This window comes from Pseudomonadota bacterium (assembly GCA_039193195.1).
In the GTDB taxonomy this organism is placed as follows: Bacteria; Pseudomonadota; Gammaproteobacteria; order Steroidobacterales; family JBCBZW01; genus JBCBZW01.
Genome location: JBCCWS010000044.1, coordinates 1 through 48,422 on the forward strand (window position 1 = coordinate 1; position 48,422 = coordinate 48,422).

Consider the following 48,422-nt stretch of genomic DNA (forward strand, 5'->3'; position numbering starts at 1 on the left):
GATGTGTTGCGGACGGACGCCCATGCAGACGCTGGTGGATGGTCGCGGCTTGTGGGAGAGCAAAGTCAGTTCGCTGAACTGATCTGACAACTGCACGGCCATCGAGGTCGATAACTGTCAGATCAGGTCGCGACTAGCACAATCCAGGAGCCGCCGCGCAACACCCGTGGAGCATCACCGCGAAGCTGCGTCTTCTCCCGGTGCTTACGCTCGTTTAGGCACCATTCCAAAACATTGCCTGACAGATCATCGATCACGTACGGCGAACGCCCCTGCGGATACAGTCCCACCACAGTCGTTTGCCCCATGAACTCCCCACCCGCATCAGCATCCCGATCCTGCAGATTGGCGCGACCGGGCTCGTACTCAGGCCCCCACGGGTACTCCCTGCCATCAGGGCCCCGCGCAGCCTTCTCCCACTCCCATTCCGTCGGCAAACGCACCTCAATGTCGAGTGCATCGCTCAGCCAACGGCAGTACGCCACCGCCTCGTACCAGGAGACCGTCTCTCGCGGTCGGTTCGCCTCGTGCCATCTGGCCGCTGCGGGCGAGTGCTCGCGCTTGGCGAGCCCATCCCACCACCGTTCGTCACCATAACCGTGCGCGTCGATAAACGCCTGAAACTGCGCGTTCGTCACCGGGTAGCGCGCCATCCAGAACGTCTCCAGCTCTCGCGGCTTTCGATCCTTGCCATACAGGAAGCAACCGCCAGGCACCTCCACCCACTCGATGTCAGGCCGCCCGCGCGCATCCACCCCAGTGCCCGCCCGCGGGTCCCCCTGCCGCCCCAAGTACAGGGCCAGCACCTGGCGATCCCTTACCTCTGCAGCGTCTTCAATCGCGTTCAGCGCGACGCGCTCCAAGCGCTCTCGCAACCCACCCAGCGACAACTTCTTGTTGAGCAACAGCTCGGCACACTGCGCCGCAAATGCAGCGAGCGACGGGTTGGCAGCCACCTCCTCACGCCGCAGCCCCTGCACCAGTTGATCGAGTAGCCGATACCCCCGCTGGGGATCTCCCCGCGTCACCCCAGTGAACAGAAACATCAACGTGGGACGCCACGCCTTCTCGCCACCGCGCTCGCGCATCACGTGCAGCAGCTGCTGATCTGAGTGCTGGGTGCGCAGCAGGTGATCCGCGCACAGAAACTCCTGGAAGCTCAAGTGGAAAAACTGCAGGCGGTCGTTACCCGCCGGCAGCAACAGACCCGATCGCGACAGCAACTCCTCGCGCCGCTGCGCGCGCTCAGCGAATGCCCCCTCCATGCCGCCTTCAACGTTCTCATTCAGCTTGGCGAAGGCGGCAAGATGCTCGTCGGCCTCGTCATTCCCTACGCGTGCGGAGGGGGTTACGCGTTGGTTCGATGCACCCACATGCATCCCGTGCGCGATGGCGGACAAGCGCAGTCGTGCTAGGTTGCGGGCAGCACCGTCCTCCTGGTAGCGGCCGTAGAGCACACTCGTGACCAGTCCTTCGTAAAGCTCGAACAGGTCATCCGGCAGGCGTTGCCCCTGGGCAAACAAAATGCAAAGCGCGGTGAGCAGCAGGGGGCTCTCGGTGAGCTCCTTCAGATCACCTTTGCTCGCGAGATGGCGGATCAGCCCCCGCGTGTTCTCCTGCGCCTTGCCCGCATCCGTGGCCGCATACCACCGCTGGATGAACAAATCCTGTAGGGGCGTGGGCAATCCCGCCAGGGTGACGGAGGGGATACCTAGCTTCGAAGTGTCTGCAACGCTGAGGCCGTAAGGGCGGCTCGTCACCAGCACGCGATTGCCAGCGACCTGCCACGCTGGCAGCGCGTCGGCCAGGCCGCTCAGCAGACAGGCCCGTGGATGGGCCGTGCCTCCTCCAACGTCCTGCACCGTGGGCACTTCGTCCACGCCGTCCAGCACCAGCAGAAGCTTCCCGGCCCCTAGCGCTTTGCTGAAGGTGCTGCCGCACAGATCGCCGGGGTGAGAGCGGTCAAGGATTGCGGCTAGGGCCTGCTCTAACTCGGCCCGTCGCCACTTGAGCTTGCTGGGCTGACAGTCGGGGCGGAAGTCGCGCAGTTCGACCAACACGGGTAGCCGACCCGCGAGCGTGGCGGGCAGCTGCTCAGCGTAGTCCTCAGGCGCGGGGATGCTGTGAGACGGTACGGTGCCGTTAGCCACCATCCAAGCAACCCAGCGGCCGAAGGTCGACTTGCCCGCGCCCGGCGCTCCCGAGAGGAACAGGGAGTGCTCGCCCAAGCATTCCATCAGCAGTACAGGCCCTTCCGGTTCGCCTCCGTCCGCCCCGTCAGGCGACCCGCGGCGCGCAAGCTCGGCGTTGGACGCTTCCATCGATGCGGGACCGGCTTCGCGCGGATGCCGATCCGTGACGGCGGGTACGTAGACCTGGCGCAAGCGGCCAGCGTGCGCGCCCTGGGCGTCTAGGCCGAGTAGCTCTGCCGTGCCGTACTCGCGCTTGACCCAATCGAGATAAGCCTTGGGGACCACGTTGTGGGAAGCGTCCGCCGGGAGATCTAGGCCTTCGCGCTCGCGCCACGCGCGGACGGCCGCTTCCACCGTGGACTCCAGCTCCTCCACGTGAGTGAAGTACTTGACGATGCCACTGCCCTCGCCTCGTAGCCACTCCTTGAAGGCCTTCAAGCGCTGCGTCGCCCGATTGACCCGCGTAAACAACTCCGGGGTGGCGGTGCCCTGATTCATCGCCTCGTTGAGTTCGTGACGGTCATGCTTCTCGGGTGGCCAGTCCGCCTCCTCGTCCAACACCATCGCCAGGATCTCGATGTTCTGGGCCTTCGCCGCCTCACATTCCAGCCACACCATGCTCTTGCGTGCCTCGGCGGCGCCGGCCTGCTGCTCCGGCTCCCAGCCGTAGCGGTGCGCCACGATCACCACCAGCACGTCACACTTGCGCACCTCGTCTAGGCAGATCTCGTAGGAGGTTTTCTTGCCCTGGGCCGGCCACAAGCTCGTCTTGGAGGGGTGGGCCTGGGCGGCGAGCACGCCGTTGGACGCGGCCCGGCGGAAGTCCTCCAGGTCTTCATGGGTGGCGGAGACGAATACGCTTGGGCGTTGGGTGTCTGGCTTATCGCTCATGGGTGGCTCGGGAATCAAGACGGCTGATGGCCATGCTACCGATTGCGCCTACCCACGTCATTCGCTCTCCCTTAGACGATTGATGGCCTGTGCGCGCCGGGAGCTGCCACCGTCACTCCCAGGCGTGGCGACCTGCGCTATCGGCGGCACCCTACAGACGATAGACTCAGGCCTGGACGCGGGAGATACCTCTCCAAGAAAACCATCAGGTAACAATAATGAAAAGACTCATTGCAGCCGCTGTACTCTTGCCCTTGTCGGGCTCGCTCCACGCAGCCTCGGTGCAGATCACCTTCGACCCACCCACCCTGCCCGGCGGATCACGAGTGGAATCCACGTTCACCCAAAGCGGCATGACGTTTACCGGCAGGTTCGCCAGCACCGACAGCGGGGTCGGCTCGTTCCCTGACAACGGCAGCGGCTATCTGCAGGTCGCCGTCTTCGGCAGCCTGTCGTTCGCCATGAGCGACTCCAGCCTATTCAATGTATTGAGTGTGGACCTGGCGGAGTACAGCACGGTCTTCGAGTCACCGACGACCATCTCCTTCACCGGTTTCAAACCCGATGGATCGACGGTCACGACGAGTTTCCTCACCGACGGCATCATCGACGGCAGCGGTCCGCTCGTCGACTTTGAGACCTTCGCGTTCGGCAGTGACTTTCGCGGCCTCACCTCCGTACAGGCCAACAACGTGACGTTCTCGATGGATAACCTGCTGGTGGCGCCGATACCCCTACCCGCCGCTTTCTGGTTGTTCGCGACGGCACTGGTCAGCGTCGGGGCTGGACGGGTGGGTACTGTTCAGCGCAGATGAGGTGACTCGCTCCTGGGTCGTGTGCGCGACGGGCCGTCGCAGGCGACGCGCACGGTGCTTGCACACGCTCCCCCGATGCACCAGTGCGCTGCGCCAACTCACGCGAGTGGGTCCAGTCCTCCTCGACTATCCACTCGCAGAACTGCTCATGGCGTGGCTGACGCAGTGTTCGCGCCCAGTAGCGTCGACCACCATCAGCGCCCAAACCTGAAGGGCGAGCGATGAACTGGTGCCCACCGTGGCGCGGGCCGCGTCGCGATCGCCGTCGGCGAGACGCGCGTCCAACAGGGCCGCGCGTACCTGGGCGCACTCGGCGAGTTCGAGGGGTTCCCGGTAACGACCGGCGGCGGCCCGTGGATCGGACAACGCCATGGCTAGGTCGCCCGCAATGGACTGCAGCCAGGCGGTGGTAGCAACGGAGATACCCAGCGGTCCGCCCTCAAGTAGGCGGGACACCTTCGGGTAGGCCCGGTCTGCTTGATCACGTAAGCAGTCGCGGTGGATCTCCAGGGCGATGGAGGTGACGTTGTTGCGATCGAGAGTATTGCGTGCCGGGTCCTGCGTGACGCCGCCGGGAAGCAGTGGACCGTCGCGCTAGCACCCTTCAGCGACGAGCTCCGCTCGCAGACTCTCCCTGCTCGGCTCCGCTAGAGCCGGTGCGAATTACGCGTTGCTCTTGGCACAACAGTAGTAGATCCAGGCAATTTGCAAGCTACCCAGCGCCTAGCCGTAGCGCGCACCCATGTTTCGCATGAGTTCCCCTCCGCCATTACGCGATCGGCGGAGGCCTAACCCAAGGAGGACGGGCCATGTTCAAGCATCTAGTCGGCGTACTCGCCATTGCAGGGACTATTCTCACCCCCGTAAGCGCCCAGCTAATTCCGACACTCATCGAGAACGATGTCGCGCTTCGCGGCCGAGACAGCGGCCAAAGTAACCTGACGATTCTGGACGTGTGGAACGATACGCAGACGGGCCAGATAGTGATCCGCGGAGAACGCTTTGACAACGGCGCCTTCCCAGCGGTGACCCTCGGGGGCGAGGCTCTCGCTATCGAATCCGTCAGCAGCACCGAGATCATCGCCTCTGCGCCAGGCATTGCCGCCGGTACTTACCTGCTGACCGTCAACACAGTGGATCAGCCTGACGCGCCTACCCAGATCGTGGGCACGAACGACATTCTCCAGTTTGACAGCTTTGAACTCACGGTCGGAGCGGTGGGTCCGATGGGTCCGCCCGGTCCCCAAGGGGAAGATGGACCTCGAGGCGAGATGGGCGCTCAAGGCGATCCCGGACCGCAAGGCGAACCCGGACCGCAAGGCGAACCCGGACCTCAGGGTGAACCCGGACCTCAAGGTGATCCTGGCCCTCAGGGTGATCCTGGCCCTCAGGGCGATACTGGCCCTCAGGGCGAACCAGGGCCGCAAGGCGAGACCGGCGCCCAAGGCGTCGCAGGACCTCCGGGCCAACCGGGTCCGCAGGGCGAGACGGGGCCGGAAGGACCTCAGGGCATCCAGGGAATACAAGGCGTCCCAGGCCTACCTGGCCCTACGGGACCTGAGGGGCCACCGGGACAACCTGGCGACGTTGAGTCTGCGGCCAACGCCAGAGGGGTTGCCTGCGCAGCCGGGGGCTGCATCGCGTGGAACGATTACTGCTACCTCGGCGTCTGCCAAGACCTCAACGTGAGCGGCGGCTCACCATCGTCCAATGCAGCCTGTGGAACAGCGGGTTGCATCGTGGTGGGCAACGGCGACGCCGATTACTGTTTCGAGGGGTCATGCATCGACGCCAGCCCCAACGGCTCCTCGGTATCCTCCAGCATCGCCTGCAGCGCCGCCGGCTGCCTGGTGGTGGGGACGGGTGACGCCGACTACTGCTACAACGGCGTCTGCCAAGACCTCCAGGCAAACGGCACTACGCCTGACTCGAACGTGGCGTGCGGTGACGCGGGTTGCATGGTGGTGGGCAACGGGGACGCTGACTACTGCTACAACGGGTCTTGCCAAGACGTAAATCCCAACGGCTCAACGCCTAGCTCCCCCTTACGTTGCGGTTCAGGCGGGTGCTTTCTCCTAACGGATTCTGATGCAGAATACTGTTTCCGTGGGACGTGCCAAGACCTGTAGGCCTTGGCATGCCACCTCGGGCGACGCTGTGCAGCAAATCAGCACCTGAAGATCCTCACCCCACATGCCCTCTACGAGACCGCGTGGACCAGGATCGGCTTCCCGATCGGCGTCGTTTGGGCGACTTCGTTCCGGTTCCGAACGCTGAGCTCAGTAAACTGCTGGTGTGGAGCTTCCTGGCAGGATTTTCGGAGAAGCGCTCGCTGCTCGCCGAGCTTGAGGAGTCTGGCCGGACAGTGAACTGTCACTGCCGGCCGTATCTGCGATACTCGACGACTCAGACCGCGATGCTGCGGCGACGCTCCGGATCGGCCGCAAGCACTTTCTCGATGAGCTCTCGCTTTACCGTCTCGGCGTCTTCGTTCGCCACCTGGCAGGTGCCCGCGTTCGCATGCCCTCCGCCACCGTAGGAGAGCATTAGCTCGCCCACATGCACCTTGGAGCTTCGATCCAGGATCGACTTACCCATGGCGAACACCGTGTTCTGCTGGCGGAAGCCCCACATGTGATGAATCGAGAGATTGCACTGGGGGAACATGGCATAGATCATGAAGCGGTTGCCCGCATGAATGATCTCTTGGTCCTTTAGATTAAGGATGATCAGCTCATCGTGCACTTCGCTGCAGGCCCTGACTTGGGCCTCGAAGAGCTCCTTCTGCTCGTGATAAAGCTCCACCCGCTCTACCACATCGGGCAGCTGCATGATCTCCTCGATGGTGTGGCTCTTGCAGTAGTCGATGAGCTCCATCATTAGGTTGTAGTTGGAGATTCTGAAGTCCCGGAAGCGGCCGAGGCCGGTTCTGGGATCCATCAGAAAGTTCAGCATGACCCAGTCGGTGGGGTTCAGGATCTCCTCTCGGCTGAACTGCGCCGCATCGGCCTTGTCCACCGCGCTCATCATGTCGTCCCAGGCCCTGGGGAAGCGATCAGCGCCGCCGAAGTAGTTGTACACAACCCGCGCCGCGGAGGGCGTGTCGACTTCGATGATGTGGTTCTCACGCGCCTCGTTTCGAAGGCCTTCGCTAGCGTGGTGGTCGAAGGCTAGGCCAACCCCCTCGACATAAGGCAGGTTAGTGGTGATGTCGCGGTCGGTGATCTCAATCGCACCGTCCTGCATGTCTTTTGGATGTACAAACGTAATGTCGTCAATCAGATCTAGCTCTTTGAGCAACACCGCACAGACTAGGCCGTCAAAATCGCTACGCGTTACCAGTCTGTACTGGCCTTTCAGTTCAATCACGCTAAGTGCCTCACTTTTCCCGGTCTATTTGTCGTTATCGGCACGAACAGGAAAAGGTTTACGGCCGCCACCACATCATGACTTCCGGCACATGTTCACCGCGCAGCACTTGGATACCTTGGCATCACACCCACTCACACCCAAGGAGCCGACCGATGCGTCACGCCACCACCTGCCCGCCCTTGCTTGCCCTCAGCGCGCTCGTGAGCGCCAGCGTCCACGCTGCCTCGTTGGACGTGCAGGTAACGTCTATCGACGAACCTAAGGGCTACATCATGCTGGCCATATTCGATTCGGCCGAGGCATTCGACAACGGCGGGCAGCCCATGCGGGCGGTGCGCGTGGCCGTGGAGGGCAGCGAACTGCGTACGGCGTTCGATGACGTGCCCGCCGGCACCTACGCAGTCAGGCTCTACCATGACGCCAACGGCAACGGTGAGCTGGACACCAACATGATGGGTCTACCCAAGGAGGGGTACGGCTTTAGCAACAACGGCGGCCGCTTCGGCCCACCGGCCTTCAACGCCGCCGCCTTCGAGGTAACCGAAGACGGGACCAACAGCATCACCATCAAGCTGCGTTAGCGCGCGGGTTAGGGAGTCGATCCACATGCACCGACGTACCTTCATTCAGGGCGGGCTCGCCTTGGCGAGCACCCCCCTGCTCGCCCGCGGCGGCGAGATCTCGAGCGCAGGGCCCGCACACTGGTCCCTCGGCTGGCGAGGCGTGACGCAAGATGCGTTCGAGCCCAGGGCGCTGTCGGTCACGGGGCGTCTGCCGCCTGCCCTGCAGGGGGGTGCGCTATACCGCAACGGACCGGCGCGGCTCGAGCGTGCCGGCGTGCGCTACCGTCACTGGTTCGACGGCGACGGCATGCTCCAGCGCTTTCGCTTCGGCGCCGAGTCGATCGTGCACGACGGTCGCTTCGTTCAGACGGCGAAGTACCGCGAAGAACAGGCCGCCGATCGCTTCCTCTACAACGCCGCCGGCACGGCGCTGGCGCAGGCCACCGGCGGGCGCAACAACGACTCCGGCAACGTCGCCAACACGGCCCTGCTGCCGTGGAACGATGAGCTGCTCGCCCTTTGGGAGGGCGGCTCCGCCTACCGACTGGACCCGAACACGCTCGACACGCTCGGCCGCAAGGACTGGCGCGACGATCTCCAGCACATGCCCTTCTCCGCGCACCCCCTGCGCGAGCACGACGGCACCCTGTGGAACTTCGGCAGCGCGCCCTATGCAGGCCGTTCGGGCACGATATTCGTATACCGAATCGACACCGACGGCACCGTGCTCGAGGCACAGGGCATCCCCACGCAGGTGCCGGGCTACCTCCACAGCTTCGCCATGAGCGAGCGGCACCTAATCTTCTATATCGGTGCGCATCTGTTCGAGCACGGCGCCGACACCTTCGTCGACAGTTTCCATTGGACCGCGGACGTAGGCAGCCGAGTGCTGATCGTCGACAAGAACGATCTATCGAGGCAGCGGTGGTTCGAGGCGCCGCCAGGGTTCACCTTCCACTGCGCCGACGCCTGGGACGAGGGGGAAGATGTGCTGATGCGCCTGTGCCTCTACGAGGACGCCAGCGTCATGCACAGCGGCATGTTCGCCCTGCTCGATCGCTCGCAGCACGCGACCCCCGCTTACCCCGAGTTTGCCCGCGCAACGTTGGCGACCATGCGCGCCTCGCAGCGCGACGGCCAGCTACGGGTCGAGTCCACCGGCGAGCTCATGGAGTTCCCGGTGACCGACGCACGGGCCGCAGGGGGCACCTCACCGGTGTTCGGCGTGGGGCACGGCGATGCGTCCAATGCCACGTTCTCCAACGCGGTGGTTCGGGTGATGCCGCAGTCCGGTGAGGTCGAACGGTTCGTATTCGGCGATCAGTACATCGTGGAGGAGCCCCTGTTTGTGCCGTCGGGCGGCGTTGGGGAGGGGTGGTTGGTAGGCACCTTCCTCGATCTCGCAAAGCGTCGGTCGGGCGCGTACGTGCTGGATGCGGGGCGGCTGACTGAAGGCCCCGTGGCGCTTGCCCATATGGACCGGGTGTTGCCGCTGGGCTTCCACGGGTGCTTCGTGTCGCGCGCCGTGTGAGGGCCATGTAACACCAACGGCCACGAGCACTACGTGACTACACAGCGGACGCTTGTCTTTGCCGAAGGCGCCCTTGCGATCTCTGATGCCACAGCCTCGCTCTTCTTCAAGCTAGATCTCGGGTGACATCCGAATCAGTTCACTACAGTACCCCAGCAACGTAGCCGTAGTAGGCTCGGGAAAGATCTTCGTTGGAGAAGACTCGCTCCTCTATCGCGCCCCAAGTGCCATAGCGCAGCCGCGTTGACGATTCGTTCTCCTTTTTCACCTCAAGAAGGTTGATCCAGTGGTTAGGCAATAGGTCGCCAAACTTGCCCACATCGGCGCCCATGATGCTTCCCTCGATCAGGCAGCACACATCCCTCTCGCTACCTGCTTCGCAGGCCAGAAGGTGCTCGACCCCCTTGGTTTGAATGGCGTTCGTATCGTTGATCACTGTGGTGTAGAGCCCCCACTCCTTCATCCAGTGCTCAATCTCCGATGGGGTGGTGATGCCCGATGCTTCCACCACAGGTCTCCAGAGCACGATCGCATCACGCGTCTCCACGCCTCGGTATCCGAACAGGTTGAAATGGTCCCTAATGGCGGACAAGCACATCCAGTCCACTTGATTGTTGCGCCTCTTGCCGCGGTGAGTCTCTATCCCCCAGTTCGCATCGTATTTTCGCTCAACAAGACTCCGACTGGCCTTGACGCGATTTCGGCCGATCATGGCGGCGTGTGTTTCGAACAAACTGATCGCATAACGCGAGAACTGATCCACCTCCCGCCTAATAAAGAAGAACAAGAAGGCAGCGGGCCCACATAAGTTGTGTGCTCCCTGTTGGATCAGGTCCTTTTCCTGATCGCTACTCGTGATGAGCTCCAGGATGCTCGTTTCGAACTCTGCGATGGAGAAGTCCCAGCCACCCGTGAGTTTCTTCTCCTTGTCTTGAAACTTAGCCACGAAGTTCGCCACCAACACCTTCGCTTTCGCCTTCTTGTCGGCGAATGCCTCCGGATCCAAAAGGGGCACCGGACCGGCCTTGAGATTAGTGTTGGGCTTAAGCACAGAGGGAAACTCGAGGGCACGGTGACCTTTACCTACAAGCGCTTGATCGACATCAAGGGGTTCCCTCTTTTTCTTCAGCAACGACATGCCCCTAGGCCTCTCCCGCCTTGCCGAGGCTAGGATGCTCACCCGCTAGCGTCATGTTGATCGTATCCACACCGTCGGGCAGCACCACGCGCCCCGCCTCGATCGCCTTGGCTTGGGCCTCGATCTTCTTGCTGTGCGCCTGTTGATTCTCAATCTCGGCGTCACGCGCTTGATCGATATAGTCTTCCGTGGCCTTCTCGGAACTCACTTCCGTTTCAACTGTGTAAGCTCCGCTGTTCGTAAACCACGACTGCCGATCGAACACATTTCCAGAAGCAATACCCAAAATCCTCTCCTCCTCATCGAGCTCGAGGAATTGGACAGTATCTTCCGACCCGTCTGAGTACAGCACCTTCCTTTCCTTATGACGCTCCTTGATGTAGCGCTCCACCGAGGTGATCACGGCGCTACGCTGCTCCTCGATTATCTCCGGGAACAACTGCTCCAACTGGTCGAGCCCATACACCTCGATTTGACTGACGTCTAGTCCAGGGATCAACTCATCGCTGTATTCAACAACGACCTTTAGGCCTCTCAAGGACATGCTCATGTGGTACTTCTGCATGACTTGGAAGAACTTGTAGTTCACCGATCTCCCCTGGTTGATGTTAGAGAACTCTCTGGTCTCCTCGCGACTGTATGCACTAGTGCTAGTGTGGCTGAAGTTGGCGCGGAAATTGACTTCCTTATCGCGTGAGTAGCTTGATGCGACCTTCTCAAGCGACTGACTGACCTTCTTCTTCACTTCCTTGGTGCGATCCGAACTCTCCCCCGAAGCGCCCGCGCTACCGCCGGCCTTCCAAACACCGAAGTTGGCGCCACCGCTCGCCTTCGCATTCCATCGTTTGGTGGATTTCCTTTCCTTCTCCTGTTCGAAGGAATCGGTAAGCCGGTCCTCTAGCTCTTTGCTCTTGGAGTTCGAGACTTTCTCATTCTCCGATTGTTCGCGTGACTGAATGATCTCCTCGGATCGCTCAACGCCGAGCTTGATGACGCGCTTTTCGCCTGGAAAGAGACTCTCGACATGCGATAGCTTGCCCATCCAGTGCCCCGCTTCTCGACCCACCGTTACCGAATAGTTTTCTTGCAGGTAGATCCTAGGCTCATCCAGACTTCCTCGCCCTAAGGAAGGTGTGTGTACCGCATAGTACCCCTCTAGGCGCGACTCACTCGACGTCATCGGAATCATCTTTGGAATCAGGAACAGCACACTATTCAGCTCTGCCAGTGAGCTGTCATCCAGTTCGTTCAGGATTGAATCAAGAGTGCGCCCCTCTTCACTAATGTACTGATCGTCGACTATTGAGAAGGTAAAAATTTTCTTGTGGCCGTTTGTAACTCCTGCAATCTCTTTGGTATTGGCATCGACGACCACCCCAGGGAGGTGTTTCTCGGCGAATACCTTCGCTTGGTCGAGACTTGAGAAGCTGGCCACAGAAACGGCTTGGTTCAGGTAGTTCTCCAAGGGCTGGTGATCCACCGCAACTACCTCGGGTACCGATTTCGAGCGCCGCTCCACCACGTACCAACTACGCGTAAACGGTACCCTTCTGTGCCTTGGTGTTAGTTGGGTAAAGCACCTCGTTTTCGTTTTGTACGTGAAGCCAAGAAACTTCTTTCGAGTTCTCTTGCACTTACGGATCGGCACCATATCCACCTTCGTCCGAAAGCGGCGCTCTCTCTTCTTCACGCGAACGTCGTAAATGACGGTCTTCTTGCGGGTCAGCTGGTACGTTCCATCAAGACTGAACGCCTGTTCGTTGGGCTGCGCATCCACTTTCAGTTCATACCCTTCTTTCTGAACCTCCTGCGAGAGCTTTTCGAAGTCCGTCTTGGCGCGATTCCAATGGGCGATCGCTCGGCGCAACTCCTCCTCTGCGCTATTGAGTGCCTCGAGCTCATTCTCGCTGGTGTCGTTGAACTTCTTCAGCGCCTTCTTGTGCCGAGTGCTTGCGATTCTCATCTCTGTCGACAGCGTGGTGGCGTCTTGCTGCCAGTACAGAGGCTTCAAGTCTACAAAATCGATATAGGGCAACGGAGGCTCGTTGCCCTCGCCGAGAAATGGAATCTTCCCGTAGGAAAGGGGACGCTTCCTGTCCGCAAAGAACTTGTCGATGACGTCATAGAAGTACCCGTAGTCCGATCGCCGATAGGACCCTAAGGAGCGCATGTTGTTGGTCAGCGCCTCCCAAAACTCTTTCCCGCTCGTCACCATGGCTCTTCGACGTGAAAACTGATCCTTCAGGTGATCACTGAGGATTTCATCCAAGTCTTCGATGGACAAGGACACGTAGTAGGCGTTCTCGTCCGGATAGGTCGCGTACTTCAGCATTCCGCGCCAGTACTCCGGCTCCAGCTCGATCTCCAAGTCCGCACTCATCATGATGCTCTTGTCGGGGAACGACAGGATGTCTCTTCGACTCCAATTCGCAACCAATAAGCTATCGAAAGCGCTTGCGATGTCTTCCGCGTTCATCAGCTCTTCCATCTTCTCGTTCACGGGCCAAGTGCCAGAAGAGAAGATATGAGGCAGCAAGGCTGCTAGCGCGACCTTGTCAAAGAGAAGATCGACCACATCCCGATCCACCGTTGCGATCCGCTCACTCTCGATGCTCATCAGAAAGTACAGTAGCTTCAGCGGATGGAGCTTAAGCGTATCTCCCTCCTCAAGAGGCGTTGGGTTCTCTGGGCTATCGACTTCTTCTTCGATCACTCGCATGATCGGGTCCATCGCCACGTCGTAGTTAGGTATGTTCCCCTCTCCACCGACCACACTGTTGTTCTGTGAGTACTCCGTGCGAGACGCGAGCTCCTCTGCGCTGCGGTTCGGCGCGTCCTCCAAGCCCAAGCACTCTCTGAAGTCAGCTTTCGCTCCCTTGTGCATAGCATCCCAGGTGAGCGGCAGAAAACAGCGCAGATCAATGGCGATGCAAGGCATCTTCCGCAGTGAGGGCGCTTCGTCGCCAAGATCGATTTCTGACGATACGTCAATATAGGCGGTCCGACGATTGGCGACCTCTTCCATCTTGATCCGCGCAATGCTCTCGCTCATTTTTCTTCCTTTCGGTGAAAAGACCTGACGTCGCGACGATGGGGAACCGTAGGCTCGGCCCGTGGCGCTAGCGCCAACTCCGCACCGATAGCTCGCATTCGCCTGCCGCGAATAGCGCGTCGCCCTGTTTGGAGCACTAGGCCCGCGCGAGATCATACATACGAGCACGTGCCAGTACGACAATGCACCTACGACCCTCTCGTGAGCCGCTCCAACAGGTGGACCGCTCTTTGCAGCCTGCCGCCCACGCGGGCTGCCGATCGGCAGCCTCACCTCGCAGTTCTGATCCAACAGCTATTTTGCACGGCCTGGGTGCATTCGTAACGCCAAGCTTTCGCTGCCCAGCCTACCTGCGCTACGTAGACGATTTCGCGCTGTCCTCCAACAACCCACAGGAACTGTGGGCGTGGAAGCGGGCGATCATCGACTTCCTCACGAGCCTGGGACTGACTGTGCACGAGGCGCGCGCTGAGGTGACGCCCGTGACCGAGGGAATCCCCTGGCTAGGGGTCGTGGGGTTCCCGACCCATCGGCGGGTACAGGGGCGCAAGGTGCGGCAGGCTAAGCGACGGCTCGGGGAGCGCTACGAGGCGTGGCTATCCGGCAAGATCCGCTTCGGCGAGTTCGACGCAAGTGTGCAGGGCTGGGTGAACCACGTGCGGTATGCGGACAGCTGGCGCTTGCGAGCAAAGGTGCTTGGAGAGTTCGACCTCAGGGCAGGAGGCGGACGCAAGCCACCCCGAGCGCCGCCGCGATCCTTGCCTGGCAGCGTCCGCCCAGCGATCGCGCCGACGTGGGTAGCAGCACGGTTTTGCGCGAAGAGCGGCCGCCTTCGCGGCCGCGGCAACAGGGGGCAGGGGATCAGTGGTCAGTGGGCAGAGACACAGCGCTCAGCGGGCGATGGGGGAAACACAACACAAACGAAAACCCACATAGTAGCGGCGGAAGCGCGGACCGAACCCGCCCCGACCCGAGGCACGCGCATCGTCTGGACCGCCGAGCCAGGAGCCGCCGCGCAACACCCGAGGATCATCGCCCCCAATTTGCGTCCGTTCCGGCTGCTTGTACTCGTTCATACACCACTCACGGACGTTACCTGAAAGATCCTCGATCCCGTAAGGCGAACGCCCCCGTCGGTACAGGCCGACCACAGTCGTTTGCCGCATGAATTCCCCATCCCTGCCGCCGTCAAGAACGTTGGCTCGGCCGTTCTCGTACTCCGCTCCCCAGGGGTACTCGCGACCGTCCGTGCCGCGCGCTGCCCTCTCCCATTCCCACTCCGTCGGTAGGCGAACCTCAAATCCAAGCGCCTCGCTTAGCCATCGGCAGTACGCCACCGCGTCATACCACGACACCCTTTCTCGAGGTCGGTTGGACTCGCCCCATGCACCGGCTCGGGGTGACGCTTCTCGCTTGGCGAGCCCGTCCCACCAGCGATCCTCTTCGTACCCCCGCGCGTCGATGAACGCTTGGAACTGCGCGTTTGTCACCGGGTAACGCGCGAGCCAAAACGTCTCCAGCTCTCGCGGCTCTCGCTTATCGCCGTACAGATAGGACCCGCTAGGCACTTCCACCCACCCAATGTCGGGCAGCCCGCGCGCATCCAGTCCGGTGCCCGCCCGAGGGTCTCTCTGGCGCCCCAAGGACAAGGCAAGCACATGCCGATCTCGGATCTCCACAGCATCATCGATCGCGTCCAGTGCAACCCGCTCCAGCCGCTCCCACAGCGCCCCCAGTGCCATCTGCTTCTTCAGCAACACCTCAGCACACTGCGCCGCGAAGGCAGCAAGCGACGGGTTGGCCGCCACCTCTTCGCGCTGCAGCCCTACAACCACCGCATCGAGCAGCTGATACCCCCACTGCGGGTCTCGGCGCGTGACGCCAGTAAACAAGAACATCAGCGTAGGCCGCCAGGCCTTTTCGCTACCACGCTCGCGCATCACGCGCAGCAGCCGATCGTCCGTTCGCTGCGTACGCAATAAGTAGTCCGCGGTAAGAAACTCCTGAAAGCTCAGGTGGAAAAACTGCAGCCGATCGTCGCCCGCCGGCAGCAACAGCCCCGAGCGCGACAGCAGCTGCTCACGCCGCTGCGCCGGCTGTGCGAGAGCAGCCTCCAGGCCACCTTCCACGTTCTCATTCAACCTGGCGAAGGCGGCGAGATGCTCGTCTGCCTCGTCATGCCCAACCCGCGCGGAGGGGGTGGCGCGGCCGCCCGAGGTGCCCACGTGCATGCCGTGGGCGATCGCCGACAAGCGCAGGCGCACCAGATTGCGTGCAGCGCCGTCCTCCCGGTAGCGGCCGTACAGCACGCTCGAGACCAGGCCGTCGTAGAGCTCGAACAGATCGTCAGGCAGGCGCTGACCCTGGGCAAACCGTATGCAGAGCGCCGTCAGCAGCAGCGGGCTCTCGGTGAGCTCCTCAAGGTGCGCCTTACCGGCGAGGTGGTCGATCAGCCCTTGCGTATTCTCCTGCGCCTTACCCGCATCCGTGGCCGCGTACCAGCGCTGAATGAACAGCGTCTGCAGGGGCCGTGGCATGCCCACCAGCGTCACGGAGGGGATTCCGAGCTTGAGCCGCTCCGCGTCGTTGAGGCCGTAGGGGCGGCTCGTCACCAGCACGCGGTTGCCGGCCTCTTCCCATGCGGGCAGCGCATCGGCGAGCCCGGTGAGCAGACAGGTGCGGGGATGCGCTTTGCGCGCCCCCACGTCCTGCACCGTCGGCACTTCGTCCACGCCATCAAGCACCAGCATGAGCTTGCCAGCCTCCAACGCCTTCAGGAAGCTGCTCCCGCAGAGCTCGCCCGGATGAGCGCGGTCCATGGCCGCCCCCAGCGCCTGCTCCAACTGGCGCCGTCGCCACTTGTGTACGCCCACCTGGGCATCGGGCTCAAAATCGCGCAGCTCCACCAGCACGGGCAACCTGCCGGCGAGCGCGACTGGGAGCTGCTCGGCGTAGTCCTCTGGCGCGGCGATACCGTGCGGGGGCACGGCGCCATTGGCCACCGTCCACGCCACCCAGCGCCCGAAGGTGGACTTGCCCGCACCAGGGGCACCCGAGAGGAACAGTGAACCCTCGCCTAAGCACTCCATCAGTAGCACAGGGCCTTCCTGTTCGCCGTCTGCGCTGGCGCGCGAACGACGGCGTTTGGCGTCGGCGTTGGATGCCTCCGCTGCCTCGCCGCCGCCTTCGCCCGGGCGCCGATCGGTCACGGCGGGCACGTACACCTGGCGCAGACGGCCGGCGTGCGCGTCCTGCGCTTCCAGGCCGAGCAGCTCCACGGTGCCGTACTCGCGCTTCACCCACTCGAGGTAAGCCCTTGGAACCGTGCCTTGCGACACGTGGGGCGGATCTTCGATGCCCTCGCGGTCCCGCCATGCGCGCACGGCGGCTTCCACCTTGGCCTCCAATTCCTCTAGGTGAGCGAAGTACTTGACGATCCCACCGCCCTCTCCGCGCAGCCAATCCTTGAAAGCCTGCAAGCGCTGCGTTGCGCGGTTGACGCGCGTAAACAGCGCCTGGGACGCCGTGCCCTGCTGCATCGCCTGGTTGAGTTCGTGAATGTCCTTCTTCGCGGCTGGCCAATCCGCCTTCTCATCCAGCACCATCGGCAGAATCTCGATGCCCGCGTCCCTAGCTGCCTCGCACTCCAGCCACACCATGCTCTTGCGTTCATCTGCGAGGCCGGGCTGCTGCTCCGGCTCCCAGCCGTAGCGGTGCGCCACGATCACGACCATCACCTTGCACTTGCGCACCTCGTCCAAGCAGATCTCGTAGGAGGTCTTCTTGCCCTGGGCTTCCCAGTAGCGCGTCATCGAGGGGTGGGCGTGGGCGGCGATCACGCCGTTGGCCGCGGCTTGACGGAAGTCCTCCAAGTCTTCGTGGGTCGCAGAAACGAATACGCGTGGGAGGTCGTTGTGTTGATGTTCGCCCATCGTCAGCTCAAGTCACGCTATAGCTGCTAGCTATGCTACTGACTGATGCGGTCGCCGTCATGCCCCTGTACCACCTGCTCGGTCTGCGCGCTTCGGATCGAGGACACCGCGCGCTTGCCGCGTCGAGCAGGCATCGGCTTACCCGCTTGGCTAGCCGAGACCGCCAGCCTACAGCCAGCGATGACGATCACGTACCCTTCGAGGTGCTGAGGGCTTACGCTAGTGTCGTGTCCCGTAATTTCGTTGAAGAAGTCGCACGGGGCGTTTTGTTCCTAGGCGCGGCGCGAGGACGAGGGTGGCAGGCCCCACGGGAGGAGGAGCAACGTGCCTAGGGGCAAAAAGTACCCGCGAATTCTTCAACGAACTTACGGGACAGGACGCTGGGGTCACCACCAATAGCCGCGGCGCAAGCCAGTGCTTACATCGCACCATGAAGATCACCAAGCGGGCTGCTGATGACTGCGACCACAACCCCCAAGATCAACAACGAGGAGCGGGCGCGACGGCTCGACGCGCTGCGCGAGCGCATGGCCAAGCAGGCCGTCGATGCCGTGGTGCTCACGCCCGGTACCAACCTGCGCTACATCAGCGGCCTCGCCTGGGGCGCCTCGGAGCGCCTGGTCTGCGCGATCATTCGCCACGATCGCCTGCTGTTCGTCGCGCCCCGCTTCGAGGCCTCCTCCCTGAATGCCTCCGTCCCGATGCCCTTCGACGATGCCGTGTACTGGGATGAGCACGAAGACCCCCACGGCCTCGTCGCCCGGCTACTCACCGACCTCGGGGTGACCTCCTGCGGGCTCGACCCAAACTGTGCGTACGGCCACGCCGATGCGCTCTTCGCTGCCGCCAACGGGGTCGCCTGGTCATCGGCATATCCGCAAATCGCGCCGCTGCGCGCCTGCAAATCAGCCGCGGAGCTGGCGCTGATGCGAGCGGCGAAGCAGCTAACGCTCGAGGTGCACCGCACGATCTTCGAGCAGCTTGCCCCCGGCGCCCGGCCGAGCGAGGTGCGGGCGGAGATCGATCGCCTGCACCGGGCCGGCGGCGCGGACAGCGGCAGCTCCTTCTGTGCGGTCCAGTTCGGCGCCGCCACGTCCCATCCCCACGGCATCCCCGGTGATCCGCCGCTGCAGCCGGGCGAGCTGGTGCTGATCGACACAGGCTGCACCCTTGACGGCTACAACTCAGACATCACCCGCACCTATGCACTCGATAAGGTGGACGAGCGCATCGAACGCGTGTGGGATTTGGAGAAGAAGGCGCAGGCGGCTGCCTTTGCCACGGCAGGGCCGGGCGTGCCCTGCGAGACCCTGGACGCTGTCGCCCGCAACGTACTCACGGAGCATGGCCTGGGACCGGACTATACGCTGCCCGGCCTGCCCCACCGCCTCGGCCACGGCATCGGCCTCGATGTCCACGAAGGGCCGTACCTCGTGCGCGGCGATCGGACGCCGCTGGCACCCGGCATGTGCTTCTCCAACGAGCCGATGATCGTGTTTCCCGACGCCTTTGGCGTGCGCCTGGAAGACCACTTTTACATCACGGACACCGGCGCTGCCTGGTTCACTGAACCGCAGCACAGCCTCTACCAACCCTTCCCCTGAACCGACCATTCCGCCAAGGCATATCGAGCGATCACTGCTGATCGCTCAAGAACCACCGCGCGCCGCCCTCCCGGCATCAGGCGCCGGTTGACGCTGTCGCCGCCGCGGTGAGGCGAGCGAGCGGGCTGGCTGGTAACACACGTTTCACTCGAAGACTCCGCGCACATCTAGGCCCGCCTTAACGAATCCTTCACAGACCCGTTATCCGCTAGTAACACGCAGGCTGTTTCATGTGCGCCGCTAGACTGAGACCTCTGCACTCGAGCTCACCGTGCGACGGAGAATAGGCGCCACCCCCCATGGCCCCCACGCAGGACGCTAGGCGCCCACCGCGCCCCGCCCGCCCCGATTCTCAAGCCCGCACCCCAGTCTCCTCCGCTCGACGCACCATCGTCCGCAGCCTAGGCGGGGCGCTGACCTGCGCGTTGGTGCTCCCAAGCCTGCCCGGCTCCGGCTGGTCGGCGCAGTCGATCCGCCAAGCGGGCTTGTTCACCCTGGGCGTCGCCTCGGGCGATCCTCACGCCAACGGCTTCACCCTCTGGACTCGCCTCGCGCCCAACCCTCTCGACGGCGGCGGCATGGGCGATGCGCCCGTAGAGGTGCTGTGGGAGGTCGCCAGCGACCCAGACATGGTGGATGTGATCGTCGCTGGCCTGGCCACCGCGCACCCAAGCGCTGGCCACGCGATCAACGTGCCCATCGTTGGCCTCGCCGCCGACCGCTGGTACTTCTACCGCTTCAGCGCCCTCGGCGAGCAAAGCCGCATCGGGCGCACCCGCACCTTCCCCGCGCCGGGCACCCCGGTGGAGCACCTACGCTTCGCCCTGGCCTCGTGCCAGCACTACCAAGATGGCTACTTCGCCGCTTACCGCGACATCGTGGCGCGCGACGACCTCGACTTCGTGCTCCACGTGGGTGATTACATCTACGAGAGCGCGGCAAACCCGCGCGTTCCCCTCGCGCGCCGACACCTCGGCGGCGAACTCCACAGCCTGCAAGACTACCGCGATCGCTACGCGCTCTATCGCCTCGACCCCCACCTGCAGGACGCCCACGCGGCTTACCCCTTCATCGTGACCTGGGACGATCACGAGGTGGACAACAACTACGCGGGCCTGGTGCCGGAAGCCGCCGCCGATGGGCCGAGCTTCGCCCGACGACGTCGCAACGCGTACCGCGCCTACCGCGAGTCCATGCCGCTCTCGCCGCGAGTTCGCCTGGCGCAGGACGGCAGCATGGCGATCTTCCGCCGCCTGCAGTACGGCAACCTCGCCACCCTGCACTTGGTGGACACGCGCCAGTACCGATCCGACCAACCCTGCGATGACCGCTTCCCCGCCCTCGCTCCGCTGTGCAGCGACGCCATGAACGCCACCGCCGCAACGCTGACGGGCACACCCCAGGAGCGCTGGCTGCACACGGGCCTACGCGACAGCACCAGCACGTGGAACGTGATCGCCCAGCAAGTCATGCTCATGCAGTGGGACGTCGCGCTGACCAAGGCCTTCGGCGGCGCGTACAACGCAGATGCCTGGGACGGCTACCCTGCCGCACGACAGCGCCTACTGAATTTCATCGCTGCGGCAAGACCGAACAACCCCATCGTGCTGAGCGGCGATATCCACTCCGCATGGGCCGCCGACCTCAAACACGATTTCAGTGACGCAAACTCGCAGATCCTAGGCGCCGAGTTCGTCTGCACCGCCATCACCTCGCGCTTTCCGGACGCACTCTCGCCCCTCCTCGGCCTCACGGTGAGCGCGGGCAACCCGCACATCCGCTACTTCGAAGGCAGGCACCGCGGCTACTGCGTGTGCGATGTGGACGACACGCGCTGGCGCACGGACTTCCAGGCGGTCGAGCGCAGCGCCGACCCCGTCCTCACCGTGGCCAACCCAGACCTTCCCGTTCGAACGATCGCCTCCTGGGCCATCCGCGCCGGCGAGGCGGGCCTCACCAGCAGCACCTAGGCGCCGACGGCGGGGGGACGCATGTGTCACCCCCCGGCCATGACAAGCGTCACTACCGGCGCCCGCGCCCCCAGCGCTCCAATGGATCCATCGCTCAGCCACAATTGAGGAGGCACCCTGCGATGACCCTGATCGACTGGTTCTGGGCCGACCACTGGATTGGCCGCGCGCACGTGAGCCTGGCGGTGATCGCCCTGATCGCGGGGCCCGCCATCTTCCTCAGCCGCAAGGGAACAGCCACCCACCGCGCCATGGGCATCGTCTACCTGCTGGCCATGCTGGTGGTGAACGCCTCGGCGCTCAGCACCTACGAGATGTCCGGCAAGCCCAACCTCTTCCACGGCTTCGCACTCATGTCCCTGGGCGCCATCGTGCCGGGGTTCATCGCCGTGATGCGCGGGAACATCACCTCGCACTACTACTTCATGAGCTGGTCCTACTTCGGCCTGATGGCGGCGTTCCTCAGCCAGATCGCCACGCAGACGGGCCTATTCCCCCGTCTAGGCGCTGCCTTCGGTGGCGTGAGCATCTTCGTCGTGGTCCTGGTCGCCTCCTCCCTCGGCTCCTTGGCCGTCTCGGTGCTGATCAATCGCCAGGCGACGCGCCTGCTGCCGCGCTACGCGCCGGCGGAGAGCTGAGACACCCCAACCGGCCGATCGCCGCGGATCAGTCGCCCGCATCGAGGGAGTGGGCTAGGCTGATGCCATGGTGGCGGTTCAACAGCACGCCGGGCATCGCACGCCACGCCGGCGCAGCGAATGAGGCACTGGCAGAGACTGGCGATCGGCCTGATGATGCTGCTCGGTGCTGGCCAAGGCGCAAGCGCGCCGGATGACGAGCTTGCCCTTGTGGTCACACTGGGCGATCTACAGGGCCCGGGCTGGCTCGCGCAGGGAGTGACGCTGGTGCTCGAGTCACCGCAGGCCGGGCGCGCCGCCGGGCGCGTGGAGATCGAGCGCATCGCCTTGCCCCCGCCCGTCGGCACCTTGCGCCGCCTCGTCGCGCGTTGCGCGAGGCTGGACTACAGCTTGGTGCAGATCCAGTGCCGCGAGGCTCAGATCGATCCCGGGCAAGACGGTGCCGGCCTTCGATCCCTGCGCGGCGACATCGCCTACCGCATCCCCAGCAAAGCGCTCAGCTTTCGCATCACCGCGGAGCATCGCGCGCTCGGCGCGGCGCGCATCGAGGGCACCCTGACGGGCAGTGAGTGGTCCGTACGCGTCGACGCCGAGGCCCTGCCGCTGGGTGAGGCACATTCCCTACTGGTGGCGCCGAACGCGGCCGAAGACGCCTTTTCCTTGGCAGGTGAGATGGACATCCGCGTCGACGCCAAAGGGGTCGGCAGCACCTTTACCGCCCGCTTTCGCGGCACGGCGCGCCAACTCGCCGCAGGCAACGCCCAAGGCACGATCGCAAGCGACGGCCTGACGGCTAGCTTCGAAGGCGAAACCAGCTCCTCCACCCCCACGCCAGACGCCGTCGACTTCACCCTGCAGCTGGCCGCACCCAGCGGCGAAGCGTACGTCGAACCGATCTACGTCAATCTCGCGGATCACCCTGGCACGCTTGCGGCCACCGGTCGCATCAGCCCGCACAACGCCGAACTCACTGACCTATCTTTTTCATTGGCTGACATCATCGAGGGCGGCAACGCCGGCCGCGTCACCCTCGCCCACGACGATGCCCTCGGCCGCTGGCGCATCCTCGACTTGCCGGTCACCTTCACACCGATGCGCCTACCCGGCGCCTACGCGGTGCTGCTGCAGCCCTACCTCGCCGGCACGGACCTCGATGACCTCGACACCACGGGCGCGATCCGAGGCAGCGCACGCATCGTGAACGATCAATTGCGCGAGGCCCACGTGATCCTGGAGGACCTCTACGCGGAGGATCGCGACGGGCGCCTCGCCATCTACGGCTTGGACGGCGAAATCGACCGCCTAGGCGACGGCCGCCTGCAGCCGCGCTGGCTGGCCTTCGACGGCGGCTTCGTCTACGGCATTCCCTTCGGCCCCCAGCGCGCGGACTTCGACGAGCGCGAAGGCGGCCCGGGCTGGCGCCTCGCGGTGCCGATCGACGTGCCCGTTCTCGACGGCCAGCTGCACCTGGAGCGCTTGCAGCTGACGCCACCGCCCACCCCCTCGAGCGCACCGCCGACGATCGAGCTCGACGCCAGCCTCACCGCCATCGGCATGCGCGCCCTCTCCCACGCCCTCGAATGGCCCCCGCTGGCCGGCACCCTGTCCGGACGCATCCCAAGCGTGACCTACGAGAACGGCGACATCGCCATCGCCGGCACCCTGGAGGCCGAGGTGTTCAGCGGTCTCATCGCCATCGACGGCCTGCGCGTGCGCGAGCCCTTCGGCAACCGCGCCATCGCCCGCGCCAACATCGAGTGGCGCCAGCTCGACCTCGAGGAGCTGAGCAGCACCTTTTCCTTCGGCCGCATGAACGGGCGCGTCGACGGCTATCTCACGGATATGGTGCTGCTCAACTGGTCGCCCCTGCGCTTCGACGGCGCGCTCTTCACGAGCCCCGGCGATCGCAGCCGCCATCGCATCAGCCAGCGCGCCGTGGACAACATCGCAAGCCTGGGCGGGGCCAGCGCCGCCCTATCGTCCACCTTCCTGCGCTTCTTCGAGGACTTCGCCTACGACGAGCTGCGCCTGGGCTGCCGCCTACAGGACGGCGTCTGCCTGATGTCGGGCCTGGAAGCCGTCACGGACGATACGGGCCTGCCTGGCTACCTCATCCTGCGCGGCCGCGGACTGCCGCGGCTAAAGGTGGTGGGCCATGCGGAGCACGTCGACTGGCCCCGCTTCCTCGCCCAGCTGCGCAGCATCACGGAGCCGGATGGCGAGATCAGCTTCGATCGCTAAGGCGTAGAATGCCCGCATAGCCCGCTCGCCTCGCGAGCCTGCCAGGAGGATTGCCATGCTCTCTCGTTCCCGCGCTGCCACGCTGACCCTAGGCGCCCTGCTCAGCGCCTTTGTCGTCGCCTGCGTCACCATCAACGTGTACTTCCCCGAGGCCGCCGCCGAGCGTGCGGCCGATCGCATCATCGAGGAGGTGTGGGGGCCCGAGGCCGACACCGGCAACGACCAGACCCAGAGGGTGCCCGACCGGACCGAACAGCCGCGCCTTGCCGCCTGGCGCGAGCACGGCACCTTGGTGGTACAGCGCGCGGCGGTCAGTCTCCTCGAGCTGCTCGTACCCGCCGCCAACGCCCAAGTCTCCCAGGCGGATCTCGACATCAACACGCCGGAGGTGCGCGCCCTGACCGACGCCATGAACAAACGCTTCCGCGACCTAAAGCCGCTCTTCGATGCGGGCGCCATCGGCCTTACCAGCGATGCCCTGATCGACATCCGCGATCGCAACGCGGTGCCCCTGAGCAAACGCAGCAAACTCTCCCAATTGGTGACGGCGGAGAACGGCGATCGCAACCGCCTGTACGCAGCCATCGCCAAGGCCAACGGCCATCCGGAGTGGGAGGACGGCATTCGCAGCACCTTCGCCGAACGCTGGGTGGCGCGGGCGAGCGGGGGCTGGTACTACCGCGCGACGAATGGGAACTGGAAGGCGAAGTAGCCCGCCTCCTCACCCGAATCTGGCGGTGGGGGCGATAGGATAATGTCGATCAGTCCCCCCGGGGCGGGTCAAAACTGTGAGTCAGGCCGGTCCCTTCACCGCCAGGCCTTGGCATCGTGCACGGGTACGTCTAACGATCGCTGTCCGGCCGTGCGCAGGAGGCCCTCGCCCATGTTCGATGCTGTCGAGACCACTGAGGAAACCGTCGACGATGAGGTTCACGAGCAGCTCGTGTTCCGCGTCGCCGACATGTTGCTGGCGATCCCCGTACTTCAGGTGCGGGAGATCTTCGATCGCACGCCGCTCTTAAGCCTTCCTCAGGCGCCCCCCGAAGTGCTTGGCATGATCGATGTGCGTTCGCGCTCCATCGCCGTGATCGACTTCGCTCAGAAACTCGGCCATGGACCGATGCAGGCCCACGAAGGCAGCCGCATCGTCGTGCTCGAGTGCGACGGCCTGAGCGACGCTGGTGACGGCAGCACCGATGACACGCAGCTGCTTGCCGTGCTCACAGACGGCGTGGTGGGCGTCACTGCGCTCGAAGAGACTGACGACCAGCACCTCCCGACCGTCGGTGAGCGCTGGGACGCCACGTGCGTGACCAACCTCGGCCGCTTGCCCACGGGCGAAATCGTGATCCGCATCGATCTCGAGGTGATGTTCGGCGGCGAAGACTACCGCGTGTTTTCATCCGCTGGATAACGCTCAGGGGCGGCTGCGCACCCGTGCTGTCAGGCGCCACGCCGCCAGCGCCCCGACCGCAGTTAGCACCGCGGTAAGCGCGTAATAGTACCGATAGCCCAACCCCCCAGGATAGCGATCGAGCAGCCACCCGCCGATTAGCGGCATGGTGATGTCGGGCGTGTAGCCCACCACGGAGATCACGCCCACGGCGGTGCCCGTGAGCGCCTGGGGCACGCCGCCCACCTCCATCAATGCAAAGTAGATGCCGCGCAGGGCGAAGATCGCGATAGCCGCGACGGCGATGTTTGCGAGCACGAAGATCAGCATGCCGCTGCCGGTCGGAATCACGACGAACACGCCGAAGCTCAGCGTGAGCACGACGAACAGGGTGGTGGTCGTGCGTGCCACGCCGAAACGGTCTGCCGCCATCCCCGCCAAGGCCGCCGACAGCGGCTTCAGCCACTGGCGCCCAACGCTAATAGCGCCTGCTGCCCCCGCTGACAGCAAGAACACATCGCCCGCATAGGGCGTGAAGTAGAACGATGCCCAATAGGCTGAATAGGCCGTGAGCACCACGATGGCGATGAGCCACACGGCAGGCATGCGCCACACGAGGAGGATCTGCTGAAGGCCGATGGCGTCCACCCCGGCCTGCCCCGCCGCACGATCGTCCAAGCACAGGGCACAGGCGATGCCGAGCAACACCACCACGGTGGAGAGCAGGGTGATGGCGCCGGCCAGGGACCCGGCCGAACTGCCCAACAGCACGAACAGGGCGAGCGCCGAGGAGTTGAGCGCAATCTCGCTGACGCCGCGCGTGCTCTCGAGCCAGCCAAAGGCACGCCCCTGCTCGTCTTCACCGGCCCAGCCGCGTGTCATGCGCAGCATCGACGCCCAGAACAGCAACACGATGCTGAGGCCCCACGCGCCGTGGATGAACAAGCAAACGGCGTAGGACGGGTAGGTAGCGAGCCAGAGCCCCAGGCCACCGGTCATCACCAACCCGGCACTCATCAGCCATCGCGGAGACCAGCGATCGGCTATCCATCCGCCCGGGAGGTAAGCGAGCATGGAGGTTACGCCGAACACGCTCATCAGCATGCCGGACTCGGTGTTGTCCAAGGCCAGGGCGTCGGCGAGGGGTTGGTAGAACACCTCGCGCAGAAACGGTAGGAGAAAGATGGCGCCGCCGGACGCGCCGAGGATCAGCATGACGAGGGCGCGACGCAGACGAGTCATCGGTGCGCCTCGGGTGGGCGATGGCAACGGACGACGGCGGCTCCCTCCCTGGCCGGTCACGCGGGCGGGTTCCCGCACGCTTCACGTGCCTACATCTACCAGCTTTTCATCGTCCGCGCCCCTCTGGCCGCGGCGGCCTACTGCGGCGCAGGCGCTTCCTGAGTCGGTCGGCGCAGCAGCTGCTCGAACTCTTCGGCATTCAGGGCACCGTCGCCGTTCTCATCCGCCGAGCTGAAATGGCGTACGAGGGCGGGAGCCGCGGCGAGCTCTTCGATCGTGACCAGCTCATCGCCGTTGCGATCGATGGCGCGCAGGTAAGTCGTCACGTCAGCGGCCAAGGCGCTGGTGGACAGGGCGGGCATCGCGATTGCCGCGGCCAACAGGGTCAGGCGCGGGTAACGTTGGCTTTGCATCGTCGGAACTCTCCTCAGCATCGAAGGGTGAATGTTCGCTGGACTCACGAGTCTTCATCCGTGTCCATCTGCACCCACCAGGTGCGCACGGGGGCTTCGCGATCACCGCCCTCACAGCTCTCGGGGCCGACCACACAGCCGATGTCACGACCAGGTTCGTCGGGACCTTCATCCTCGTCCTCATCGCCCTCCTCGCCGTCGCCGAGACCGCCATCCCCGCCTTCCTCGTCGCCGGGGTTGACGCACTGCTTGCCGAAGCAGGTGGTGGGCTCGATGCCGGTGGCGTCGTCTTCCGTGAAGACGTACACGACCTCTGGCGGGATACCCGGACGATCCAGGGCATCGACGTTCACGCCACCGGTGGCGAGGTTGATGCTGTACAGCTGCCCCGTGCCCAGGGCGGCGAAGCAGCCGCGGGTCAGCTCGTTTTGCGGCAGGTAGCTGGTGAACAGGGCGTTGTTCTGGAAGATGCGCGTTTCCGCCAGCACCTTCTCACCGGCCGACGTCACCAGCGGGAGCTTGAACCCGGACACGAGCAGGTCCGGATCGTTCTGCAGCACAGAGATGTCGGACAGGGTGTCATGCGTGAAGCCGTAGCGCGCCACGTACTCCGCCGCCGGGTCGTCCGAGTTGCCGAGCTCGACGAATGGATAGTAGTCGCGCAGGACGTAGAAGTAGTCCTTGATGGCGCCGTCCTTCGGATGCGCCCGGTAGCCGGAGGCGATCGTCACGTTGAAGAAGTTGCTGCCGTTAGCCGTGCCCAGAGCGAGATCCGGCGCGTAGTAGAAACGACGGTTGTCGAAGGACTGGGCCGACTCGGCGCCACCGAGCGACGCCATCACGCCGCCGGTCACCTTGAACGCATCACCTTCCTCGCTCGGATTGTGCACGTCCAGGCGCCACACGCGACCGCCCAGATCAGCGGCGTACATGCGGTCGACGAGGCCATCGTTGTCGAGGTCGAGGGTGCGGATCTCGCCGGTGATGGCATTGGTCATGTCCGCGAAGTAGGTCTCTTTAGCCGTGTCCTGCGTGTTCGCCGCACTGCCCGACCAGACCAGCTCGCCCGTGTAGGCATTGATCATGTAGATCGCGTTGCCTTCGCTATCCGCGGACCACGCCGAGTAGTCATCGTGGCGCGCATCGTAGCCGCCGCCAAAGACCAGCACGTCCTGCACCAACGTATTGCCGAACGTGCCCGTCTCCACCTTGGTGCGCACGAAGGGCGACCAGCTCTGCCCAAGCTCGCCCATGCCCGCATTCGCATCGGAGAGCTTCCACAGCAGCTTCGGATACTCCGGATCGGTGTAGTCGAGAGCGTAGTAGTAGTTGCCGCCGCGTCGCAGGCCGAAGTACAGGATCACCTGATCGCCAACGTTGATCTCGCCGTCGCCGCCATCGCGGACCCAGGCGTTGATCGGGCCGTCCACGCCGTAGGTGCGGTCGGCGGTCTCCACGTTGGCGAACCAATCCGGTAACTTGTCGAGGAGCTCGAAGGGCATGAAGGAGGAGATCTCCTCGCCCGTATCGCCTTTGAGGGCGTGGAGGAAGCCCTCGTTGGTGCCGACGAACACGACCGCCTCTGGCTCGACATCGCCATCCGCGTAGGTGACTACCAGCGGACGGGAGTGCATTGGATCACCCATCTCCCGCCGCGCGTCGTAGAGCTCCAGATCGTTGTCTTCGTCTTGCAGGTCATTGCCCACGGCCCAGTCGACGAGGATCTCGATCTGCTTTGCCTTGTCCTCGAGCTCCAAGCCCTGGCCACCGCGCTCGATGACGCGCTCCATGCCTGAGGTGATGGCCGCCTCTAGGTCATCGTCTGGATAAAGCTGATCCAGGTAATCGAGCAGCTCCGAGTTATCGACGTTCATGGGCGTGATCGCGCCGCCCAACTCGGTGAAGGCGTTGCGGTCGGCGACGAGGTGGCTGGCAGCGCCGCCCACAGCCACGGAGTAGCCGTCGATCTCATCCCCCCACCAGCTGCGCGAGTCGTCGCGGAAGAAACCGTTCTCCTGGTTGACGGCCGCCTGGCCATCGGCATCGACCACCACCAGGCCACCGCCAGCATCTTCGCCAAGGCGGTAGCGCTTGAGGTTGCCAACCCATCGGGTACGCCCCGTGGCCTGGAACACGCTGTAGTACAGCTGATCGAGATGGGTGGTACGGTCGAAGGCGTTCACGGACACGCCCGGAGAGGTAAAGGTGGTGCCCGTCTCGTTCACATCGATGAAGATCGACTCGAGCACGTTGAGCAGAGACTCCGCATCGTCGGCGAGGTAGTAGCCGCCGCCGCCACGCTCGGCGGTCTCCTCCAGCAGGCTGTTGTCCTGGAAGAAGCCGATCGTGTGCACGACAACGTTCTGGAAGCCATCAGCCTCGTTGCCGTAGAGGTCGTTCTCGTAGAGGTAGGCCGCGATGTCATCGAGGCAATCGCCGTTGCTTACGTCGGGGTTGTCGGTGCACTCGGCGGGAAATCCTGGCCAGTCCGTCACCACGTCGTCGATGTCGAAGTCGGCCACGGGAAGGCCATCCGTCAGAATCACGATGTGATTCTCTTGGCACTCCTTGATCGGACTGATGTAGGTGTCGCCGCCCCGCGATTCGGGCACGGAAGGGAACAGGAAGAGCGGATCCGGGAAGAACCAGCTGAGACCGGCGTAGGTGGTGTTACCGAAGTAGACGTCCCAACCTTGCATGTAATGGGCCGCTTCGAAGAGCGTTTCCGAGAGGGGCGTGGTGCCGTCGGCGATGAAGTTGTTCAGCGTGGTGATCAGCTCATCGCGCGATTCGCTGATGTCCTTGACGGCATTGGTCACCATGCCGCCCCCCTGGATGTACCAGAACGTGTCCGGATCGGTGTAGCCCGAGTCGAAGCGCATCATGCCGACGTTGACGTACTGGAGGTTATTGAAAAACTCCTCGGCAACATCCTGGACGACGTCCAGACGGGTCGTGCCGTCGCCGTCCACCCAGCTGTTCATCGACCCCGAGGTGTCGATGATGAACAGCACGTTGGCGTAGTAGTCCGGTCCGAATTCAAAGCCTGCGGTTTGGTACAGCTCGGCGTCGTCGGCCAAAGCACCCATCGCGCCGAGGCCAAGCCCAGCGGTGACGGCCAGCGTCTTGCCTGTGATCCCTGCCCTGGTGACTTGCGCGCCCATCTTGCTGCTCCTGAACGATTAGTTAGCACCAACACAAGCACCCGCTCGACGGATGCTCGCGCGTCGTCTCACGGGGGCCAGACACCTTCTCGCAGGTACGACTCGGTCTACCGTGAGGACCGCCAGATGATCGCGAACTTTATGAGCAAGCCGCCAAGAGATCGCGGCGGCGCGTCGCATTTCAGCTGCAAATCAGTGCGATAGGTAAACTCGCGCCCGCTGTGTGAGAAGTGGCTCAAGCTCTTATGTCGAGAGGCTGAGAACATCGCCCTCTAGAATTGATGGTACAAAGCCCGATGCCGCCCTCAGCGCCCCTATACACAGATGAAGCGCCGTTGGCCCACAGGCGACCCTTGGTCGATTGCCGATGCCTGCGTCATAATCCGTGGAACGTCCTATTGAGCTCGTTGCTGGAGACTCGCTCGTGAATCGCATGCTAACGGCCAAGGCACTCATCCTCGCGCTGGCGCTCGGTAGCGCCGTCGCGCAACCACCGCCGAACGCGGCGGTCACGGGCTTAGGTGGGTTTTTCTTCCGCGCGAAAGATCCGGCGGCGCTCGCCGCGTGGTACCAGGAACATCTGGGCATCGAGCGCACACCGCGCTCCTACGAGGAATCCCCCTGGCAGCAGGAAGCCGGGCCTACGGTCTTTGCGCCGTTCCCCGATGTGCCGGACTTTTTGCATGCGGGGAAAGACGGCGCCTTCGTACTCAACTTTCGCACCCGTGACCTGGATGCCCTCGTCGCCTACTTGATCGCAAAAGACGTTGAGATCGTCGTGGACTCGGCGGTCTATCCAAATGGACGATTCGCCATGTTGCGCGACCCAGAGGGCAACGCCATTCAGCTATGGGAGCCTGCCGATCCCGCCAGCGCGGGCGACAGGGAGTAGTCGCTCGGGAACTATCACAGTCGGGGCGATGGTCCGGGAACGGCGTCGCCATTGCCGACTTGCTCAGCCTATCTACTGATCGATAGCGCCACCATCACAGCGGCGCGCCGTGACGAGCTTCCAGGTGCCGGTTCGCCCGCTTTTGCTCGAGGCCACCCACACCTCTCGTCCTCGCTAGGACCCTAGCAGGCCCCAGCACTGTCGCATCTGTTCCACCTGTCCGTCCTCCTCCCTCAAGCACAATGCATGCAATGCGCCACCTTATGTCACAAGCGCACGTGCTCGGTGCACCGCAGTGCTACAAGATTGGTTAGGGACACGAGGTCACAAAGCATGCGACATACGCTCATTCGCCACCAGGATGGTCGTGCAAGGGCCGCAGCAGGCGTTTGCCTCGCGGCGATGCTCGCGGCAAGCGGGGCAAGCGCCCAGTGCACGGGCGACCCGCCGGGGCGCAGCGCCTACTTCGGCGACATTCACGTGCACACGCATCTGTCCTTCGACGCCTACATTTTCGACACGCCGCTCGGGCCGGAGGAGGCCTACGATGCGGCCAAGGGCTTCGCCGTGGATCTCGCCCCGGTACTTCCGGGATTGCCGAATCGGCGCTGGAAGCTAGGGGCGCCCTTAGACTTCGCGGCGGTCACTGACCACTCGGACTTCCTGGGCGAGGTAAGCCTGTGCACCTCTCCGGGCATCGATCCCGAGACCTTCGCTTCGGACGATCTGGCACAGCAGCTCATCGATGATGGCTTCAACAGCCAGGCTGCCACGCTCCTGCAGGTGTGCGAGGAGTACCGCCTGACGACTGACAGCGCCGGTACAGCCGTCCTCACCCAACTTTGCGTGGGGGCGCCCCAGAACGAGCAGATCTGTGCGGCCGCGCACAGCCAACTGCGCTCCGTGTGGGCACGTACGCTGCAGGCGGCAGAGCAGGCCAACGCCCCCTGCGAGTTCACCACCTTCGCCGGCTACGAATGGACGGGCACGACGGCCGAGGCCGGCACACGGGCGCGCAATCACCGCAACGTGATCTTCCGCGACGTGGAGAGCCTCGTGGACGGCGAATTCACGCCGCTGATCGAACCCATTCTCACCAGCGACATCGCCCGGCCCTCGCAGATGCGCGATACCTTGCGCCGCGAATGCCTGGGCATCGACGGCGACGAGGCCTACCCCGGCCTGCCAGGCTGCGACGTAATGGCCATCCCGCACAGCAGCAACAACAGCCAGGGCACGATGTTCCAGCTCAACGCGGAGGAGACCGCGGCGGATCGCCGCGCGATGGAGCCCCTGGTGGAGATCTTCCAGCACAAGTCCAGCAGCGAGTGCGCACCCTACCTCGACCCGGATGACCCAGACTGCGGCTTCGAGCCCTATATCCTCGACACGCAGCTGCAGGAGACGCCAGACAGCGTGGCCCCTGGCTTTATGCGCCGCGGCCTGGGGGTCGGCCTGATCGAAGAGCAGCAGTCCGGCGACAACCCCTTCCGCGTGGGCTTCATCGGCGGCACCGACACGCACAACGCCACCCCGGGCGCCGTGGAAGAGAACAACTTCTCCGGTCACATCGGCGCCGCCGACGCGGGCCTGGCCAAGCGCATGACCGGCGTCAACGCCACCTTCAATCCGGGTGGCCTTGCGGGCGTCTGGGCCGAGGAGAACACGCGGGATGGGATATTTGAGGCCTTCCGCCGGCGCGAGACCTTCGCCACCAGTGGCCCGCGCATTCGCCTGCGCCTAGCGGCGAGCTGGCGCACCAACCCGCTGCCCAGCGAACCGATCGACCTGTGTGGCCAGCTGCTTCTCGACGGACTGGCCAGCGTCACTCAGATGGGTAGCGTCCTGCCCGCCCAGGTCAACCCGAACCAGCGGCCGCAGCTGCTGCTGGTGGCCGTGGCCGACGCCAACAGCACGGACCTCGCGCGAGCGAACATCGTGAAGGGTTGGGTGGATGACACAGGAGCGGTCCACGAGGAAGTGATCGCCCTGCCCGACGCGCCCGAGGAGGGGCGGCGACGCCTGTGCCGGGCGTGGATGGACGAGGACCTCGATCCCGAGCAGCCCGCCTACTACTACGCGCGCGTGTTCGAGCTGCCGACGCCCCGCTACAGCAAGCAGATCTGCGACGCCCAGCCGCAGGCCTGGAGCTGCGATGGGCCGGAGCCGCCACCGATTTACCCCAGCTGCTGCGATTCAGCGATCTACACGGACATCGAGGAGCGCGCCTGGAGCTCACCAATCTACTTCTCGCCGAGCGCTGCCCAATGAGTCGGCACTCGTGCACGCAGGCCTCACAGACAACCACCAGCCCCGGTTGTTGGCTAGCCGCCGGGGCTGCGCGCAGCACATATAGGTCACTTTGCCGGTCGCGTTAGGTCTCCACCATCACAACTGCTCGAGAAGACGCTCTGCCTCAGCTCTAGTCTCGAAGGACCCTACGGTCGACAGGACGCCCTCCAGCACTTCGCGCGCTTTCTCCGGCCGCTCCGCCTGAACTAAGCCAACCGCCAGATGGTAGGCGATGTCTCCATTATCCGGTGCCAGCTCGCGCGCTCCGTCGAGCATGGAAATACCGTCCTCGAGCTGCCCGGCCCGGATCAAGACCCAGCCGTAGGTGTCTTGAACAAGCGGGAAGTTGGGTGCCAGGCTTATGGCTTTCTGAGCTGCCTCGAGGGCACGCTCGTCGCCTAGCTCCTGATAGGCCAAAGCGAGGTTGTTCCACGCGACCAGGCTGGATGGATTCGCGGCCAGGATGCGCTCGTACTCGGCTGCCGCTCGTGCGTTGTCCCCTACGCCACCTAGGTGCTGCGCCAACAGTAGGCGAACCCCTTGTTGCTCAGGGTACTGCTCCAACCAATCGATGAGGATCGCCTCGGGGCCGGCGACTCCCAAGCGCTTTCGCACATTGAACACGCGCTCGAGCAGGGTCGGTGCTGGTTGCTGCTCGAAGGCCTGCTCGTAGAGCTGACGCGCCTGTTCGAGATCGCCAACCCCCCCTGCGAGATCGCCCCGCAACACCAGGCCCAAGGCAGCGTTCTCACCCGAGGCGACAGCCTCATACTCGTCGATCAGCGCCCCAGCATTGTCAAAGTCCTCGAGCGACAGTGCGACCTGCGCTGCTACCCGCCGCCCTTCGACATCCTGCGGCTGCAGTGCCAGCAATCGGCTGTTGGCAAGTTGCGCTTGCGCGAAATTCGATCCAGCCATCTCTGCGCGGACCAGGTTGCGCAGGACGGCGACATTGTCGGGGCTGATACGAAGCGCGTTCCGGAAGGTCTCGACGCCCTCCGACAGCTTGCCCTGCGCCAGCAGGGCGACCCCCAACAGATTGTGGCCGGCTACAAGACGTGGCTGCAGCGTCGTCAGCTCGCGCGCCACGGCTTCAAGCTCGACGCTATCGCCGATCTGAACCAGAACTTCCGCCAGCATCAACCGCGGTCGAATGGCGTCCGGATCGACCTTACGCGCTTCGCGCAGCAACCTCAGAACTTCTTCCCCGTCCCCGGCCTTCCCCAACTTCGAAGCCAGCGCCTCGAGTGCCGCCGCATCGGTCGGGTTCGCCGCAATGAACGCCTGCAAGATATCGATACCGTTAGGTGTCTGCCCAGTCGCGTCCGCCAGCGATGCAAGATTGATGACCGCCGTAGAGTTGGTGCCGTCGAGCGCCAAGGCCCGCTCGAAATACTCCTTCGCGAGCGAGGGGTTCTCCTGAACTTCGACCATTCCCCGAATAGTCGCGAGAGGTGCATCATCTGAAAAACGCTCCACCGCAGCGGCCGCTTGTTCGCGAGCCGCCTGTTGATCGCCTTCACGCATGCTCACCACGATAGAGATCAGCGCCACCCGCTTGCGCGCGAAGTCCGTCACCCACGAAGTGTCGGCGATGAGTGTCTTGACTTCCTCCAACCGCCCGGCCGCCAGGTAGGCACCAAGTAGCTCCAGGGCCAGGTCCTGGTTTCCAGGCTTTCGCTCGAGCGCTTGCTCCCAGAACATCACCGCTCCCTGCAGATCCCCTTCAGCGATCTTGGAGCCTCCCGTCAAGACCAAGAGATCCGTCTGACTGAGCGGGCGACCTGCCCGTCGCGTGCCATCGTCCTGCTCGGCCACGCCCTTGTTGGCTGCTGCCAGGAGCTCGCGCACTTCCGTGTCATTCGGCGCACGACGCGAGAGGCGTGACAGCACTTGGCGAGCCTGCGCGAAGTTGGCTTGCGCAAGATAGATCTTGGCCTGGAGCGTCTGCGCCTGGTCGAACTCAGGCGCCTCCACGATCACGCGTGCGATGCGCTCCTTTGCGAGGTCTAGCTCGCCCTCGCCGAACGCGATGCGCGCGTCGATGTAGAGCACCCTGACACCGTCGGGACTCAACTGCTCCAAAGCGGCCGCTGTTTCCCTTGCCTCGTCGAACAGAGACTGGGCCAGTTGAGCCTCGGCGAGCCACAGCAAAAAGTCGACTCTGACGCTAGTGAACTGGCCTATCGTTGGCTGCGCCAGCGCCGCTTCAAACACTTTGGTGGCTTGCGCCGAGCGTTGAGTCAGAAACAGGAAGCGCCCGTATTCGAGCGCAACGTCCAGCGACTCGGGGTATGCACTGCGGGCCCTCTCAAGATATCGCTCGGCAGCATCACGATCGCCGGTTGCGTTTGAGAGTCGTGCCATCCCGAGGAGCGCGACTTCGTTGGAATCGTCTAGAGCGAGCGCCTGCGCGAACGCCCGAAGCGAGTTCTCGTTTCGGCCGAGCTGCTCGTAGGCAAGACCTTGCAGTGAGTAGGTCTCGGCGACCTCTTCCGCGCCGCGCAGTTCCGCGAGGGCCTCGCCCGAACGGCCGAGGTCGATGAGCGCCTGCGCACTCGGGTGTACGACGACCGACGGATCGAAGCCAAGCTCGCGGGCGCGGCGCAGTTCCTTCTCCGCCGTGGCCGCATCACCAAGCTTCAGCGAGGCCAGCGCAAGTCGGTAGCGAGCCTCGCCGTTCTCTGGGTTGTCGGCCACTGCCACGCGCAGATGGATGAGCGCCTCACGATAGTCCCCCTGCTCGACCGCAGCTTCGGCTTGCGCCAGCAAATCGTCCATCCCAGGCGATCCGCAGCCAGCGCACAAGACCCCAAACAGTGAGACTGCGATCGCTGACAACATAAGACGCCGGATTCGATCACCCGCAGCCATAGCCCCTCCCCAAGCGACACACGCAAAAGGACCTAAGCTTACAGGGGCAACCATCAAACGACACGTTCTGGGCAACAGAGTGAGTACTCCGCCGGCCACAACAAGGCTGCAGCGTGCTTACCCGCCGCCACCGGTCGATCCACTGACGGTGAGCGTGCGAGGGCGACCTAGCGTTTGGTGTGCTGACTCGCCTGGGCCAAGGGACCCAAGTTCTGTCGCCCCATCGCGCCGATCTGTAACACCACATCGGCCGTAGCATCCAGCGATCGAAACTCATCACGAGACAACACGAAGGTCAGGCGTTTGGTGTCGCTCGAGTAACGCGACACCCGTGAGGTAAGGCCTGCGATGGAGAGCGTTGGGAGCGCGTCTGTGACTGGGAATACGCCCTCCGAGACGATGTCGATTTCCACGGCTTCACGACCAAGTTGCACGCTTCGCTGCACTTCGCGAACCGACCCTAGTCGACCGCTAAAGCGAGCTTGGGGCGGCGTGCTCGATAGCGCCGCGCGTTGGGTCGGTTCAGGGAACTGCACCTTAGCGGGCTGGGTGGCGCGGTCCATACGGGCGGCGAACTGAACGTTGGATAGGTGAATCGCCCCGCCGTCGTCGTCAGACAACCCTGGATTTGCCACGTCGAAGGTAAATCTCACGCCGCGCAGGTTGGAGAGATCTGCCCCGGTGAAGTCGCTCATGGGAAGGCGAACCGACTGCATAATCTCATGGCGGCGGAAAAGCGTGCCTACCGGCCCCGTGAGGTCCAGGTAGTCGCTGAGCCGCCGGGAGCTGCTCAGCGATCCGTCGGCGTTTACGAGCGCCACAGTGAAATCCGTAGAACTCAAGTAATCGAGTTGCTGGAACTGACGGGCCACCCTAAAGCTGATCGTGCGCCTACGCGAAACATCGCGCCCGGCCCCAGGAGAGGTCCAGTTCACTTGAAGGTAAGCCTCCGGTGAGGCCCCGTTCCAGCTTATTCGGGCCGCGCGCTGATCCAAGTCGTGCCCGGGAACCTCTCGATGCTCCAAAGTGATCCCTTTGGCGTCATTGGCGAAACCGTAGCGATTGGTGCCAGTGGGCTGAGAGAAGTCCTCGAACACGACCTCCAACCGTCGGTTGGGGGCATCCACAAAGCCGCGATCGACACGCGTCACTTCACCGATTACCGCGGGAGGCGCGTATGCAGGATTGAAGTTCCTCAGGAAGTCCGCCCGCGCGTCGGGGCCTAGCGTCCCGCGCATGAGAGCGAGGATCGTCGCCCGACCGATCTGCTGCTGTTCGGCTGACCCCATGATGTCCGGAAACAACGGCGTTTGGTCAACGCAGCCGCTGATCTCGCTGGTCTCCCAGGCGGAATTGAAGAAGTTGTGATTGGCCCCCCAAACGGCGAACGATGCCTTCATCCGAGGCGGCCGCTCGGCGCCCGCTCCTACCATTCGATCCAGGGGCCTCACGCCTTCGAGGGTGAAGACGTCTCCATCGCACATCGGCAGCAGCTGAGCCCAAGCCGTCCCGGCGGCGTCAAAGGTGGTATCGGTTTGACCATCCACTGCGCCGATCTCAAAGATCGCCTTTACGCTCACGGACGCAGGAATGCGCTCTTGCCACCCCGTGCTTGAATCCGAATAAAAATTATAGGCTGCCCGCGCACCCTCCCCGCCGCGGGAATGGCCAACGAGGCCGACTTGCTGAAAGTCCAGGCGGCCGCGGAGCTCCTCCGGAAAGCCTCCTGGTAGTTCAATCAGTCCTGCATTCCACTCACTGAGCCGCTGCAGGTGGCGCAGGAACATTCGCCCACGAGCCTTGTTGAGACCCAAATCGTCGGCACCCGCTGATCCGCAGGAGATCCCCCGATTCGTATTGATCGACACGGCGACATAGCCCCAAGCCGCCAGCGGCTCGGCGGCGTAGTCGAACCCCTGATGACTCGGCGTGACCACAAATCCGTCTGGGCAGATGCCCGTCTCGGTGTAGTCGCAGTTGGTGTCGAAGCGAGGCTCGCTGCCAGAACCACACGTGGGGCGGTTGCCGGGCATGAACGCCACCACCGGAATCGGCCCCGTGGACCCCAGCGGGTAATAGGTCTCGGCCCAGACTTCAGTAAACTGACCTTCGAGGACTAGCGGGTCGATCTCGGCATCGAGCCGGTACTCTCCCCGTGCCGTGGCGTAGGGCCCTGGAGTGGACGGATCAGGCGCCTGCGCCAGAGCAGTTGAAAGCAGCGGACACAGCAGGAGCAGCGATCGCAGGGCACAGGCATGGCGGGCGTACGGGGGCATCTGGTCTCCAACACTCCGAGGGCTCAACTAGGGACGCGGACGCTAGCATGATCAGAAATCCCCTTGCGTCAACACGTGTCAACTTAGCGACCCCTGTTGAGAAGGCACTACGGGCGCGAGCACCGGACGGGCGGTAGGGAATCGTCGGAGGACTTTACACGCAGCCACCCTGAGGTCGATCAGAGTTTCATCAAGCCGCTGATAAATATAGAAAAAATAATGATGGCACACGAATTGCAGCCAGTCTCCACGTCAGCATGGCATTCTCACAATCAAAACGGAGCTATCCTGTGAAAAAGACTGCATTACTTTGGGCTGGCCTCGCGGCCCTCGCCCTCTCCTCCGCGGCAAACGCCGCTCTGCTACAGGGTGGATTCTCCCTGGCAGCCGTTGGCGTGCCCCCTGGGGGTTCTCCGGTGCTTCCCGTCGACAGCATGGGCAACGTGCTCCCCAACTTCGACGGCGCTACGGCCATTGATTTCACCACGAGCGGCGGTCCGTCTCCTGGCGTGGCTGGCGACTTCGCCGTCACCGGCACGAGCGGCGATTTCAACCTGTTCAACGGAAACCTCGGCACGGTACAGGACTTCTCGTTCATCGATACCGGCAGCCTGGACTTTCCGTTCCCGCCGATCGCTGGCTTCGAGCTCTTCGCTGGCGGCCTAGTGTTCGACCTCGAGACGATCAGCGTGGTGTTCCAGGACACGTTCTTCATCAGCCTCGAAGGTCGCGGCACGTTCACCGCTCCCGGCTTTGACCCCACGCCGGGTGTGTTCCGCTTCTCTGCACAGGACGCGGGCATGAACTTCAGCTTTTCGGCTTCTCAGGCGTCAGTCCCTGAGCCTGCCCCGCTCGCACTGATCGGTCTCGGCATCGTGGCGATGGGCCTGCGTCGCCGCAGCCTCGCCGCCCGGGCGTAAGGGTACGGACTGCACTTTTTAGTGCAGTGGGCCTACCGGCTCACTGCACTTTTTTCCCTGCCGGTGGGGCCAGTTCACGCCCCACATCCGACACGACCCCCGAAGTGCCGGCTTGAGCTTGCGGTCCATTCGACTGGCGCTCCTTCACCGCGAATCTCGTCCGCGGTAGCGCTCCTCCCACGCCCTCAGGGATGGTTTTCGGCCGGCCGAGCTCACATTAAGATAGCGCTCCCTATCATCTCGCCATCTGCGAAAGGCGTAGCGCATGCACACGATCAAGCACATCCTCAAGCACGGCGTCCACCTCGGCGAAACCGTCACCATCGAAGGCTGGGTGCGCTCGCGGCGCACCTCCAAGGGCGGCTTCTCCTTCATCCACGTCAATGATGGCTCCTCCTTCGACAGCCTCCAGGCCGTGGCCCGCGAGGAGCTCGAGAACTACGAGAGCGAGATCAGCCAGCTACAAACCGGCTGCGCCGTGCGCATCACGGGCGAGCTGAAGGAATCCCAGGGCAAGGGCCAAGACCGCGAAATCGACGCCGCGAGCGTGGAGGTGGTCGGCTGGGTGGATGACCCGGACACGTACCCGATCGCCAAGAAGCGCCACACCTTCGAGTACCTGCGCACGGTGGCGCACCTGCGCCCGCGCACGAACACCTTCGGCGCCGTGGCGCGCGTGCGAAACGCCATCGCTCAGGCCGTGCACCGCTTCTACGCCGAGCAGGGCTTCCTATGGATCAACACGCCGATCATCACTGCCTCTGATTGCGAGGGTGCTGGCGACCTGTTCCGCGTCAGCAAGCTCGACGTGTTCAACAAGCCGAGCGACTTCGAGCAGGACTTCTTCGGCGCCGAGACCTACCTCACCGTGTCCGGCCAGCTGCAGGTGGAGAGCTTCTGCTGCAGCATGAGCAAGGTGTACACCTTCGGCCCCACCTTCCGCGCCGAGAACTCCAACACCACCCGCCACCTCGCCGAGTTCTGGATGATCGAACCGGAGGTGGCCTTCGCCGATCTCAACGACAACGCCGACCTCGCCGAAGCGTTCCTAAAGGCGATCTTCCGCGATGTGCTCGAGGCCTGCCCGGACGACCTGGCCTTCTTCGCTCAACACATCGACAAGCAGGCCATCGAGCGACTGCAGGCAGTGATCGACAAGCCTTTCGTGCGCATGGACTACAGCGATGCCATCGACATTCTCAAGACCTCAGGCAAGACCTTCGAGTTTCCCGTGGAGTGGGGCCTGGACCTGCAGTCCGAACATGAGCGCTTCCTGACCGAAGAACACGTCGGAGGGCCTATCGTCGTCATGAACTACCCGAAGGAGATCAAAGCCTTCTACATGCGCGAGAACGACGACGGCAAAACCGTGGCAGCGATGGACGTGCTGGTGCCCGGCGTCGGCGAGATCATCGGCGGCAGCCAACGCGAGGAGCGCCTGGAGGTGCTGGACCCGAAGCTTCAGGCCCATGGCCTTAGCGACACGCTCTGGTGGTATCGCGACCTTCGCCGCTACGGCACCGTGCCACACGCTGGCTTTGGCCTTGGTTTCGAGCGCGTGGTGCTGTACGTCACGGGCATGGACAACATCCGCGACATAAGCCCGTTCCCACGCGTGCCCAACAACGCCAGCTTCTGATCGCTCAGCCCTCCGCCGAGGACACGACGGACGACGCCAACGGCATAACCGTGCGTAAAGTCGCGCTCGATCTCACCCTTGGCTGTGCCAGACTGAGTCTACGGTGGTTCTCATGGATGAGGAGCGAGAACGATGAGACTGAGCACGGATGCATGTCGAGCAGCGCTTGCCACGGGACTTGTTGGGCTAACCGGTGTGGCGAGCGCCGCGTCGATCACCACGTTCAACACCCCGTCCGAATACTTTGCTGCGCTGACTAACCCAACCGTCCTAGCCTTCGAAGCGCCCGCGTTGGGCACCGTGTTCCCGGAAGGCTCAGGCTTCTCCGGCATCACCTTCACGGACTTCCCCGACGAGACCTTCGGCGGCCTGATCACCGATCAGTTCGCCGCCTTCGGTAACCAGAGCTTGACCGTCGACCGCGATGGTGAGTTCTCGGACTTTTTCTTCGAAGGGGAGAGCTTTTCGGTGGCCTTCGACGCGCCTGTCAACGCCGTGGGGCTGTTCTTCAACATCTTGCCGTCGGACGATGTCGAGGACTTCCTGTTCATCAGCACGCCCGTGGGAGATGCCTTCGGCGGCGGTGCGGATCCGGTGGGGATCACGAGCTTCTTCTTCGTCGGCTTGATCTCCGATACGCCGTTCTCAAGCGCTACCTTCGGCTCCACCTTGGACGCACCGGGCGGCTTCAACGTGGACGACTTGAGCTTCCAGGTGGTGCCGATACCGGGTGCCCTCTGGCTCCTGGCTGGGGGCCTGCTCGCGCTCACCACCCAGCGCCGCAAGGGGGGCTAGCGCTCCTCGCAAGGCACCCGTCTCTACGCAACAGCCCGCACGACCTTAGGCCGTGCGGGCTGTTGCGTTTGTTGGGGGTCTGCTTCGTCGGTCGAGTCGTTCTAGGCCGCCTCGCTGCGAGCGGTACCGCCCGTGTCGCCCTGGCGGCGCTCGAGCAGCCAAGTCGACACCAGGGAGCGCTTCATCGGTGCCGCGTACAGCGGTCCCTGCAGCAGCTGGCAGCCGAGAGACTGCAGTTGCTCGGCCTGCTCCGGATCGCGCACGTCCTGAGCCAGCAGCTCAATACCGCGCTCCTCGGCCGCTCGCGCGATCACCTGCAGGCCCCGTTGGCGCGCTGGCGTGAGACCGTCGGGAGCAGTGAAGGACGCGGCAAACTTGATCCGTTCGGGTGCCAGGTGCTCGAGGCGAACGAACAGGGCCGAGGCGCTAGTGATATTCGCCAGGCACAGGCCCACGCCGGTTCGGTGCAGGACATCCAGATTGGCGCACAAGCGCGCTTCATCCTCGAGTTCGAGTTCTGCGAGTTCGCCATCGTCCACTTCGATCAGCAGCGAGTCCGGCTCCACCGCAAACTCCGCGAGCAAGCTCAGCACGCGATCAGCGAAATCAGCACCCCGCAGCTGGGCCACGGAGACGCCCACGCTGAACATACGCAAGGACGTGTACCCCGCAGCTTGCCAGCGCACTAGCGCCCGTGAGCCGGCCACGATGGATCGCTCGAACAGGTGATCGGCCAAGGTGGCGTACCCATCGACCTTCACCATCTCGTGAGCGCCGTGCATCTCGCCGTGGCTGTCGAGCCAACTCATTCGCAGATCCATCGAGTCGGCGCGGCCCGCCCGCAGCACGGGGATGTACCAGGTGTGGACCGTGTCACGTGCTAGGGCGGCGCGCAGGGGATCGAAGCGGCCGTCGCGCACCGCAGGCACGGTGCGCTCTGCGGCCTGGAAGCGCCGCCAGCGTCCTGTTCCGTGCGCGCTCGCCTCATCCAGCGCCTCCTGAGCCTTGGCCAGGAGCTGATTGAAATCGCCAGGCGCATCGGCGCTCACGGCGATGCCGATGTTGACCTCCATGCGCACCACTTGAGACTCCAACATCAGAGGCGAGGCGAAACGCTCCAGCAGTCGTTCGCTGAGCCCCTCCACCTCCTGCGCACCCTGCACATCGGGCACCAGTAGGAGCAGCTTGTCTCCACCTATGCGAGCAGGGAAGTCCGCTTCTCGGCATTCCGTGCGAAGCGCGTCCGCAGCCTCTTGTAAGACGGCATCGCCCGCGCCATACCCAAGAGATTCATTGACAGCCTCGAGTCCACCGAGCTCGAGGTAGAGCAGTGCTACCACACGATCGCCTCGCTGGGCATTGGCGATGGCGCGGTTGCCATACTCCATCAAGCAGCGACGATTGGGCAGGCCGGTCAGCTCATCGTGCAGCGCTCGGCGTCGCAGTTCGTCACGCACCTGCGTTAGCTCTCGACGACCGTCGCTCAGCTCTTGCATGAGGCGACTGACTTCGCTGCGAGCGTGGGCGAACTGGCGCGTGCGGTCGGTGGTCTCGCGTGCGATCGGGGCGAAGACGTAGCGCGCCTCGAGGGCCAGACCTGCGAGCGTCAGCACGTAGACGAGGGCGGCGATGATCTCCACCACCATGACCTGGCGTCGCTGCTGAGAACGGAAACGATCCGCCAAGGCGTTCAATCGTTTGAACAGGTCGCCCTCCGCCAGCACGGTCAGCGCCTCGGTAGTCTCGAGGAGATCGACGGCGCTGTCCTCAGGCTGCAGCAGCGTGTCCACTTGGTTCAGTAGGGTGCCGAGCAGCGCGTCAACACCGAGGTCCGGTTGGGCGAGCAAAGCACGCAGGGTGCGCGAGCGAGGCATGTCCGCTCGGCGCAGATCTTCCCCCGAACGCAGCCACTGCTGGCCATCGCCCACGCGGTCGGCGGTGGCTCGAAGCTTCTCGCGCAGCGTGAACCGTTCTGCCCCATCGTTAGCACTCGCGAGGCGACTGGCCTGTAGGGCAAGGCGCTGAGAGAGGGCCGCTTGATGCTCAAGCAAGGTGGTGACGCGATCGCCGCGATCGTCGATCGCCGCGCTCAAGCGGTGACTCAAGAACGCCGAGGTGGCGGTGAGCGCGATCAGGGAGAGGGCGAACACGTAGCTACGCGTGATGCGCTGGTGAACTTCCTCCTCTGGTCGGACAAATCGTGCTTTCTTCGCCATCGCCATGCTTTCTCGACGCCGTAACGATCGCCTCAACTCCTTATGTGAGTCGATCGGGCCAAGCATGCAGTGGGGATAGGTGACGCGAAGGTGGTCGGGTTCTCAGAACCGTCAGGCGGCGCCGAATCGGATCGTCGGAACGCCACGTGCGTCACAGCTTGGTGCGCCAGGGGAGGATGGCTGGCTAAGGTGAAGCCCTGAGGGTGCCCTAAGGTGAGCGGGCGCCAGGCGAGGGGGAGAGAACTGGCTGCGCTTAAAAAACACCGCCAGCAGCACGTGGGGCAGCCAAAAATGACCGCCCCACGCGCACGGTAGCGGGGTTAGGCAGCCTGCAGGTTGCCAGCCGCCGGGCGGCCGCGCTCGGTGACGACTTCGTAACTCACGCGCTGACCTTCGGTCAGCGTGTCCATGCCAGCGGCCTGGACGGCGGTGATGTGAACGAAGACGTCCTTCTCACCGGACTCCGGTGCGATGAAGCCAAAACCCTTGTCAGTATTGAAAAATTTAACGGTTCCGATAGCCATGAGGCCTCCAATAAGCGATGGAAAGCGCACGCAACACGTGCGCAAAACGAACAACCTGATGGTCTCTCGATGTCTTGAACGCCGCACCCCAAGGAACAGGGGTGGGTAGCTGAAAAGGCAGGCGAAAAGCTCAGATCGCGAGCGCACGGTGCCCGCAATTTCACAAAAGGTCAAGACGTCGCGCTCAGTAAACAGCAGAGTTGACGCGACCCTTCGTGTGAGCAGGTACGCGAGTTGTCCGGACATGCCAGCCAACTTCTGGCGCCAGCCAAACCGCTGGTTCCTCTAGTAGATGTTGAGTACAACTATTTTGAGGGCCCCGCAACGACCACGATTCCGCCGCAAGCTAGGCGCGTAAGGCTGGTTGCCCGTGCGATCTCTCACCCCTTGAATGCGACGTTTCGCTGCCGCCGCGCAACGTCTACCCTGGCGCATGAGCGCGGCGCCGCTGCGGACCGGACGACAGCACGGAGAACTCGATGATCGGCAGACTATTCAAGTGGCTCGGCCTCCCCCTACTCGCCCTCCTGGTGCTCGTCGGCGCCTTCGCGGCGCACGAGTGGAATGCCCAGAAGCCCTTTTTCGTCAATAACTTCTACAACCGCGCCTTCATCCAGTTCATCCTCCGCAGTCCCGAGCAGCTCACCGCCATGGGCGTTCTGGAGTCTATCGGACTGCACGGCCACAACGCGCACTGGGACGACAGCTCCCTCGCGGGCGAGGAACAGGAGTTCGAGCACCTCGACGGCATCATGCGCAGCATGGCGCGCTACGCCGATGAGGAGCTCGAGCCCGACGAGCTGATCTCGAAGCGCGTGGTCATGGAGCTGCTCGGTGACCCCGAGGAGCAGCGCCGCTATCGCTTCCACGACTACCCCGTCAACCAGATCTCCGGCCTGCAGATCAGCATTCCCAACTTCCTGGACACATTTCATCGCGTACAGAAAGCCCGCGATGCTGAGCACTACATCGCGCGCCTAGCGGGCATTGAGACGAAGATGGAACAGGCCATGGAAGGGCTGCTCGTGCGCGAGGAGATGGGCATCATTCCGCCCACCTTCGTGATCGAGCGCTCCCTAGAGATCATGCGTGAGTTCACCGAGCAGGCGGCTGAGGAGAACACCCTCTACGTCTCCTTCGCAAAGAAGCTCGAGCAAGCAGAGGCGATCGACGAGGTGGCGGCGCAGGCCTTTCTGGCCGAGGCGGAGATCAACATCGAGCAGCACGTGTACCCGGCCTACGTGGGCTACATCGAGTACTTCACGGGCTTGCTGGCGAGATCCACCGACGATGCCGGTGTCTGGAAGCTCCCCGACGGCGAAGCCTTCTACAACTACACGCTGCGCCAAAACACCACCACCACGCTGACGGCGAATGAAATCCACGCCACCGGCTTGGCTCAGGTGGAACGCGTACAGGGGGAGATACTGCAGATCTTGGCCGAACAAGGCATCGACACGAGCGACGGTTTCACCGCCGCCATGGCCATCCTCGCCGAAGACCCACGCTTCTACTACGAGGACAGCGATGCGGGGCGAGAACTGATCCTAGAGGACTACGCCGCGATCATCCGCCAGATCGGGGATGGCCTGGACAGTGCCTTCTACGGCAGCCCCCAGGCACCGGTCGAGGTGCGGCGGGTGCCGGAGTTCTCGGAGAAGAGTGCCCCTGGGGCCTACTACAACGGGCCGTCGATGGACGGTTCGCGGCCCGGGATCTTCTACGCCAACCTCTACGACATCAAGGCGACACCCAAGTACGGCATGCGCACCCTCGCCTACCACGAGGCGGTGCCAGGCCACCACTACCAGATCGCTACAGCAGCCGAGCTCGACGGCGTCCCGGAGTTCCGCAAACAGGTGAACTTCACCGCCTATGCGGAAGGTTGGGCGCTCTACGCCGAGCGCCTCGCCTGGGAGCTCGGCTTCCAGGACGATCCCTTCGACAACATCGGCCGCCTGCAGGCGGAGCTGTTCCGTGCCGTTCGCCTGGTCGTCGATACGGGCATCCATGCCAAGCGCTGGACTCGCGAGGAGGCCATCGACTACATGCAGCGCAATACGGGCATCGCCGAGAGCGACGTGGTATCGGAGATCGAGCGCTACATCGTGTGGCCGGGTCAGGCCACCTCTTACATGGTCGGCATGATGGAGTTCCTTCGCTTGCGCGAGGAGGCTCAGGCGGCCCTCGGCGAGCGCTTCGATCTGCGCGACTTCCATGAGGTCTTGTTGAAAAACGGCGCCGTACCCCTACATCTGCTGCGCGAGCTTGTGAACGCCTACATCGCCGATCCCCCGGTCTCTGCGCCGGAGCCCACGCCCGCCGTCTGAGCGCTGCAGGCGGTCGCCACGGCCGTTCCCTTGCAAAGCCGAGCCATGGATCGCTCAATAGGCGCCTGCGCGAGGGGAGAGGAAGACCATGTTAGATGTCAGATCGGAGGTAGGACGCCTGCGCCAGGTGTTGGTGCATGCGCCGGGCGCCGAGGTGGATCTGATGATCCCCGACATGATGGACGAGCTGCTGTTCGACGACATCCTGTTCGGCGAGCGCGCCCGCGACGAACACGCGCGCTTGCGCCAACTCCTCAGCACCCTCTCCATTGACGTGCTCGACATGCAGGAGCTGCTGGTGCAGGCCCTGAGCGAGGACGCTGCGCGCGATTGGCTGCTGCGCGCCATCCTCGACGACGTGTCCGCCCCGATCGCACGACGCCTGAACGCCGCCACACCGAACGACCTGGCGCAGATGCTGATCACCGGCATTCGCTGCAGTGATGCCAGCGACGATCTGTCGAGCGAGGATCTGTTCGAGATCGTGCCGGTGCCGAACTGGTGCTTCCAACGCGATCCGCAGTTCGTGGTCGGCGACAGCGTGCTGTTCTCGTCGATGGCTACACGCTCGCGCTCGCGAGAGGTGCTCCTCGCGCGCTGCGTCTTCAAGTTCCATCCGCACTTCGCCGATGCTCCCGTGCTGCTCGACCCTCTCGAACGCACGCCGGACAGCCCCCTGTACATCGGCATGCATCAGCCGCGCATCGAGGGCGGCGATTTGATGATCCTGAGCCCAGACATCGCCGTGGTGGGCTACTCCGAGCGCACGAACCGCTCCGGTGTTCGCCACGTGATCAGCGGCCTATCGCGAATGGCGAACAGGCCGCGCTGGCTGATCGTGGCTGCCCTGCCGCACAAGCGCGCCTACATGCACCTAGACACTGTGGTCACCCAGATCGACAACGAGCACTGCTTGGCCTTTCCGCCGGTGATCTGGCCGGGGCATAGCGATACAGCGAGCGTTTACGAGGTGGACCTGCACGAAGCCAACCCCCAACCCAGGTCCAGGGGTGACCTGCTGAGCGCCCTGCGCGCGCGCGGGCTCGATCTCAAGGCCATTCCTTGCGGCGGCGAAGACCCGATCCGCCAGCAGCGCGAACAGTGGACCGATGGCGCGAACGCCCTAGCTTTGGCGCCCGGCGTCGTGGTGCTCTACGAGCGCAACGTCGGCACGGCGGAGTGCTTGGACCGCCATGGCTACCAGGTGATCGAAGCGGATGATGTGATCGCCAGGCGTCGAACCCTCGATCTCGCCAACCCCACCCCAACCTGCATTTTGCTACCCAGTAATGAGCTTAGCCGCGCTCGCGGCGGCCCCCACTGCCTGAGCCATGCCCTGCGTCGAGACGCGCTCTAGTGTCCTGAGTTAGAAGTTCGTTGATGAATTCGCACGCGAGTTGTTGTCCCTGAGCGCGGCGCGACGACGAGCGTGGCAGGTCCCACGGGAGGAGGAGCAACGTGTTCAGGGGCGAAAAGGTGCCGCGAAGTCATCAACGAACTTCTAACTCAGGAC

General features: G+C 63.7%; 30 protein-coding genes. 17 read left to right on the forward strand and 13 right to left on the reverse strand.

The annotated features are described in order from the left end of the window. Window positions 1-122: 122 nt before the first annotated feature. Window positions 123-3,083 (reverse strand): SUMF1/EgtB/PvdO family nonheme iron enzyme, encoded by a 2,961-nt coding sequence (locus AAGA68_22550; GenBank protein MEM9387851.1) that lies wholly within the window; start codon window positions 3,081-3,083, stop codon window positions 123-125. Window positions 3,084-3,301: 218 nt separating this feature from the next. Here AAGA68_22550 and AAGA68_22555 point away from each other — a divergent pair, with 218 nt between their 5' ends. After that, window positions 3,302-3,898, forward strand: coding sequence for a hypothetical protein (locus AAGA68_22555; GenBank protein MEM9387852.1), 597 nt, complete (start codon window positions 3,302-3,304; stop codon window positions 3,896-3,898). Between the two features lie 126 nt (window positions 3,899-4,024). Here AAGA68_22555 and AAGA68_22560 read toward each other — a convergent pair whose 3' ends face one another. Continuing rightward, window positions 4,025-4,354: a hypothetical protein gene (locus tag AAGA68_22560; GenBank protein MEM9387853.1), complete on the reverse strand. Its 330-nt coding sequence runs from the start codon at window positions 4,352-4,354 to the stop codon at window positions 4,025-4,027. A gap of 353 nt (window positions 4,355-4,707) precedes the next feature. On the opposite strand from AAGA68_22560, the gene AAGA68_22565 reads away from it, so the two are divergent. Beyond that, complete coding sequence (locus AAGA68_22565; protein MEM9387854.1) at window positions 4,708-6,027, forward strand: IPT/TIG domain-containing protein; 1,320 nt, start codon at window positions 4,708-4,710, stop codon at window positions 6,025-6,027. Window positions 6,028-6,304: 277 nt separating this feature from the next. On the opposite strand, the gene AAGA68_22570 is transcribed toward AAGA68_22565, so the two are convergent. Beyond that, the gene (locus AAGA68_22570; protein MEM9387855.1) at window positions 6,305-7,267 is read right to left on the reverse strand and encodes an exopolyphosphatase; all 963 of its coding nucleotides are present in this window, start codon (window positions 7,265-7,267) and stop codon (window positions 6,305-6,307) included. A 155-nt stretch (window positions 7,268-7,422) separates the two neighbouring features. Between AAGA68_22570 and AAGA68_22575 the strand changes: the two genes are divergently transcribed. Next, window positions 7,423-7,851: a DUF2141 domain-containing protein gene (locus tag AAGA68_22575; GenBank protein ID MEM9387856.1), complete on the forward strand. Its 429-nt coding sequence runs from the start codon at window positions 7,423-7,425 to the stop codon at window positions 7,849-7,851. Between the two features lie 25 nt (window positions 7,852-7,876). Then, window positions 7,877-9,364: a carotenoid oxygenase family protein gene (locus AAGA68_22580; protein ID MEM9387857.1), complete on the forward strand. Its 1,488-nt coding sequence runs from the start codon at window positions 7,877-7,879 to the stop codon at window positions 9,362-9,364. A gap of 142 nt (window positions 9,365-9,506) precedes the next feature. Here AAGA68_22580 and AAGA68_22585 read toward each other — a convergent pair whose 3' ends face one another. The 3 genes from AAGA68_22585 to AAGA68_22595 all read right to left on the reverse strand — a co-directional run bounded on the left by AAGA68_22585 (window position 9,507) and on the right by AAGA68_22595 (window position 17,486). Continuing rightward, window positions 9,507-10,502: a hypothetical protein gene (locus AAGA68_22585; protein ID MEM9387858.1), complete on the reverse strand. Its 996-nt coding sequence runs from the start codon at window positions 10,500-10,502 to the stop codon at window positions 9,507-9,509. Between the two features lie 4 nt (window positions 10,503-10,506). Beyond that, window positions 10,507-13,554, reverse strand: coding sequence for a hypothetical protein (locus AAGA68_22590; GenBank protein MEM9387859.1), 3,048 nt, complete (start codon window positions 13,552-13,554; stop codon window positions 10,507-10,509). 890 nt (window positions 13,555-14,444) lie between these two features. Further along, window positions 14,445-17,486 (reverse strand): SUMF1/EgtB/PvdO family nonheme iron enzyme, encoded by a 3,042-nt coding sequence (locus AAGA68_22595; GenBank protein MEM9387860.1) that lies wholly within the window; start codon window positions 17,484-17,486, stop codon window positions 14,445-14,447. A gap of 455 nt (window positions 17,487-17,941) precedes the next feature. On the opposite strand from AAGA68_22595, the gene AAGA68_22600 reads away from it, so the two are divergent. From AAGA68_22600 to AAGA68_22625, 6 genes are all read left to right on the forward strand, one after another. Beyond that, the gene (locus tag AAGA68_22600; GenBank protein MEM9387861.1) at window positions 17,942-19,090 is read left to right on the forward strand and encodes a Xaa-Pro peptidase family protein; all 1,149 of its coding nucleotides are present in this window, start codon (window positions 17,942-17,944) and stop codon (window positions 19,088-19,090) included. A gap of 299 nt (window positions 19,091-19,389) precedes the next feature. Further along, window positions 19,390-21,060, forward strand: a complete 1,671-nt coding sequence (locus AAGA68_22605; protein ID MEM9387862.1) for an alkaline phosphatase D family protein — start codon at window positions 19,390-19,392, stop codon at window positions 21,058-21,060. Window positions 21,061-21,182: 122 nt separating this feature from the next. Next, window positions 21,183-21,698, forward strand: coding sequence for a DUF2306 domain-containing protein (locus tag AAGA68_22610; GenBank protein MEM9387863.1), 516 nt, complete (start codon window positions 21,183-21,185; stop codon window positions 21,696-21,698). 120 nt (window positions 21,699-21,818) lie between these two features. Further along, entirely contained in the window at window positions 21,819-23,939 is a 2,121-nt protein-coding gene (locus AAGA68_22615) for a hypothetical protein (protein MEM9387864.1), read from the forward strand. 55 nt (window positions 23,940-23,994) lie between these two features. Continuing rightward, window positions 23,995-24,651 carry a DUF1318 domain-containing protein gene (locus AAGA68_22620; GenBank protein MEM9387865.1) on the forward strand — a complete coding sequence of 219 codons (657 nt, stop codon included), beginning with the start codon at window positions 23,995-23,997 and terminating at the stop codon, window positions 24,649-24,651. A 171-nt stretch (window positions 24,652-24,822) separates the two neighbouring features. Continuing rightward, window positions 24,823-25,353, forward strand: a complete 531-nt coding sequence (locus tag AAGA68_22625; GenBank protein MEM9387866.1) for a chemotaxis protein CheW — start codon at window positions 24,823-24,825, stop codon at window positions 25,351-25,353. Between the two features lie 3 nt (window positions 25,354-25,356). Here AAGA68_22625 and AAGA68_22630 read toward each other — a convergent pair whose 3' ends face one another. The 3 genes from AAGA68_22630 to AAGA68_22640 form a co-directional block, all read right to left on the reverse strand. Next, window positions 25,357-26,574, reverse strand: coding sequence for an MFS transporter (locus tag AAGA68_22630; GenBank protein MEM9387867.1), 1,218 nt, complete (start codon window positions 26,572-26,574; stop codon window positions 25,357-25,359). Between the two features lie 137 nt (window positions 26,575-26,711). Then, window positions 26,712-26,987, reverse strand: a complete 276-nt coding sequence (locus tag AAGA68_22635; GenBank protein MEM9387868.1) for an EF-hand domain-containing protein — start codon at window positions 26,985-26,987, stop codon at window positions 26,712-26,714. Window positions 26,988-27,031: 44 nt separating this feature from the next. After that, complete coding sequence (locus AAGA68_22640) at window positions 27,032-30,151, reverse strand: PilC/PilY family type IV pilus protein (GenBank protein MEM9387869.1); 3,120 nt, start codon at window positions 30,149-30,151, stop codon at window positions 27,032-27,034. A 433-nt stretch (window positions 30,152-30,584) separates the two neighbouring features. On the opposite strand from AAGA68_22640, the gene AAGA68_22645 reads away from it, so the two are divergent. Together AAGA68_22645 and AAGA68_22650 are read left to right on the forward strand one after the other, a co-directional pair. Next, window positions 30,585-31,043, forward strand: coding sequence for a VOC family protein (locus AAGA68_22645; protein ID MEM9387870.1), 459 nt, complete (start codon window positions 30,585-30,587; stop codon window positions 31,041-31,043). Window positions 31,044-31,376: 333 nt separating this feature from the next. Continuing rightward, the gene (locus AAGA68_22650) at window positions 31,377-33,314 is read left to right on the forward strand and encodes a DUF3604 domain-containing protein (GenBank protein ID MEM9387871.1); all 1,938 of its coding nucleotides are present in this window, start codon (window positions 31,377-31,379) and stop codon (window positions 33,312-33,314) included. A gap of 117 nt (window positions 33,315-33,431) precedes the next feature. Here AAGA68_22650 and prsT read toward each other — a convergent pair whose 3' ends face one another. Together prsT and AAGA68_22660 are read right to left on the reverse strand one after the other, a co-directional pair. Next, complete coding sequence (gene prsT, locus AAGA68_22655) at window positions 33,432-36,263, reverse strand: XrtA/PEP-CTERM system TPR-repeat protein PrsT (GenBank protein MEM9387872.1); 2,832 nt, start codon at window positions 36,261-36,263, stop codon at window positions 33,432-33,434. 113 nt (window positions 36,264-36,376) lie between these two features. After that, window positions 36,377-38,485, reverse strand: coding sequence for a hypothetical protein (locus tag AAGA68_22660; GenBank protein MEM9387873.1), 2,109 nt, complete (start codon window positions 38,483-38,485; stop codon window positions 36,377-36,379). A 290-nt stretch (window positions 38,486-38,775) separates the two neighbouring features. On the opposite strand from AAGA68_22660, the gene AAGA68_22665 reads away from it, so the two are divergent. The 3 genes from AAGA68_22665 (at window position 38,776) to AAGA68_22675 (ending at window position 41,839) form a co-directional block, all read left to right on the forward strand. After that, window positions 38,776-39,405: a PEP-CTERM sorting domain-containing protein gene (locus AAGA68_22665; protein ID MEM9387874.1), complete on the forward strand. Its 630-nt coding sequence runs from the start codon at window positions 38,776-38,778 to the stop codon at window positions 39,403-39,405. Window positions 39,406-39,670: 265 nt separating this feature from the next. Next, window positions 39,671-41,044, forward strand: a complete 1,374-nt coding sequence (asnS, locus tag AAGA68_22670) for an asparagine--tRNA ligase (GenBank protein MEM9387875.1) — start codon at window positions 39,671-39,673, stop codon at window positions 41,042-41,044. A 132-nt stretch (window positions 41,045-41,176) separates the two neighbouring features. Further along, window positions 41,177-41,839 (forward strand): hypothetical protein, encoded by a 663-nt coding sequence (locus AAGA68_22675; GenBank protein MEM9387876.1) that lies wholly within the window; start codon window positions 41,177-41,179, stop codon window positions 41,837-41,839. Between the two features lie 101 nt (window positions 41,840-41,940). Here the strand turns inward: AAGA68_22675 and AAGA68_22680 are convergent, their stop codons facing one another. Next, window positions 41,941-44,055 carry a diguanylate cyclase gene (locus AAGA68_22680; GenBank protein ID MEM9387877.1) on the reverse strand — a complete coding sequence of 705 codons (2,115 nt, stop codon included), beginning with the start codon at window positions 44,053-44,055 and terminating at the stop codon, window positions 41,941-41,943. Between the two features lie 320 nt (window positions 44,056-44,375). After that, complete coding sequence (locus AAGA68_22685) at window positions 44,376-44,579, reverse strand: cold-shock protein (GenBank protein ID MEM9387878.1); 204 nt, start codon at window positions 44,577-44,579, stop codon at window positions 44,376-44,378. Between the two features lie 479 nt (window positions 44,580-45,058). Between AAGA68_22685 and AAGA68_22690 the strand changes: the two genes are divergently transcribed. Both AAGA68_22690 and AAGA68_22695 read left to right on the forward strand, forming a co-directional pair. Next, a complete protein-coding gene (locus tag AAGA68_22690; GenBank protein ID MEM9387879.1) occupies window positions 45,059-46,909 on the forward strand; it encodes a DUF885 domain-containing protein in 1,851 nt (616 codons plus the stop codon). Window positions 46,910-46,997: 88 nt separating this feature from the next. Then, a complete protein-coding gene (locus AAGA68_22695) occupies window positions 46,998-48,266 on the forward strand; it encodes an arginine deiminase family protein (GenBank protein ID MEM9387880.1) in 1,269 nt (422 codons plus the stop codon). Window positions 48,267-48,422 lie beyond the last annotated feature (156 nt).

Coding starts and splice junctions, on each gene's coding strand:
- AAGA68_22550 (MEM9387851.1), bottom strand. CDS start 3,083: ATGAGCGATAAGCCAGACACCCAACGCCCAAGCGTATTCGTCTCCGCC.
- AAGA68_22555 (MEM9387852.1), top strand. CDS start 3,302: ATGAAAAGACTCATTGCAGCCGCTGTACTCTTGCCCTTGTCGGGCTCG.
- AAGA68_22565 (MEM9387854.1), top strand. CDS start 4,708: ATGTTCAAGCATCTAGTCGGCGTACTCGCCATTGCAGGGACTATTCTC.
- AAGA68_22575 (MEM9387856.1), top strand. CDS start 7,423: ATGCGTCACGCCACCACCTGCCCGCCCTTGCTTGCCCTCAGCGCGCTC.
- AAGA68_22580 (MEM9387857.1), top strand. CDS start 7,877: ATGCACCGACGTACCTTCATTCAGGGCGGGCTCGCCTTGGCGAGCACC.
- AAGA68_22585 (MEM9387858.1), bottom strand. CDS start 10,502: ATGTCGTTGCTGAAGAAAAAGAGGGAACCCCTTGATGTCGATCAAGCG.
- AAGA68_22590 (MEM9387859.1), bottom strand. CDS start 13,554: ATGAGCGAGAGCATTGCGCGGATCAAGATGGAAGAGGTCGCCAATCGT.
- AAGA68_22595 (MEM9387860.1), bottom strand. CDS start 17,486: ATGGGCGAACATCAACACAACGACCTCCCACGCGTATTCGTTTCTGCG.
- AAGA68_22600 (MEM9387861.1), top strand. CDS start 17,942: ATGACTGCGACCACAACCCCCAAGATCAACAACGAGGAGCGGGCGCGA.
- AAGA68_22605 (MEM9387862.1), top strand. CDS start 19,390: ATGGCCCCCACGCAGGACGCTAGGCGCCCACCGCGCCCCGCCCGCCCC.
- AAGA68_22610 (MEM9387863.1), top strand. CDS start 21,183: ATGACCCTGATCGACTGGTTCTGGGCCGACCACTGGATTGGCCGCGCG.
- AAGA68_22615 (MEM9387864.1), top strand. CDS start 21,819: ATGAGGCACTGGCAGAGACTGGCGATCGGCCTGATGATGCTGCTCGGT.
- AAGA68_22620 (MEM9387865.1), top strand. CDS start 23,995: ATGCTCTCTCGTTCCCGCGCTGCCACGCTGACCCTAGGCGCCCTGCTC.
- AAGA68_22625 (MEM9387866.1), top strand. CDS start 24,823: ATGTTCGATGCTGTCGAGACCACTGAGGAAACCGTCGACGATGAGGTT.
- AAGA68_22630 (MEM9387867.1), bottom strand. CDS start 26,574: ATGACTCGTCTGCGTCGCGCCCTCGTCATGCTGATCCTCGGCGCGTCC.
- AAGA68_22635 (MEM9387868.1), bottom strand. CDS start 26,987: ATGCAAAGCCAACGTTACCCGCGCCTGACCCTGTTGGCCGCGGCAATC.
- AAGA68_22640 (MEM9387869.1), bottom strand. CDS start 30,151: ATGGGCGCGCAAGTCACCAGGGCAGGGATCACAGGCAAGACGCTGGCC.
- AAGA68_22645 (MEM9387870.1), top strand. CDS start 30,585: ATGCTAACGGCCAAGGCACTCATCCTCGCGCTGGCGCTCGGTAGCGCC.
- AAGA68_22650 (MEM9387871.1), top strand. CDS start 31,377: ATGCGACATACGCTCATTCGCCACCAGGATGGTCGTGCAAGGGCCGCA.
- prsT (MEM9387872.1), bottom strand. CDS start 36,263: ATGGTTGCCCCTGTAAGCTTAGGTCCTTTTGCGTGTGTCGCTTGGGGA.
- AAGA68_22660 (MEM9387873.1), bottom strand. CDS start 38,485: ATGCCCCCGTACGCCCGCCATGCCTGTGCCCTGCGATCGCTGCTCCTG.
- asnS (MEM9387875.1), top strand. CDS start 39,671: ATGCACACGATCAAGCACATCCTCAAGCACGGCGTCCACCTCGGCGAA.
- AAGA68_22675 (MEM9387876.1), top strand. CDS start 41,177: ATGAGACTGAGCACGGATGCATGTCGAGCAGCGCTTGCCACGGGACTT.
- AAGA68_22680 (MEM9387877.1), bottom strand. CDS start 44,055: ATGGCGAAGAAAGCACGATTTGTCCGACCAGAGGAGGAAGTTCACCAG.
- AAGA68_22685 (MEM9387878.1), bottom strand. CDS start 44,579: ATGGCTATCGGAACCGTTAAATTTTTCAATACTGACAAGGGTTTTGGC.
- AAGA68_22690 (MEM9387879.1), top strand. CDS start 45,059: ATGATCGGCAGACTATTCAAGTGGCTCGGCCTCCCCCTACTCGCCCTC.
- AAGA68_22695 (MEM9387880.1), top strand. CDS start 46,998: ATGTTAGATGTCAGATCGGAGGTAGGACGCCTGCGCCAGGTGTTGGTG.